Annotated in this window: 46 protein-coding genes and 6 tRNA genes (1 of these 52 only partly in view); 14 read left to right on the top strand and 38 right to left on the bottom strand. The window is 41.5% G+C overall.

The window, feature by feature from the left end; genetic code table 11:
• The 19 genes from HYG93_RS03695 to HYG93_RS03605 form a co-directional block, all read right to left on the bottom strand.
• On the bottom strand, window positions 1–265 hold a 265-nt coding region (locus HYG93_RS03695; RefSeq protein ID WP_256733378.1), incomplete at its 3' end, for a GTP-binding protein.
• A 150-nt stretch (window positions 266–415) separates the two neighbouring features.
• Window positions 416–490: transfer RNA gene (locus HYG93_RS03690), tRNA-Thr, on the bottom strand.
• Window positions 491–506: 16 nt separating this feature from the next.
• A tRNA-Gly gene (locus HYG93_RS03685) sits at window positions 507–582 on the bottom strand.
• 39 nt (window positions 583–621) lie between these two features.
• Window positions 622–705: transfer RNA gene (locus HYG93_RS03680), tRNA-Tyr, on the bottom strand.
• A 52-nt stretch (window positions 706–757) separates the two neighbouring features.
• A tRNA-Thr gene (locus tag HYG93_RS03675) sits at window positions 758–833 on the bottom strand.
• 98 nt (window positions 834–931) lie between these two features.
• A complete protein-coding gene (gene trpE / locus HYG93_RS03670; RefSeq protein ID WP_106984292.1) occupies window positions 932–2,425 on the bottom strand; it encodes an anthranilate synthase component I in 1,494 nt (497 codons plus the stop codon).
• A 109-nt stretch (window positions 2,426–2,534) separates the two neighbouring features.
• A complete protein-coding gene (locus tag HYG93_RS03665; RefSeq protein WP_106984291.1) occupies window positions 2,535–3,203 on the bottom strand; it encodes a phosphoglycolate phosphatase in 669 nt (222 codons plus the stop codon).
• A 134-nt stretch (window positions 3,204–3,337) separates the two neighbouring features.
• Window positions 3,338–4,042, bottom strand: a complete 705-nt coding sequence (locus HYG93_RS03660) for an FHA domain-containing protein (protein ID WP_106984290.1) — start codon at window positions 4,040–4,042, stop codon at window positions 3,338–3,340.
• A 100-nt stretch (window positions 4,043–4,142) separates the two neighbouring features.
• Window positions 4,143–6,395, bottom strand: coding sequence for a type II secretion system secretin GspD (gene gspD, locus HYG93_RS03655; protein ID WP_106984289.1), 2,253 nt, complete (start codon window positions 6,393–6,395; stop codon window positions 4,143–4,145).
• Between the two features lie 39 nt (window positions 6,396–6,434).
• Complete coding sequence (locus HYG93_RS03650; protein WP_117006641.1) at window positions 6,435–7,295, bottom strand: type II secretion system protein N; 861 nt, start codon at window positions 7,293–7,295, stop codon at window positions 6,435–6,437.
• The gene (gene gspN / locus HYG93_RS03645; RefSeq protein ID WP_106984287.1) at window positions 7,295–8,038 is read right to left on the bottom strand and encodes a type II secretion system protein N; all 744 of its coding nucleotides are present in this window, start codon (window positions 8,036–8,038) and stop codon (window positions 7,295–7,297) included. Before gspN ends, HYG93_RS03650 begins: the two co-directional genes overlap by 1 nt.
• Window positions 8,039–8,223: 185 nt before the next feature.
• Window positions 8,224–8,547 (bottom strand): H-NS family nucleoid-associated regulatory protein, encoded by a 324-nt coding sequence (locus HYG93_RS03640; RefSeq protein WP_120364698.1) that lies wholly within the window; start codon window positions 8,545–8,547, stop codon window positions 8,224–8,226.
• Between the two features lie 148 nt (window positions 8,548–8,695).
• Complete coding sequence (locus HYG93_RS03635; RefSeq protein ID WP_106984286.1) at window positions 8,696–9,124, bottom strand: thioesterase family protein; 429 nt, start codon at window positions 9,122–9,124, stop codon at window positions 8,696–8,698.
• A gap of 13 nt (window positions 9,125–9,137) precedes the next feature.
• Window positions 9,138–10,331, bottom strand: a complete 1,194-nt coding sequence (locus tag HYG93_RS03630; protein ID WP_178961869.1) for a heme biosynthesis protein HemY — start codon at window positions 10,329–10,331, stop codon at window positions 9,138–9,140.
• Between the two features lie 6 nt (window positions 10,332–10,337).
• Window positions 10,338–11,171: a hypothetical protein gene (locus HYG93_RS03625; RefSeq protein WP_106984284.1), complete on the bottom strand. Its 834-nt coding sequence runs from the start codon at window positions 11,169–11,171 to the stop codon at window positions 10,338–10,340.
• On the bottom strand, window positions 11,168–11,947 hold the full coding sequence (locus tag HYG93_RS03620; protein WP_178961867.1) for a uroporphyrinogen-III synthase: 780 nt from the start codon (window positions 11,945–11,947) through the stop codon (window positions 11,168–11,170). Before HYG93_RS03620 ends, HYG93_RS03625 begins: the two co-directional genes overlap by 4 nt.
• 21 nt (window positions 11,948–11,968) lie before the next feature.
• The gene (hemC, locus tag HYG93_RS03615; protein ID WP_121594600.1) at window positions 11,969–12,886 is read right to left on the bottom strand and encodes a hydroxymethylbilane synthase; all 918 of its coding nucleotides are present in this window, start codon (window positions 12,884–12,886) and stop codon (window positions 11,969–11,971) included.
• Between the two features lie 94 nt (window positions 12,887–12,980).
• Entirely contained in the window at window positions 12,981–13,721 is a 741-nt protein-coding gene (locus HYG93_RS03610) for a LytTR family DNA-binding domain-containing protein (protein ID WP_106984281.1), read from the bottom strand.
• A gap of 56 nt (window positions 13,722–13,777) precedes the next feature.
• Window positions 13,778–14,929, bottom strand: coding sequence for a sensor histidine kinase (locus tag HYG93_RS03605; protein ID WP_106984280.1), 1,152 nt, complete (start codon window positions 14,927–14,929; stop codon window positions 13,778–13,780).
• Here HYG93_RS03605 and argH point away from each other — a divergent pair.
• Together argH and HYG93_RS03595 are read left to right on the top strand one after the other, a co-directional pair.
• Entirely contained in the window at window positions 14,920–16,350 is a 1,431-nt protein-coding gene (gene argH, locus HYG93_RS03600; protein ID WP_106984279.1) for an argininosuccinate lyase, read from the top strand. The genes HYG93_RS03605 and argH overlap by 10 nt on opposite strands.
• Window positions 16,351–16,379: 29 nt before the next feature.
• A complete protein-coding gene (locus HYG93_RS03595) occupies window positions 16,380–16,655 on the top strand; it encodes an oxidative damage protection protein (RefSeq protein WP_106984278.1) in 276 nt (91 codons plus the stop codon).
• A gap of 772 nt (window positions 16,656–17,427) precedes the next feature.
• Here HYG93_RS03595 and pgsA read toward each other — a convergent pair.
• The 5 genes from pgsA to HYG93_RS03570 form a co-directional block, all read right to left on the bottom strand.
• A complete protein-coding gene (gene pgsA / locus HYG93_RS03590; protein ID WP_106984277.1) occupies window positions 17,428–18,015 on the bottom strand; it encodes a CDP-diacylglycerol--glycerol-3-phosphate 3-phosphatidyltransferase in 588 nt (195 codons plus the stop codon).
• Window positions 18,016–18,126: 111 nt separating this feature from the next.
• Window positions 18,127–18,921, bottom strand: a complete 795-nt coding sequence (locus HYG93_RS03585) for a thioesterase family protein (protein ID WP_120366025.1) — start codon at window positions 18,919–18,921, stop codon at window positions 18,127–18,129.
• A 143-nt stretch (window positions 18,922–19,064) separates the two neighbouring features.
• Window positions 19,065–20,870: an excinuclease ABC subunit UvrC gene (gene uvrC / locus HYG93_RS03580; RefSeq protein WP_178961865.1), complete on the bottom strand. Its 1,806-nt coding sequence runs from the start codon at window positions 20,868–20,870 to the stop codon at window positions 19,065–19,067.
• 133 nt (window positions 20,871–21,003) lie between these two features.
• Entirely contained in the window at window positions 21,004–21,303 is a 300-nt protein-coding gene (locus HYG93_RS03575) for a hypothetical protein (RefSeq protein WP_147396028.1), read from the bottom strand.
• Between the two features lie 72 nt (window positions 21,304–21,375).
• The gene (locus HYG93_RS03570) at window positions 21,376–21,966 is read right to left on the bottom strand and encodes a hypothetical protein (protein WP_120364689.1); all 591 of its coding nucleotides are present in this window, start codon (window positions 21,964–21,966) and stop codon (window positions 21,376–21,378) included.
• 179 nt (window positions 21,967–22,145) lie between these two features.
• Between HYG93_RS03570 and HYG93_RS03565 the strand changes: the two genes are divergently transcribed.
• On the top strand, window positions 22,146–23,237 hold the full coding sequence (locus HYG93_RS03565) for an AAA family ATPase (RefSeq protein WP_120364688.1): 1,092 nt from the start codon (window positions 22,146–22,148) through the stop codon (window positions 23,235–23,237).
• On the opposite strand, the gene HYG93_RS03560 is transcribed toward HYG93_RS03565, so the two are convergent.
• Window positions 23,224–23,643 (bottom strand): PH domain-containing protein, encoded by a 420-nt coding sequence (locus HYG93_RS03560; RefSeq protein WP_106984273.1) that lies wholly within the window; start codon window positions 23,641–23,643, stop codon window positions 23,224–23,226. The two genes, HYG93_RS03565 and HYG93_RS03560, sit on opposite strands and share 14 nt — an antisense overlap.
• Window positions 23,644–24,126: 483 nt before the next feature.
• Here HYG93_RS03560 and fadB point away from each other — a divergent pair, with 483 nt between their 5' ends.
• The 3 genes from fadB (at window position 24,127) to HYG93_RS03545 (ending at window position 28,121) form a co-directional block, all read left to right on the top strand.
• Entirely contained in the window at window positions 24,127–26,280 is a 2,154-nt protein-coding gene (fadB, locus tag HYG93_RS03555) for a fatty acid oxidation complex subunit alpha FadB (RefSeq protein WP_120364687.1), read from the top strand.
• Window positions 26,281–26,292: 12 nt separating this feature from the next.
• Complete coding sequence (fadA, locus tag HYG93_RS03550) at window positions 26,293–27,465, top strand: acetyl-CoA C-acyltransferase FadA (RefSeq protein ID WP_106984271.1); 1,173 nt, start codon at window positions 26,293–26,295, stop codon at window positions 27,463–27,465.
• 152 nt (window positions 27,466–27,617) lie between these two features.
• The gene (locus HYG93_RS03545) at window positions 27,618–28,121 is read left to right on the top strand and encodes a hypothetical protein (protein WP_120366023.1); all 504 of its coding nucleotides are present in this window, start codon (window positions 27,618–27,620) and stop codon (window positions 28,119–28,121) included.
• A gap of 33 nt (window positions 28,122–28,154) precedes the next feature.
• Here the strand turns inward: HYG93_RS03545 and HYG93_RS03540 are convergent, their stop codons facing one another.
• The 3 genes from HYG93_RS03540 to HYG93_RS03530 all read right to left on the bottom strand — a co-directional run bounded on the left by HYG93_RS03540 (window position 28,155) and on the right by HYG93_RS03530 (window position 29,317).
• Entirely contained in the window at window positions 28,155–28,454 is a 300-nt protein-coding gene (locus HYG93_RS03540; RefSeq protein WP_120366022.1) for a hypothetical protein, read from the bottom strand.
• Window positions 28,445–28,909: a hypothetical protein gene (locus HYG93_RS03535; protein WP_120366021.1), complete on the bottom strand. Its 465-nt coding sequence runs from the start codon at window positions 28,907–28,909 to the stop codon at window positions 28,445–28,447. The genes HYG93_RS03540 and HYG93_RS03535 overlap by 10 nt, the downstream gene beginning before the upstream one ends.
• A 207-nt stretch (window positions 28,910–29,116) precedes the next feature.
• Window positions 29,117–29,317, bottom strand: a complete 201-nt coding sequence (locus HYG93_RS03530) for a dodecin family protein (protein WP_106984307.1) — start codon at window positions 29,315–29,317, stop codon at window positions 29,117–29,119.
• A 395-nt stretch (window positions 29,318–29,712) separates the two neighbouring features.
• On the opposite strand from HYG93_RS03530, the gene HYG93_RS03525 reads away from it, so the two are divergent.
• On the top strand, window positions 29,713–30,285 hold the full coding sequence (locus HYG93_RS03525; RefSeq protein WP_120366033.1) for a hypothetical protein: 573 nt from the start codon (window positions 29,713–29,715) through the stop codon (window positions 30,283–30,285).
• Between the two features lie 137 nt (window positions 30,286–30,422).
• Here the strand turns inward: HYG93_RS03525 and HYG93_RS03520 are convergent, their stop codons facing one another.
• The 6 genes from HYG93_RS03520 to HYG93_RS03495 all read right to left on the bottom strand — a co-directional run bounded on the left by HYG93_RS03520 (window position 30,423) and on the right by HYG93_RS03495 (window position 34,325).
• Window positions 30,423–31,172, bottom strand: a complete 750-nt coding sequence (locus HYG93_RS03520) for a hypothetical protein (protein ID WP_178961863.1) — start codon at window positions 31,170–31,172, stop codon at window positions 30,423–30,425.
• Between the two features lie 425 nt (window positions 31,173–31,597).
• Window positions 31,598–32,089, bottom strand: a complete 492-nt coding sequence (locus HYG93_RS03515) for a hypothetical protein (RefSeq protein WP_171406351.1) — start codon at window positions 32,087–32,089, stop codon at window positions 31,598–31,600.
• Window positions 32,090–32,363: 274 nt separating this feature from the next.
• On the bottom strand, window positions 32,364–33,092 hold the full coding sequence (locus HYG93_RS03510; RefSeq protein ID WP_117006623.1) for a class I SAM-dependent methyltransferase: 729 nt from the start codon (window positions 33,090–33,092) through the stop codon (window positions 32,364–32,366).
• Between the two features lie 286 nt (window positions 33,093–33,378).
• Window positions 33,379–33,454, bottom strand: a tRNA-Phe gene (locus HYG93_RS03505).
• A gap of 134 nt (window positions 33,455–33,588) precedes the next feature.
• Window positions 33,589–33,664: transfer RNA gene (locus HYG93_RS03500), tRNA-Phe, on the bottom strand.
• Window positions 33,665–33,947: 283 nt separating this feature from the next.
• On the bottom strand, window positions 33,948–34,325 hold the full coding sequence (locus tag HYG93_RS03495; RefSeq protein ID WP_106984265.1) for a GNAT family N-acetyltransferase: 378 nt from the start codon (window positions 34,323–34,325) through the stop codon (window positions 33,948–33,950).
• Window positions 34,326–34,416: 91 nt separating this feature from the next.
• On the opposite strand from HYG93_RS03495, the gene hisB reads away from it, so the two are divergent.
• From hisB to HYG93_RS03465, 6 genes are all read left to right on the top strand, one after another.
• Window positions 34,417–35,010, top strand: coding sequence for an imidazoleglycerol-phosphate dehydratase HisB (gene hisB, locus HYG93_RS03490; protein ID WP_106984264.1), 594 nt, complete (start codon window positions 34,417–34,419; stop codon window positions 35,008–35,010).
• Window positions 35,010–35,627, top strand: a complete 618-nt coding sequence (hisH, locus tag HYG93_RS03485) for an imidazole glycerol phosphate synthase subunit HisH (protein WP_106984263.1) — start codon at window positions 35,010–35,012, stop codon at window positions 35,625–35,627. Before hisB ends, hisH begins: the two co-directional genes overlap by 1 nt.
• A 442-nt stretch (window positions 35,628–36,069) precedes the next feature.
• Window positions 36,070–37,068 (top strand): hypothetical protein, encoded by a 999-nt coding sequence (locus tag HYG93_RS03480; protein ID WP_106984262.1) that lies wholly within the window; start codon window positions 36,070–36,072, stop codon window positions 37,066–37,068.
• Window positions 37,069–37,254: 186 nt separating this feature from the next.
• The gene (locus HYG93_RS03475; protein WP_117006622.1) at window positions 37,255–37,932 is read left to right on the top strand and encodes a 3'-5' exonuclease; all 678 of its coding nucleotides are present in this window, start codon (window positions 37,255–37,257) and stop codon (window positions 37,930–37,932) included.
• Between the two features lie 69 nt (window positions 37,933–38,001).
• Window positions 38,002–38,724, top strand: a complete 723-nt coding sequence (hisA, locus tag HYG93_RS03470; RefSeq protein WP_106984260.1) for a 1-(5-phosphoribosyl)-5-[(5-phosphoribosylamino)methylideneamino]imidazole-4-carboxamide isomerase — start codon at window positions 38,002–38,004, stop codon at window positions 38,722–38,724.
• Between the two features lie 76 nt (window positions 38,725–38,800).
• A complete protein-coding gene (locus tag HYG93_RS03465) occupies window positions 38,801–39,715 on the top strand; it encodes a DMT family transporter (protein WP_178961861.1) in 915 nt (304 codons plus the stop codon).
• Window positions 39,716–39,782: 67 nt separating this feature from the next.
• Here HYG93_RS03465 and HYG93_RS03460 read toward each other — a convergent pair whose 3' ends face one another.
• Window positions 39,783–41,192, bottom strand: a complete 1,410-nt coding sequence (locus HYG93_RS03460) for an FAD-binding oxidoreductase (RefSeq protein ID WP_178961859.1) — start codon at window positions 41,190–41,192, stop codon at window positions 39,783–39,785.
• 56 nt (window positions 41,193–41,248) lie between these two features.
• Entirely contained in the window at window positions 41,249–42,580 is a 1,332-nt protein-coding gene (locus tag HYG93_RS03455) for an APC family permease (protein WP_178961857.1), read from the bottom strand.
• Between the two features lie 98 nt (window positions 42,581–42,678).
• Here HYG93_RS03455 and HYG93_RS03450 point away from each other — a divergent pair, with 98 nt between their 5' ends.
• Window positions 42,679–43,038, top strand: coding sequence for a helix-turn-helix domain-containing protein (locus tag HYG93_RS03450; protein ID WP_106984256.1), 360 nt, complete (start codon window positions 42,679–42,681; stop codon window positions 43,036–43,038).
• Window positions 43,039–43,399: 361 nt separating this feature from the next.
• On the opposite strand, the gene HYG93_RS03445 is transcribed toward HYG93_RS03450, so the two are convergent.
• Window positions 43,400–43,792 carry a hypothetical protein gene (locus HYG93_RS03445; RefSeq protein WP_106984255.1) on the bottom strand — a complete coding sequence of 131 codons (393 nt, stop codon included), beginning with the start codon at window positions 43,790–43,792 and terminating at the stop codon, window positions 43,400–43,402.
• Between the two features lie 30 nt (window positions 43,793–43,822).
• Window positions 43,823–44,410 carry the 3' portion of a DUF1294 domain-containing protein gene (locus HYG93_RS03440; protein ID WP_106984254.1) on the bottom strand. It continues 33 nt past the right edge of the window, so the window shows 588 of its 621 coding nt (coding positions 34–621); its start codon lies beyond the right edge, outside the window — the gene reads right to left on this strand; it ends in the stop codon at window positions 43,823–43,825.

Below are 44,410 nucleotides of genomic sequence, written 5' to 3'. Positions count from 1 at the left end.
CATAATCGGCGTGGCCCGGGCAGTCTACGTGAGCGTAGTGACGAGTTGGAGAATCGTATTCTACGTGTGAAGTATTAATTGTAATACCACGTGCTTTTTCTTCAGGTGCAGAGTCGATTGCAGCGTAGTCTTTCGCTTCGCCACCGAATTTCTTCGCACATACAGTTGCAATTGCAGCTGTTAAAGTTGTTTTACCATGGTCAACGTGACCAATTGTGCCCACGTTAACGTGTGGCTTATTACGTTCAAACTTAGCCTTAGCCATGTTTATATTCCTCGTTTACGTCGAACACAATTCTGAGCAAAACCCAGCATCGACTTGCTTGCCTAAAAAAATAGACACCCTGATACTTGAAAAGCAGACTAATAAGCCTGCTTTTGAAATCTTGTGCAACAAAGTTGCTAAACTGTAATCTGGAGCTCTTATCGAGATTTGAACTCGAGACCTCTCCCTTACCAAGGGAGTGCTCTACCACTGAGCTATAAGAGCAAATTTAGTACTTCAATGGAGCGGGAGACGAGGGTCGAACTCGCGACATGCAGCTTGGAAGGCTGCCGCTCTACCAACTGAGCTACTCCCGCACGATGTTGGTACATTCCACTTAATTGAAGTCTTAAAATTGGTGGTGAGGGAAGGATTCGAACCTTCGAAACTTTCGTAGCGGAGTTACAGTCCGCCCCCTTTGACCGCTCGGGAACCTCACCATTTTACACTTACTTCAGTGTCGTTCTTCAACCATACTCAAAATCTCTAAGATGGTGCCGGCACACGGATTCGAACTGTGGACCTACTGATTACAAGTCAGTTGCTCTACCAACTGAGCTATGCCGGCGCTTCTTAGTGTTTCGTACGTTTCGTATCGGAACGGTGTGCAGTTTAGCAAATCTTGAAATCCTTGCAAGTGTTTTTTCTAAAAAAAACGTGAAAAACTCATAAAATCAAACCATTTGATGATAATTCAACCGATTTGATCACTGCGCGAGCTTTTATTTGCGTTTCATTCCATTCAGATTCAGGATTTGAGTCATAAACCACCCCTGCTCCAGCCTGAACATAGACCTTATTTTCACGAATTACACAGGTACGAATGGCAATCGACATGTCCATTTCACCATGCCAGCCTAAATAACCAACAGCACCACCAAAAATTCCGCGTTTTACTGGCTCAACTTCGTCAATAATTTCCATCGCACGTATTTTTGGCGCGCCTGAAAGTGTTCCTGCAGGGAATGTTGCTTTAAAAACATCCAAAGCATCTACATCGTCACGTACTTCACCCTGCACATTCGACACAATATGCATCACATGCGAATAGCGTTCGATCACCATTTGATCAGTCACATGAACTTTACCAATTTTTGAAACACGACCCACATCATTTCGACCTAAATCAATCAGCATTAAATGCTCAGCGATTTCTTTTTCATCTGAAAGCAGATCTTTTTCTAAAGCCAAGTCTTCTTCTTTGGTTTTGCCACGTGGACGAGTGCCCGCCAATGGACGCACAGTAGCGACACCATTTTCTAAACGTGACAAAATTTCCGGCGAAGACCCTACAATGTGAAATGGGGTGTTATTGCCCAAGGTCTGCCCTTGTACAAGGAACAAATATGGCGAAGGATTAAGATGACGTAATGCGCGATAAACTTGTAATGGTTCGCCATCAAAGTCTGACACCATACGATGACCTGGCACCACCTGCATCACATCCCCTGCTCGGATGTAATCTTTTACTTTTTCAATGGACGCCAAAAAGTTGTCATGGCCTGTTAAAGACTCAAAGTGTGGTGCAGTGTGTTTGATGGCTTTTAAGCTGACAGGCGTCGCAAGTATATCTTCCAGTTCATCTAATTGTGCTTGTGCTTTACTATAGGCATCGGCGTCATTTGCATCCGCATGCACAATTAAAAACAGCGTGTCTTTTAAGTTATCAAACACAATCACGGTTTTAGACAGCATCATCCAAATATCTGGCAATCCAACTGGATCGTCCGCAGGTACATTTTTTAGCTTTGGTTCGATATAACGCACCGCATCATAACCAAAGTAGCCCACCAAACCACCTGTAAAGCTTGGTAAGCCCGGCAAGTCCTGTTGGGTTGGAACTTTAAACTGTGATTGAAAGTCGCGGATATATTGAAATGGATCGAGGCAGGCTTGCTCACTCAGACTGCCATCGGCAGCTTTCACAGTAAGCACACCTTCATTGCATGAAAATACAGTGGACTCGCCCAAACCAATAATCGAATAACGTGCCCAGTTTTCACCCCCCTCAACCGATTCAAACAAATAGGCTTGTTGGTGCTGTTTTAAACGCGCAAAAATAGACAGCGGTGTATCTGTATCTGCTAAACGCTGACGATACACTGGGATAAGGTTATAGCCTTGTTGAGCGAGTTGCTGAAATTGTGCTGATGTTGTCATGTGGTTTTTCTCTTTTAAATAGGGTTACTCAGTATGTAAATAAAATTGAACTGAGCGACGCCATCGAAAAACCTTACAACTATTCATTTTCTTTCCTTAGTACCCTTTGCTAAGCCAGCAGTTCACGTAAATCATCCACAATTAACTGTGGCTGACAGTCTGCTATATTTTCACCATGATTATAGCCATAGCTGACCACAATACAATCAATACCCGCACGGCGTGACGCTTCAACATCATTTGAAGAGTCTCCCACCATCAATACATGTGCCGAACTGACCTGATAATGTTCGACACAATGATTCAACTGACGTGGATGTGGTTTACGTTCTTCAAAGCGATCGCCACCAATCACATCATCAAAATAATGCAACATATCCAAAGTTTCTAAAATCGTTCGTGCCGGTTGCTCTGGTTTATTGGTCACACAGACCAAAGTTTTGCCTTGTGCTTTTGCCCAATCCAAAAACTGAAGCACCCCAACAAATGGACGGGTTTCTGCGCATGGATCAGCATTATAAATTTTTAAGAATGTTGCCAACAGTTGTTGGTGCTGTGCAGGATCCACCGTTACGGTTAAGTGCTCCAACACACTACGACAAAAAAGAGCAGTACCCTTTCCAATCCAAGCACGCACTTGTTCTTCACTCACCGCTGGAAGTTGCAATACATTGAGACTCATATTCATGGCCAGATATAAGTCGGCTGCGGAATCGACCAAGGTTCCATCCAAGTCAAATAGAAAGACTTCACGGTCTTGCAACTTCACATCAAACATAACACCCTCAATTTTTTCATTTTCATTTCAAACCATACATTTCATCTGCTTGAGATGCAATTATGGTCTATATCTTTTATATCAATACAACAAAGGCATGCGATTGCATGCCTTTAGCGTTCGCAACTTCGGGTTTATTTAAAAATAAACCATGCAACAAGCGCAAGAATAATTAACACAATCAGACTCATTAGCCCCAAAGATGCATTTTTTTGCTCAAGCTTTTCTTCTTCGGCACGTGTGATGGGTTGCTCAACAGGAATTGGTTTAGGCTCAGGCGTCACTGCACTAATATCTACACCTTCAGGAATTGGTGCAGGTTTAGGTACAGAAACATTTTGAGGCATTCCATCACGATTGAGCTGTACATTGCTATCGCGCTCACCTAGCTGTGTCATGCCCTGATCACTCAATTGCTGCGCAGCTGTTTTCACTTCTTCGACTACAGGTGCAACTGTTGGCTCAGGCTGAATACTTAACTCAGACACCGCAACAGCTTCAGCAGGTTGACGTAGTGGAGTCACTGGTGCATCTACAGAAGCTGCCACAGCAACAACCGTAAATTTAGTCGCACTGGCAAACTGCACCACATCACCTGCGTGCAATTCAACTTCTTCTGTAGCCAGACGAGTATCATTGACAAAAGTCCCGTTTGAAGAACCTAAGTCTTGCACCCATAACGCTTGTTCTTTGAGCAAAAAAGCCGCATGTTTACGTGAAATATCTGCTTGTGCCAACACAATATCTGCTGCTTGATGGCGTCCAACCAAAAGGTCACGCTCAATATTGATCTCTTGCGCCGCCAAGTCGCCACCTAGGGCTTTTATTTTCCAAGTCATGAAATTGCTTCTCTACATGATTTTTTAGCATCATAGCATGCTGAATCAAGAAAGCTTTAACACCCCTGTTAAAGTTTGATTCAGCATGTGAGCATCATGTTTATTGGTTGTTTTTGTTGGCTGGTACACCGTTTGGCACTGTAATTGTCTGACGCTTTAATGCTGGCTCTATGGCGACAGGTGTCGTTACCACTTTGGCCGCAGGTACCGTTTGTGCCACAGGAGCAGTAGGCACAGCTTGATAGGTGGTACCCGTCACATTAGATGCAAGTTTTGAAACTGGCAAACGCTGTTGATAGATATCCTCTACCTGCTCAGGCAATTTTGCAAAGCCACCATCAGCATCTAAAGCCAACTGTAAGCTATACAATTGATTATAACGTTGCTGAGTCAAACGGCGACTTTCGTTGCTATTACCAATAATGGTCGGGTGAATAAAGACCAATAAATTACGCTTTTTATTGGACTTTCCATCGGAGCGAAATAAGCGACCTAAGCCTGGAATTGCACCCAAGCCAGGAACTGCCTGCCGTAGATAAGATGTGTTATCTGAAATTAGACCACCGAGTACAATTGTTTGCCCATGCTCAGCCAAAATAGAGGTCTTTAAAGCACGTTTACTGGTCACCAAATCAGATGCTTGCCCTTTGTTGGCTTTTACATCTGAAACTTCTTGCTCCACCTCTAAACGAACAGAGCCACCTTCGCCAATGTGTGGCACCACCTTTAAGGTCACACCCACATCTTTACGTTCGATTGTTGTATAGGGATTGGCTGTACCCGCTGAGCTGGTAGACACTGAGCCTGTGACGAAAGGTACGTTTTCACCGACCACAATATAGGCTTCTTCATTGTCCATCGTCACAATTGAAGGTGTAGATAACAAATTGGATTTGGTGTTTTCTTTTAAGGCTTGGATCATTGCACCATAAAGCTTACGTGAGCCATCACTGCCTTCTTTATAATCACCTAAGACCAAGGACGTCCCTGCACTCACCGCACTGGCCGCTCCCAAAGCACCATTTGCTACCGCACCTGCTGCAATCTGACCTAAGCTAGAGCCAATATTATCGAAGTTAATAATACCAATACCGCTACTAATATCCCCCAATGCCCACTGTACGCCGAGTTGATCTGCATCATTGCCTTCAACTTCAATAATCGCCGCTTCAATCAACACTTGCTGACGGCGTGTATCTAGTTGCTGAATCGCAGATTCAATTTCACGCATTAACTGAGGATCAGCCTTCACTACCAATGCGTTCTGAGTTGCATCGGCAATAATACTAATGCCATTACCGTTAAACGTAGTGATATTATTTTGGTTAGCGCTACTGTTATTCGAATTTAAATTAATACTCGAACCCGTATTATTATTTGAGCCATTATTCGACGTTGAATTGTTATTCATTAAACTATTCATGGTCGAATTGGTATTTGAAGAAGATGATCCTTTAGACGAATCTGTCGATGAGACTGCTTGCCCCGTGACTAAGCCTTGTAAAATCTCTGCCAAGTTTTTTGCGCTGGCATATTTTAAACGGAAAACTTTTAAGCCACCCAAACGATCTGCAGATGGCACATCCAACATTTCAATCATTTGGCGGATACGTTTACGCGATGCCGTATCACCTTTAATCACGATTCGATTGGTTCGATTATCCGCAATAATACGCACACGTGCGCCTTTCAAATCTTTGGCTGCACCTGTAGAGCTCATAGAGTCTAATAAGCCGATCATTTCTTCTGCTTGGCTCGACTGTAAGGTCACCGCTTCAATGTCATTTTGACCCGTACCATCAAGGTTACGAATAATCGTTTCCAGCTGATAAATATTACTTGCACGATCTGAAATAATTAAAGCATTGGTCCCTGCAACTCCAGACAAATGCGCAAACTGTGGCATGAGTGGGCGTAGTGCAGGAATCAAATCATTGGCATTGGTATTATCCAGCCAAATCACACGCGTTACGATTTGATCACCCGTTGCACGATGGCGTGCATCATAAGGAACACCTGAGCTTTTCACATTACTGTCTGGCACCAATTTAATGGTATTGCCTGACGGAATGGCAACCACACCATTGACATTCAATACGCCTAAAAAGAGATCATAAACCTCACTTTTATTCAGTGGCTTATTTGAAATGACCGTGACATTGCCTCGAACCCGTGGGTCTACGGCAAAGTTTTTACCTGTAATGTCTGCAACTTCGTTAATAAATGCAGTTAAGTCTGCATCACGTAAATTAATTTTCCATGTCTGTGCATAGCTGGCAGTGCTGACCATAGCCACCAGCGGCGCCAAAGCATAGGCGGCCAATATTGGACGATTATTATTGAATAAAGCCATAACTACTCGTGTTTCCTAACCTGCTTTAGTGATCACACATCACTTCAAATCCTGTTGTACGGTTACCACTTGATCACCGCGTTTTATTTCGAGCTTGACCTGACCCTCACGTCGAGCTTGTTCTAATAATTGTGCTTCTGTTCGCCCTTGCCCAACCGTTTGACCATTGAGCGACATAATACGGTCGCCAGGTTGCAAACCAAGTTTATTGCGTAGCCCTACGGGTGTACGCGCTGTAACTTCATAACCACTGCCATTTGCCGACGACCCAATTCCCATATCTTGTAAATACTGATCACGGTTTTCTTGTATCTGTTGTACTGCTTGGCCTATGGCACTACTGGGCTGTGTATTTTGTGTATTGGCGGGTGCAGATGCACCTGTATTGCTATTTGATGCATTGGGATTAAATTCTGGAACAATCGGTTGATCTAAACCATTTTCCATACCTTTAAACTTGAGTTCACGCACTGCGCCACTGTTGTTTCTTAAAATCACACGATCCCAATACACTTCAGACAAACTATAGTTGGAACCTAAAATCATCTCACCCACGCGATAACGATCGGCAACTTCATTGACCTTAATCACGGCTGAAGAGAATTGGCTTGGATAACCTTGTACTACACCTTGCAAACTCATATTTAACTGCTGATCCGCTGCAGATGTATTGGCAGCTTCTTGAAAAAGTGCGAATGAGCTGATATTGGGTACTTGAGCTTGCTGTGAACCCAATTCCACCCGCTCGATTTGCATGACTTGGGGTGGCGCTAATAGCAACCAAAGTAAAGCGGCTAACTTCCAACATAAAATTAAAATCGCGATGGCCAGTACCACAGGTGCGATACGATCTGCTTGCTTTAAATCCAGTTGTTTAATTTTATCCATCCACGCACTCATTACATGCCACCTCGTATCAATGGCTGACGTGAGCTCACTACATAAGTATCTAAGCCAGCTTTTCCATCATAAGAAGCAACATTCATTAATAAGCGCTGTGTCAATTGCACATCCAGCATTAGGCTGGCATCCAATTGCAAATTCATCATTTTTTGTTCACGTTGATCACGCACATCGATGAGCAACTTACCTTGTTCATCTGAGAGCTTAGCCATTAAAGACGGAATCGTCATTCGGTCTTGTCGTTGTGCATAGGTATAAATTAACTCACCACCCGCCCATTGCAATTGACCTTCTGCCTGCGTAAAACCTTGGCTTGGATGGTATCGAACCGCAACATCTTTTAATTGAATAGCATTCACGGGCCACTGCCAATCGGCTAAACTTTTGAGTGTTTCTGGCGCAATCTGCCCATTCATATCTTGAACATGTAGCGTTTTACCTAAGCCATAGCCTAGCACTGCATCAAGCTTGGTATTGCCACTATGAATTTCAACATTTGCACCCAAGCGCAGTAAAATTAAATCCCAAGGCCGAGTTTTCCAACTGACTGACCCTGTTAACTGATCTTTTTTCCAATCTGCCTGCCCACGCCAAATATTGCCACTGACGTTATGAAGGGTCTGATTATTTTTATAAAATTTTGAAAAAATCCATGCTGCTGGTACTTGCAACAGGATAAAAATAAAAAAACTAATGACAGCAAAGATCAACCATCTGATTTGCTTTGGTTTCTTGCTCATCCTGCCCCAACTGAAATTATCATTTTTCTTCCATGAAACTCGCATTCTTTATAGACACATTATGCACACTTTTTCCACAACGCCAATTCATAGGGATAAAAAAACCAAGCAAAAATGCTTGGTTTTTTATCTTAGCGTCCAATCATGACGATGCCATGACCAATTGCCTCGAAGTTTGCGTCAACTTAGATAATAAAATCTTCTAACTTCGCACCTTTTTCAAGTTCTGCAACCAACCAACGAGGTTGTTTACCACGACCTGTCCAAGTGTCTTCTGGATTTGCTTTGCTACGGTAACGTGGCTCTACTGATTTACGCACAGTTTTTTTACGTTTGCTTGCACCAAATTCTAAAATTTGTTCAATCGTTAAACCTACATTTTCTGCGATTTCTAGGATTTGATTATAGGCATCTTCAACTGCTTGATCTTTTTTAGAGGCAATTAAAGCTTCCGCTTCAACCTGTAGTCGTTTTAATTCTTCTACAGATAAATTACTGATGTCTGGCATTACATTAACTCCGAGTTTCATTTTATTTTGTTTTGTAAAACACGCTCATCATATTTATATTGCAATTAATATTCAATAAAAATAAAAATAAAAATAAAAATAAAAAACATGTTTTCACTAATCTTCACAAAATATATATACCTCGAATTTAAATGATATTAGAAACACTTAATTCTATTTCTTTCATTTTTAAACGTACGCGCTCTGGAATTGCTGTTTTCTTCATATTGATTTTATCTACACAAACAATGACTGCCTCTCCTTGAGCAATAACTGCTTGTTGCTTTTCACTCCATAAAACATAACTCATTCTTAATGCACTATTTCGGAGCTCTTCAATACGTGTGGCCACACTTAATGTATCAGGATAAAATACAGGTTTTAAATATTGACACTGACTGGAAGCCACAACTGTAAATACATCGGTGGAAAATATATCTAAAGCATCAAAATATAGAATTCGCGCGCTTTCCATATAACGATAATAAACCGTATTATTTACATGACCAAATGCATCCATATCCCCCCATGCAACAGCTTGCTTGAGAATAATTGGATAATGCTTGATTAAGTCCATTTATAATTTTCCTTTAAATTTTAATTTTCACAAAATTCGCATTATTTTCAAAAATAAGATTTAACTGTTGCACTAAATCTTCTTGACCTTGCAACAACGATTTAATTCGCAAATAACTCATCAACACATCATCTGGATATAGATGCAACAGTGCTTCAGCATCTTGAATACGCCCTGTGGCCATATACACATGCCATTTTGCAAAACTTAATACCGGTAAGGCAGGATAACGACTTTCCCAAAGTGTAATTTGCTGCTCAGCTCGCTGATAGTCTGGGTTTTGACACAATAGCTGCTGCTCAAACCACAAATAGAACACCTCTTGATTAAATTGCTCTCCAAGCAAGTGTTCTGCAAGCTGTTGATGCTGCATACCCAGTTCAGGCAAACGGGCTAAAATTTTTAACCAAAGTACTTTAATATCATAAGGGCGCACTTCAATTTGTTCGCTTAAATCTAGATAGCGCTGTTGTAAACGTTGTAAATCAGCAACAGAGGCTTGATCAAATGCCTTTAGCAACTGCTTTAACCAGACCTGCTTTGCGGTTTCATCTAAGTGACCGTAGCGCGTAGAATGTAAATATAACCACGGAAACTGGGCAGCAAACTGCCCCCACAAGCTAATTAAACGTTGCTCATACGCTTCTTTAACGTTATTTAACCAAGGGGATAATTCATGTTGATTTAAAAATTCGAGATGTGTGAGTGCTTGCTCACCATCATGCTTTGACAAAAAAATCTCAATACGCTGTTGTTCAGCCAGCTCAAATGCCATCGGATTTGCTTCATTTAAAGCAATTAAAGCTTCGTTATATTGTTGACGCATCCAATATAAACGCGCACTAATAATCCCTTTTAATAAACCTGATTGACTGAACACTTGTTGAATAAAGTTTTGCTGATCAGGACCTGCATTTAATAACCAAACCACTGCCAATTGCTCATAGGGATGCAATTGATTAAAACTAAAAACAGTTTCAATTTTACGTTGCTCACGGCTTAAATAACGTTTTACGGTTAACCAAAGCATTTGAACAATAAAGCTTAATAAAATTAAACAGAAAATTAAAACCCACAGATTGGTTTGTATTTGCCATTCACGCCAATATAAATAAACATAGCCAGCACCATAACCATAGCTCAACAAACTAAATAATGCGGTACATAATAAGCCGACAAAGAGATAGGCTAAAATGATCTGCTTCATATTGGCTTATCCGATTAAAGTTCGTGTATTTAATACAGGTGCAGTAAATACAGGGGATTGTTTTAGTTGATGTATACGCTGAATAAAATGCTGGGTGTTGATATCTGGAAGTTGTTTTAAACTCTTTTCAATCGATGTCAACTCAATTTGAAAGGCTTGATATTGCCCTTTCTGTAAAAGTTGCTGTGCATTTAATAAGCGCAATTGGGCTTCTTTTAAAACCAATGAACGTTGCATTAAAACCGCACTTGGTCGATCGACAGATTCAATTTGAATCCAACGCTTTAAAAATGACTGATCTTGTTGTTCTGGCAAACCAATATGTTGTTTTTGGATTTCTTTAGCCAATTCCGCATCCAATTGCTGGAGCAGATTCACCGTCTTTTGGTTTTGTGCATTCCGTGCATGTACAAATTGCACAATATTGCCCCGATCTTTTTCAATCACCTGATGCAAACTGACTTTCAAAGCAGGTGCCAAAGTATAGCTTTCTAAGTTCTGATCCAATTTCATCAGCTTATCTAAAGCCAAAGTATATTGTTGTTGCTGTAAGGCAAACTCAATGTAATCCAACTGCATTGCAATGAGCTTGCTTGGCGCCATCTGCTCAACTGGAATCGGATCGACTTGTGCACTTGGAGCAACATTTGTGGTCAATGGCTCGCCTATTTGTCGTTTTAATGCCGCCATTTGATCATTTAAGCTGGCATTGCGTTGTTCTAATTGGCTTTGATGCTGTTGCGCCTGTTGCTGCTGCCCTTGCAACAGGTAAACGTCATAACTTAACTTCAGCAACCATAATGCCAGTACAACCACCAACAAGATAGACAGTTTCTTCATGTATTCCCTTGCACAGCATGAAGCTGTTTTAAAATAGTATCCAGTTTTAAATCTTCGAGCTGTATCACCTGATACCCCAATTGATGCTCATGACAAGATTGCTCGACCAGATGAGTCACTCGCTCAGCCAGAACAAAACAATATATTGAGATCTGTCCAAGCGAATAGTGCTGTGCTAATCGTAGCCAATTACGCCAACTGGCCTCACTACTCACCAGTAATACACAAAGCGAAGCCTCACGAATGAACACCAAATTTTCTTGCAAGCTTTGCTCTGTAGAGGTTGGGCAATAGCGTCGATACAACACAAAATTGAGAACTTGAATCCCTTGTGTAGCTAAAGTATCCATCATAAATTGACGGCCACCTTCTCCACGCCAAAACGCAATCCGCGCCGTTCGACCGAGTCGTTGTAGCACAGGTAAACGTAGCATGCCTTCCGAGGTTTCAACTTCGGGCACTTGGCTTTCGAAGCCATATTGCAATAGTGCTTGTGCTGTCGCTTGCCCGACCGCAATCCACTGAATATTGTGTAAATCTTCAGGCTTGCCACCAGCTTGAGCCAAGGCCTGCATGCCAAATTCCACCGCTGCTGGACTCACCACAACAATCACCTGCACTTCGTTTATTTGGGCAAATAAAGTCGCAAGTGATTCAGACCACGGCATCGCCTCAAGTGCTAGCAGAGGAAGTTCTAATACAGTCAATCCCTCAGCTTGTAATGCTGATGTCAGCTGCTGAGCGCGACCTGCGGGTCGAGTGTTAATAAACAACATGGCGTGAAGGATAAAACGTGCTTAGTACAAGGCTTTCAATAAATCGCCAGCACCTTGCTCCAGCAAATCTTTGGCTAAGGCCACACCTAGTGCTTCTGCATCCGTCGTTGCGCCTTGTTGAGTTGCTTGTAGTAGCGTTAAGCCATCAACACTACCGACACGCCCTTCAATGTGCAATCCATTCTGTTGCAAGGTCGCATAACCTGCGATTGGCACCTGACAACCACCTTCCAAATAGGCATTAAAAGCGCGTTCCGCACGTACGCAGGCATTGGTTTCGTCATGCATTAAAGGCAAGATATAATCCAATACTGTGCTGTCTGCTTCACGGCATTCTAGGCCCAATGCACCTTGACCCACAGCAGGCAAACTTAAGTCAGCGTCTAAGCTATGACGAATGCGATCAGCCAAACCAAGGCGTTTTAAACCTGCGCTGGCCAAAATAATCGCATCATATAGCCCTGCATCAAGTTTAGATAAACGTGTGCCCACATTGCCACGCAAATCAATAATTTCGAGGTCTGGACGGCTTTTTAAAATCTGACATTTACGGCGCAAGCTTGATGTGCCCACCTTAGCGCCCTGAGGCAAGTCTGCAAAGCTTGCATAAGTATTTGAGACAAAAGCATCGAGCGGATCTTCACGCTCACAAATTACTGCCAGCGTTAAACCCTCAGGTAATGCCATTGGCACATCCTTCATGGAGTGTACGGCTAAATCTGCACGACCATCTAATAAAGCGGCTTCAAGTTCTTTAACAAATAAACCTTTACCACCAATTTTAGCCAAGGGTGTGTCTAAAATTTTGTCACCCTGAGTTACAAATGTAACCAACTCCACCTGCAAACCTTGGTGCAGGGCTTCGAGACGAGCTTTAATGTGCTCCGCTTGCCAAAGTGCAAGCGGGCTTTGTCGTGTTGCAATCTTCAGGGTTTTCATAACATTCAAATAACAGTCAATATGAACACATTCTAAACTTAACTGTCTTACATTGAAATGCAATATCTTTAAGGCACAAATACGCGATTAAAGATTATAGTTTTTGTATGCGCTCTCTTAAACTGGGTAAATGTCGGCGACTCACGGCCAAGCGCTCTTCCAGTTCACGACAACGTACTTGATATTGCCCCGAACTTACCACTTCTAAGCCATCTAAATAACTCACTGACACCAAAGCATTACGATGGATTCTAATGAATTGGTCCCCAAATTCGAGTTCTAAATCCTTCAGTGTTTCATCAATCAAAACACTGCCATTTTTATGTCTTACCGTGACATATTTTTGATCCGCCAAAAAATAGTAAATATTTTCTACAGGCACCAATTCCATACCACGATAAGTCTTTGCCGCAATCTGATGACGGCTGATTTTAAGTTCTTCCATATTTTCTTTTTGTTTTATACCGCTCATTTGAGCTTGAGTGAGTTTAACGAGATGATCTAAAACTTGTTGCAATTCCTGTTGCATCACGGGTTTAAGCAAATATCCCTCGGCATTGGATTTAAATGCATCCAGTGCATGGTGATCATAGGCCGTACAAAATACAATGGCTGGCATTGGATCCAGCTCACGTAAATGTTGTGCGCAAACCAAACCATCCATTTCAGGCATTTGAATATCTAATAAGATGACATCGGGTTCTAGGCTTTGTGCCAAATCAATCGCCTGTTGACCATGCGATGCTGTTGCCACAACTTGATGTCCCATCTGTGTGACCAAACGTGATAATCGCTCTACTGCCAGAGACTCATCATCACATATCAGGATGTCCATTTCTCCTCCTTACACAGTTCACTTTATTTATTTTTATAAGTGCGCGGTGCTGTTTTTTACTTATATTGATATTGTACAACGGTTGTAAACATTTCTTTTCCTGCATACGTTTGAAATGTCACTTGCGGTCCATAATAGGCCTTTAAGCGCTGATGTACATTTTCAACTGCAATACCATGTCCTTGGCGTAACTTTATTTTATCCTGAACAAAAGGATTAGTAATGACGATATTGACTTGATTTTGCGAAATTTCAATCAATATGCTTATCGTACTCTTTGTTAGAATTTTTTCAACTCCATGAAAAATACTATTTTCCACTAAAGGTTGTAAAGTTAGCAGTGGAATTTGTACGCGATCGTACATTTCTGGATTTACCAGTTTCCATTCCACACTCAAACGCTCACCTAAGCGAATTTGTTCAATGGCCAAATAACGCTGACACAACTCTACCTCGTCTTTTAGGCTCACCAATTTGAGTTCTTGAAAACTGGCCCGAAATAAGCGCGATAAATTCAACAACATTTGTTCAGCTTTATCGGGATCAATCGCAATTAAGCTAATGACGCTGTTCAGACTATTAAATAAAAAATGTGGATGAATACGCGCTTGCATCGCCTGAATTCGCGCATTCAACTCACTGTTTTGTTTACGCGCCCAAAGTTCTCTTAAATAAATATAACGAAAACAAATCGTTCCTAAAAGCACACCAAAACTTAAATGCATCAACACACCATCCCACACATGCATTGCACTCAAGCCAGCCAGACTCAGGTTTTCACCAAAATAGATTAGGCTATTGATACTCAAGGTCGTCAACAACACCAAGACTTGTAGCAGTAAAAAGCCCAAAAACAACTTAAATTGTAGTTTTAATGGCGACAACCTCGCCTCAAAATATTCTGTTAAAGCAGCAAAAGCCAATAAAATCCAATTAATAAATAGTACATATTGCATGGTATGGGTAAAGCTCAAATTCTCCCAAGCTCTGGCCTGTGCCAAGGCCAATACCAAGGCCAAAATATTGCCCGCCCACAACAATTCCAGTAAATACTTCCCTCGACCAAAACGCGTTGCGAAGTAACTTAAGGTCGTGGTTCTTGACCGCTCACGAAAAGTTTGCAGGTCAGCTTCGGCAATGGGCGTTGAATTTGCTATACTCTTTTTAGTTCTACCGCTTTTTATCTTATTGAGCCGACATGACCACATCTTCTAATTCCTCTAATCCGTCACAAGCCCAAACTTCGGGTATGTGGGGCGGCCGTTTCGCTGAAGCAACCGATGCTTTTGTAGCTGAATTTACAGCATCTGTTCAATTTGACCAACGCTTTTATAAACAAGATATTGCAGGCTCTATTGCCCATGCAACTATGCTTGCAAAAGTTGGCGTTTTAACAGAACAAGAACGTGATGACATCATCACGGGCTTAACTGCAATTAAAGCAGATATTGAAGCTGGCAACTTCGAGTGGCGCATTGACCTAGAAGATGTGCACATGAACATTGAGTCACGTTTGACTCAGCGTATTGGCATCACAGGCAAAAAATTACATACGGGTCGTAGCCGTAACGACCAAGTGGCAACAGACATCCGCTTATATGTGCGTGATGAAATTGATGCTATTTTAGAATTATTGCAAAAATTGCAAAAAGGTATTTTGGGCTTAGCCGCTAAAAACACCAACACGATTATGCCGGGCTTTACACACTTACAAACTGCACAGCCAGTGACTTTTGGTCACCACTTAATGGCGTGGTTTGAAATGTTAGTACGTGACTCTGAGCGCTTAATTGACTGCCGTAAACGTACTAACCGTATGCCATTGGGCTCAGCGGCTCTTGCAGGTACAACCTACCCAATCGACCGTGCATATACAGCTGAGCTTCTAGGCTTTGAAGCTGTTGCTGAAAACTCACTCGATGCTGTATCTGACCGTGACTTTGGCATTGAATTTAATGCTACTGCATCACTCATCATGATGCATTTATCTCGTATGTCAGAAGAAATGATCCTTTGGACATCTGCACAATTTAAATTTGTGAATATTCCAGACCGCTTCTGCACAGGTTCATCAATCATGCCGCAGAAGAAAAACCCGGATGTACCTGAACTCATTCGTGGTAAAACTGGCCGTGTATATGGCGACCTCATGAGCTTATTAACGCTGATGAAAGGCCAACCATTGGCATACAACAAAGACAACCAAGAAGACAAAGAACCATTATTTGATGCAATCGATACGGTTCGTGGTTCACTCATGGCATTTGCTGACATGATTCCTGCATTGGTTCCAAACATTGAAATCATGCGTGAAGCTGCCCTTCGTGGTTTCTCTACAGCGACAGATCTTGCAGACTACCTCGTGAAAAACGGCGTAGCATTCCGTGACGCACATGAAATTGTGGGTAAAGCGGTTGCGCTTGGCGTGCAAGAAAGCAAAGACTTGTCTGAATTAACACTTGAGCAATTACAACAGTTCTCAGATTTGATTCAAGCAGACGTATTTGAAAAAGCATTAACGCTTGAAGCTTCTGTGAATGCGCGTAACCATATTGGTGGTACGGCGCCTGCACAAGTTGAAGCGGCTATTGCACGTGCTTACACACGTTTAGAAGCACTTTACGCTTAATCGCCTTATATAAACTTTGGAGTATTGATATGTCTCGACAAATTTTTTGCCGTAAATATCAGGCTGAAATGGAAGGCTTAGACTTCGCACCTTTCCCAGGTGCAAAAGGCCAAGAACTTTTTGACACCGTGTCTAAACAGGCATGGGGCGAATGGTTAAAACACCAAACAACGCTCATCAATGAAAAGCGTTTAAATGTGTTTGAACCAGATGCGAAAAAGTTCCTTGAAGAACAGCGCGAAAAATTCTTCAGCAATGATGAATCACTTGAAAAAGCCGAAGGGCTGAAGCCTGAAGAAAAATAAGGCATTGCCTTATTTTTCTGCAAGACAAGCGAAGCGCGTAGTTTCAAATGTCAAAAAGGAGTCCGCGAAGGCTCCTTTTTTAATGCTCCGCCACGCCACAAGACGAGAAGCCATGCTTCGAGTGGAAAAATTAAAGCACTGCTTTTCTTTTTTACGCAAGACAAGGACGAAGTCCGCGTAGGCTTTAATTCAAAAAGAATCTCCAATTTTGGGGATTCTTTTTTTAATGCTCTAAAAATTACGTAAGACAAACGAAGCGCGTAGTTTCAAATGTCAAAAAAGGAGTCCGCAAAGACCCCTTTTTTTATTTATAAAATTGCTTTACCACGGACCAACACCTGAGCGAGCAAAGCGTTCATCTACCAACGCTTAAAATAAAGCCTGAAATAAAAACAAAATGAACAACAATTATTCATACACCAGAAATACTTCAAGCACGCGGCTTTGTATCAAAATAATTTAATGTAAACATGCAGATACACAACCCACATAAAACTCAACATTACACTACAAGAAGCCACATGATTCCTATCAGGTGAGTGCCTATAATGGCACTTAAGGATAGAGAGACAAACTCTTTTTCTATAACCACAAATATCCCCGATTTTTATTCCCAGTCTTCCCCCAAAGTCTGGGAATTTTTTTATCTGCTTTTTGCATAATCTACACTATGCCCGATCCAACCAGATCCAACCAGATCCAACCAAGAGTGCCCTAAAACAAAAAAGCCCCTCATTGAGGAGCTTTATTTATTTTTAAATCTTGTGTTCAATCACGGTTGCTTTAGATACGGCCATGCAGCTTTCAAATAAATAAACATCGACCATAAAGTTAAGATCACAGCCATATATAACAAGCCATAACCCAACATTTCAAGCGGTTGCCAGTTTAATAAAAACACGGTAATCGCAATCATTTGAAAAGCAGTTTTATACTTACCCACCGTAGATACAGCCACACTGGTACGTGCACCTAACTCGGCCATCCACTCACGTAAAGCCGACACGGTAATTTCGCGTGAGATAATCACAATTGCAGCAAAAGCCATGGAAATAGTAGGTTGCCATTGCACTAAAACAATTAGCGCGGCGGCCACCATCAACTTATCTGCAACAGGATCTAGAAAGCGACCAAATGCCGATGTCTGATTCAAAGTACGCGCCAAATAACCATCAAACCAATCGGTTACTGCAGCGACAACAAAAATACCCGTCAACAAAATATGACGCGACATACTTGCATCATGGCCTTCTACGCCCATTGCTGGTGGCCAATACGCTACCGCAAGAAAGACTGGAATTAGCCCAATTCGCGCTAAAGTTAAAATATTTGGAATATTCAGGATTCGACCTGCTGCCATAGACACCGCCAGTGTTTACCCCGTCATGCACGATGTAAATGCACAATTTTCTGAGGATTTATCCATCATTATTAATAGCGTTCACTTTATACGAAATGCCCAACAGTGTCACTAGGCAAAGACCGTCACCACCTGTCGCGAGATTGCAATCAGACGGCCAGCACTGTCCCAAAGCTGCGCCTGTTCTGTGGCATAACCATGTGCAGCATAGTCTGTAAAGACTTTATATTTCAACCAATCATGCAGATTTGACTGCAATGGATGCACACAGGTCAATTGCCATGTAAGTGAGCTGGCTGGCGCCATAGTCTTAAACATTGGCAACACACCAGGTGGCCACATATCAAACCCAGCCATCAAATCCGCCGTTTGTAATGCTCGATTTTCATGCAATGTAGGATCAAAGCGAAACCAGCCACCAAAGTCTGGCTTCGGGCTTGCAGTACATGGATATTGCCCTTCTGCCCAAATCATTTGCATTTGTTTAAAGCATTCAGGTGCCAGCGGATGATGCTGTGCAATTTGAAGCTGTTCAACTGCAGGATACTCTGGCGCAGGCTCTTCATGATGAACGACTATGCTTGAATCACGTAGCACACCAAAACTCGCAAGCAAAATTGTTTGTACGGCGTCATCTTGCCATAGACGCACTTCAATGGTGGTCACCGACTTGCCTTGTCGCAAGATTTCTGCGCTTAACTTTACTTTGGCCAATTGCACTGGCCCCACAAAAGTAACACTGGCACTCAATAAGCCTTTACTTTCATCTGCAATGGTCGCAATGGCTTTATGCATCAGTATACTTGCAACCAATCCACCATAAATGGTCCGTCCCTGTAACCATCCTTCTGGTATATCAACCCATTCAGATTGATCAATTTGTGCGTACATTTGCGTTAACGACATGGGGCATCCTTTCTAAAGCACTTAGTCTGTATAGTTATGCAAGTTTGAACTGATGTGAATGATCATTGACCCATGCGTCATTGAGCACTTTGGCCAAGACTATGTCATTTCATTTGTTATCTCAGCCATTCAAACAGCAGAATCTAAAGTGCCTCATGCAATATTTTATAAATTGCTCGCGCCATCACATCCCCCAAACCAGGCACCAGTTTTAGATCATTTTCAGAAGCTTTTAACACGCCTTGAATGCCTCCAAAATGCGTGAGCAAGTCACGGCGACGTTTTGGTCCTAAGCCAGGAATTGCCTCAAGTACCGATGAACTCCGTTTTTTATCGCGTTTGGCGCGATGCTTGGTAATCGCAAAACGATGTGCCTCATCACGTACCTGCTGAATTAAATGTAGCGCTTTATGGTCTTCGGGCAATTGAATTTTGGTGCCATCGGTAAAATGCAGGGTTTCTAAGCCGGGCTTACGCCCCTCTCCTTTAGAGACACCCACCATAAAAGCATCGAGCTCAAGCTCCTGCATGACTTCCATCGCCATGTGTAATTGCCCTTTACCCCCATCAATCAACAGTAAATCGGGTAACATGGCTTTTTTATAGCGTCGGGTCAGTGCCTGACGCATGGCAGCATAATCATCGCCTTCAGTAATATCGTTTATAGAAAACTGACGATAATCGCGCTTACGTGCGCCACCTGAATCAAAGACCACACAGGAGGCCACGGTCTCCTCCCCCATGGTATGAGAAATATCAAAACATTCGATGCGATCGATCGGACGCCCTACCACCTGTTCTAACTGATGGAAACGCTCATTGAGCTCAAAATGATTCGCCAGCTTGCCTTTAATCGCATGCTGTACATTCATTTGCGCCAGTTCGAGCCATTCAGCTCGGGTTTCACGTACATTGTGCTTAATATGAATTTTTTGCTCAAATTGCTGTTGTAGTGCCTCTTCCAACTCTTTACGGTTGGCAGGTTCAACACTCACAATCAGCTCAGTCGGCACTTCATCTGCCACTTGAAAATAAAAGTTGGCCATAAAATCAGACAGCATTTGCGCCAAATCATCGCCCAACATGTCGGGGAAATAGCTCTTACCGCCCAGCATTTTACCGTTGCGCACATGCATGATCTGCACGCAAGTGACACCAGCATGGTAGACAATCGCCAATATATCCGCTTCGCCCTTCACTTTATAAATCGCTTGCTGCGACAGCACATCTCGTAGCAAGGCCATACGGTCACGGTAGAACACTGCCTTTTCAAACTCTAGCGCTTCAGCAGCTGTTTCCATTTTTTGAATCAGCTCCTGATTCAGTTCTTTGGTGTCACCTTGCAAGAAACGAATCGAGTTATTGACGTCTTCTTTATAATCTTCAGGGGAAATTAGGCCTACACATGGCGCAGAACAGCGTTTAATTTGGTATTGCAAACAAGGTCGCTTACGTTGTGAAAAATAGCTATTTTCACACTGGCGCACATTAAATAGTTTCTGCAATACCACCAGCGTATCGCGGGCATTGTAGGCACTCGGATAAGGGCCAAAAAACTTGCCTGTTTGATGTTTGCCTTTGCCACGACCTGAGGCAATACGCGGGTATGGCTTATCACTGGAAATAAAAATATACACATAGGATTTATCATCACGCAGCATAATGTTATACGGCGGACGATGGAGCTTAATCAGATTTTGCTCGAGTAATAACGCCTCGGTTTCCGACCGAACCACCAGCGTTTCAATATCATAAATCCGTGCGACCAAAGCCTGTGTTTTCGGGTGCTCAATAGTTTTGACAAAGTAGCTCGATACGCGGTTTTTTAGATTTTTAGCCTTACCGACATACAGCAACTCGCCATCTTTACCCAACATACGATACACGCCGGGCAAAGTGGTCATATTGGCTAAAATCGTTTCGATATTTTCACGCGCGTTTTCGTTCACAGGCATCCTGTTTAAAAATGGATTTGCACAATTAAAATATAGCTCAAATTCCAAATTTCAACTGAATGGATCGACCCATTTTTTAATTATTCGAAGTTTCTTCGACTATATCTGGCTCAGTTATATCATCTGGCTAAGCAGGGTTCATTTGACTTCCTTTTAAATAAATAGGTCGCCATATAAGCTCCATTGAATAATCTATACCCTCTTTTGCAAAAACTTCATTTAATTTATCCAATTTGGACATCGCCGCATTAAATGCCGTTTCATTCATAAAATCACAAGCAAGCTGATCTGGCACTTGTATCAAACTTTCATTTTTAAAATGATAGAAACCCCAATATATATCTCCCTCTATTTCAAGTTTGATATTCGCCAATGCACTCTCACCCTCTTGGCGTTGAAACTCAATCCATGTGACATTATTCCACACACCGCTCCGAACGACGTCCTGTGTATCCTCCACATGGGGAGCAATCTGTTCAGGATAAAATTCAATATACTCTTAGCTGCTTGAAGCCGACTGTTTTTGCCAACATTCTGAACCTTGCGGAAAAACATTATTTGCCACAGAAGGCATCCCCAAAACCATAGCAATAACTTGGGCAACACTGTCCCATTGGATATAATGCAAAGGGTTGCTGGAATCCTCTCTAATCATCCTTCCAGATACATCTATTTTTTTATATTTCCAAGACATGATTAAAGGAGGGTTTCGCCTATCCGTGCTCAAGCTATAAGTTAATTCATCATTCTTAAAACTTGCGCTCGAGCCCACCCAATATTTATGTTGTTCTAAATATACCGATTTTTCTGATAAGAAATAATCCGGCGTAATGATTTGCCTTAATACTTCAGTCTTAAAAATCGGTAAATCACTGTAATTAATATATAAATTTTTATTTTCATCAAAACTATATGTTTTGCCATTCGTATAAATAGAGGTGAACATTATAAGATCATCTATATCATAAGCTCCCGTATAACCATCAATGGCATATAAGTTCTCAGGAATCACAGTCTCTTGATCTTGATCATTACCGCCGCATGAAGCCAACATGAGGGCAAAAATGGCAGACGTTATTGTTTTTTTCATGGCGCTATACCGTATCCTTTTATTTTTAATTATTAAACTTTGGCTAAATTTCACACACCAACACAATAAAAGCCAGTTATTTCTATGTTTTCAACAATCATCTGATTGCTAAAAACTATCAGTGCAAAAACTGAAATTTGCTATGCTCCCTTGCATGACTGACCGAAGGATTCTTCCGAATGAGCAATGCCAATCATGTATTCCATGCTGTGCACCCCACACTCTCTACACACAGCGCTTCAGAAAAAAACCGCTTGATTGGCAAACCACGTTTTCATTTTGAGCCTCAAGTGGTCATGCAAAAGTTGCGCGAACGCATTATTGGGCAGGATGCCGCATTAAATGAAATTGAAAAAATGTTGCATGTGGTTAAAGCGGATTTCTCCAGCCCAGACCGTCCTTTAGCAGTCACCTTAATGCTCGGCCCGACTGGTGTGGGTAAAACCGAAACCGTTCGTCTCATTGCCGAAGCTATTTACGGCCGCCCAGATGCCTTTTGCCGCATTGATATGAACACTTTAGCGCAAGAACACTACGCAGCTGCGTTAACTGGCGCGCCTCCGGGTTATGTCGGCTCTAAAGAAGGCCATAGCTTATTTGATGAAACGGCAATTGCGGGCAGCCATACCCGCCCAGGCATTATCCTGTTTGATGAATTGGAAAAAGCCTCAAATGAAGTGATCCGCGGGCTCATGAACGTACTGGATACAGGCCGTTTAACGCTAACAGCTGGAACAAAAACCATTGATTTTCGTAACTGCATGATCTTTATGACCAGTAATGTGGGTGCTCAAGCCGCACAGCAATATTTAGATAAGCTGAATTTTTTACCTAAAAAAATGCAGGACATTTGCCTCAAACGTGTGCCGACACAAACCATCATTGAAAAAGTCATGCAACGTAAGTTTGATCCAGAATTTTTAAACCGTATTGATCGTAGCTTGCACTATTTACCTGTACAAGATGATGCTTTACCCAAACTGGTCGATATTGAACTGGAAAAATTAAATCTACGCTTACAACATCAAAAACGTCGCGTGAACTTAACAGATGCAGCCAAAGCGCATTTTTATCAAGGGCATGACATTCGTTATGGTGCACGCCATTTAGGACGTAAAATGCGTACAGAGCTTGAGCCTATTTTGGCAGTGTATTTTTTAAATCACCCCGAGCACATGGACTTAACCCTAGATATGCACCAAGGCGTGCTGTGTATAGCAACACAGCAAAACACTTCAAGTAGCTCAGAAGAAACATCTATTCAAGCTTAGCCCCCAAACTGGCTTTAAATAAGGCGATTTTACGTGGCGAGATTAAAATAAATTTTTGCTTGCCCTCTTGAGCATAATCAATACGTAGGCGCTGAAAAGACAATGCAGGTGCAACTGTTGAAAAGTCAGTGTCTTTGACATGCTGTATGCTTTCTAAAGGGATATGCCATGTCAAAAACATGCATTTCACCACCAATTCTTTGGCTTGGAGCTGATAACGTGTACTCCACAAGGGCCACCACAACACCACAATCGTGAGCGCATAAACTGTAGCAAATAACCAATTCTGTTGCAGACTGCCTTTGGCCAACATATTGAGGAGTAACTGTAGCAACAAACCACTCATAGCAATAACAAAGCCCCATACCCACCAATCGACTTTTGAATGAAATGTCTGTGTCTGCATCGTTGAATTCCCCCTTCTTTATTGCATTCTATACAAAAGACAAAATGAAAAAATCAAAATGATGGGAAACTTAAGTGTAGCCCTGAACTTAAAACCCTATGCTGGCGATGTAATTCTCTTTGCCACACTGTCGACAGCATCACAAAAAATGAGCCAATTGACCTTTTTGACTCGACCGACACTGTTTATTCTCTTGAAAAATTAGACTAATTCCTCATATACATAAGCGTGATAAAACTAAAAATATGAGTCGAAACAAAAGTTTCTTCGCATCATGACCTGCTGAATTAAGCCTTAAACACACGGGATGCAAGTTTAAAGACTAAAAAATTTGATGACCCTTGCGTCACGGCTTGATACAACTTGTTATGTTCTTTTTGGATATAGTTATCGTAAGATTGGCGAAGCAGAAATGTGCGCAGGAATGGCGCTCACGCTTCACAACATCAACTTAGAAGTCCTCCAAAATAAAGGAGATCAGGCATGATCCACGCTGGCAATGCCATTACCGTCCAAATGCTTTCGGACGGAATCGCAGAATTCCGCTTTGACTTACAAGGTGAGTCGGTCAACAAATTTAACCGCGCAACGATTGAAGATTTCAAAGCTGCGATTGACGCTGTTAAAGCAAACGCAGACGTTAAAGGTTTAATCGTCACTTCAGGCAAATCAACATTTATTGTTGGTGCTGACATCACTGAGTTTGGTGCAAACTTCGCTCAAGGCGAACAAGCCATTGTGGACTGGGCACTGCCTGTTCACGATATTTTCAATGCATTTGAAGATTTAGACGTTCCTAAAGTTGCTGCTATTAATGGCATGGCTTTAGGTGGCGGTTTTGAAATGTGCCTCGTGTGTGACTACCGTGTCATGTCTGAAGCTGCACAAGTTGGCCTTCCAGAAATCAAACTTGGTATCTACCCTGGTTTTGGTGGTACTGTTCGTTTAAGCCGTGTAATCGGTATCGACAACGCGGTTGAATGGATGGCAATGGCTGCGCCTAAGAAACCTGCTGCTGCGCTTAAAGACGGTGCTGTAGATGCGGTTGTGGCTGCGGACAAACTACAAGACGCTGCAATTGATCTTGTGAAGCAAGCACTTGCTGGCCGTGTAGACTGGAAAGCAAAACGTCAAGAAAAACTTGATCCAGTTAAACTCAACATGCTTGAGCAAATGATGGCATTCAATACAGCAAAAGGTGCTGTACTTGCAAAAGCCAATCCTGCTCAATACCCTGCGCCAAAACTACTTTTAGACTCATTACAAGCAGGTGCAAGCCTTCCACGTAATGAAGCGCTAAAAATTGAAGCGCAAGGCTTTGCTAAAGCCGCTGTTACTCCACAAGCTGGCGCGTTGATTGGTTTATTCATCAACGACCAAGTTGTGAAGAAAACATCGAAAAAATATGAAAAAGGTGCGCACCCTGTAAACCAAGCAGCTGTACTTGGCGCTGGTATCATGGGTGGTGGTATTGCTTACCAAGCGGCAAGCAAAGGCACACCAATCATCATGAAAGACATTGGTAACCCACAACTTGCTTTAGGTATGAAAGAAGCGAATGGCTTGTTAACAAAACAAGTTGAACGCAAGAAAATGAAACCTGCGCAAATGGGTGAAACACTTGCTCGCATTCGTCCTACATTAAGCTATGACGAATTCAAAGAAGTGGACATCGTGATTGAAGCAGTAACGGAAAACCCGAAAGTTAAGGGTATCGTACTTGCTGAAACTGAGAAAAATGTTCGTGAAAACACGATCATTGCTTCTAACACATCTACGATTTCTATCACTCGCTTGGCTGAAAACCTACAACGTCCTGAAAACTTCGTAGGCATGCACTTCTTTAACCCAGTTCACATGATGCCATTGGTAGAAGTGATCCGCGGTGAGAAAACATCAAGCGAGGCAATCGCGACAACTGTGGTTCTTGCTCAAAAAATGGGTAAAACTCCAATCGTTGTAAACGACTGCCCGGGCTTCCTTGTAAACCGTGTATTGTTCCCTTACTTCGGCGCGTTCGACCTTCTGCTTAAAGATGGTGCTGACTTCCAGCAAATCGACAAAGTGATGGAAAAATTCGGCTGGCCAATGGGCCCTGCTTACTTGATGGACGTTGTTGGTATCGACACTGGCGTTCACGGTGCAGAAGTAATGGCTGAAGGTTTCCCTGACCGTATGAAGCCAGACTTCAAAGGTTCAATTCAAACCATGTACGAAGCAAAACGTTTGGGTCAAAAGAACGACGTTGGTTTCTACAAGTACGAACTTGACCGTAAAGGCAAAAAAGCCAAAGTGGTTGATCCAACTGCTTATGAGCTTGTTGCATCTGTTGCAACTGCTGAGAAACGCGAATTTGACGCTCAAGAAATTATTGACCGCATGATGCTGACTTTCTGCAACGAAACTGTTCGCTGCCTAGAAGACAACATCGTAGCAACTGCGTCTGAAGCTGACATGGCGATGATCATGGGTGTAGGTTTCCCTCCATTCCGTGGCGGCCCATGCCGTTACATCGACCAAACTGGTGTAGCTGAATACGTAGCGCTTTGCGACAAATACGCGCACTTAGGTAAAGCTTATGAAGCGCCACAAATGTTGCGTGACATGGCTGCTAACAACAAAAAATTCTACGGTTAAGGAGCAACGTGAATGGCTACTTTAAATCCGCGTGACGTTGTCATCGTTGATGGTGTACGTTCAGCAATGGGTAAAACCAAAAACGGGATGTTCCGTAATGTACGTGCAGACAGCTTATCTGCTGAACTTGTACGTGCTTTAGTTGCTCGTAACCAGTTTGATACTAACGAAGTTGAAGACGTGATCTGGGGCTGTGTTAACCAGACGCTTGAGCAAGGTATGAACATTGGTCGTAACATTGCGTTATTGGCTGATTTACCACGCACTGTTGCAGGTCAAACGGTTAACCGTCTTTGCGGTTCTTCTATGCAAGCAATCCACACGGCTGCTGCTCAAATTATGACTGGCCAAGGTGATGTATTCATCATTGGTGGTGTTGAGCACATGGGCCACGTGGGCATGATGCACGGTATCGACATTAACCCTGAAGCATCTAAGCATTATGCTAAAGCATCTAACATGATGGGCTTAACCGCTGAAATGTTAGGTCGTATGAACGGCATTACACGTGAAGAACAAGATGCGTTTGGTGTTGAATCTCACCGTCGCGCTTGGGCTGCAACACAAGAAGGTCGTTTCAAAAATGAAATCGTGGGCGTTGAAGGTCACGATGCAAATGGCTTCAAACAACTTTGCGACATCGATGAAGTGATTCGTCCTGATGCTAACCTTGAAGCGTTCCAAGCTTTACGTCCTGTATTTGACCCGAAAGGCGGTTCTGTAACTGCTGCAACATCTTCAGCATTGTCTGATGGTGCTTCTGCAATGTTATTGATGTCTGCTGAACGTGCTCAAGCTTTAGGTCTTAAGCCACGTGCTGTAATTCGCTCTATGGCGGTTGCAGGTTGTGATGCTGCAATCATGGGTTACGGCCCTGTTCCTGCAACGCAAAAAGCGCTGAAACGTGCTGGCTTAAGCATGGCGGACATTCAAACAATCGAGTTGAATGAAGCGTTTGCTGCTCAAGGTCTTTCTGTAATGAAAGGCTTGGGTGTATATGAAAAGCAAGACATCATTAACTTAAATGGTGGCGCAATTGCATTGGGTCACCCATTGGGTTGTTCTGGTGCGCGTATCACAACAACGTTGTTGAACGTTATGGAACAACAAGATACACAAATCGGTCTTGCGACGATGTGTATTGGTCTTGGCCAAGGTATCGCGACGATTATCGAACGTGTTTAATGTTTAATTAAATACTGAGATAAACAGAAACCCCGCTTAGTGCGGGGTTTTTTGTCCCTAATTTGTCCCTTTTTATGCACATTCGAAATGTCATTATTCCTTTCGTAGACACACCGACTACATAAAACACTTTAATAACGGAAGGAAAAATCATGACAAATTTAGCAGTTAACTTCACAAAAAATTCAGCTTTAAAATGCACAATTTTGCCTGCTTCAATTGCAGCTCTAAATTTTGAAAAATTAAAATTTAAACTCACATCTGGTAAAGAAGCAGTAATGTCCAAAGATGTATTTCAATTTGCTGAACAAGAGTACAAAAGATTTTTAACCCTAAAATACTTTTACCCTAAAGAAACTCTAGTTCCTAATAAACTCGTAGATGAATTTTGGCATGCTCACATTTTAGATACACGCAGTTATCATATGGATAGTTTAAGGGTTTTTGGCACTTACCTGCACCATTACCCATATTTTGGAATCCATGATGAATTAGATCAACAAAATTTAGAAAACACATTTAAAAGAACTAAGGAGTTGTATGAAATGTGGTTTGGTCCATATCCAGATTTCACAATAGCCGCAAGATGTGGAGATGATCATGCTTGTCATGCCCCATCAAGTTGTGCTTGTCGTGTTCCTGGAGCATGCAAATAACTAAATAAGGAAGGGAGCAAAAAGCCCCCTTCCTTATTTACATATACTTTTAATTAATCCATCAATGTTTAAGCCAAATTTCTTCTTTTTCATATCAGTATTATTTTTTTCCCAAAGTTTATACTCCAGAAAAAAATTATATTTTTTGAAAGTATCTTCTTTTTTTAAAGAAATAGTACCAACTTTTGCACGCTGTACTTCTTTTTTTAATTTTTCATAAAAAGTATCATCAAAGTTTGAAAATTCATCACTAAACGCTTTCAACTTACCATCATAACAAGTTTCTAATAACTCTAAGAATCTTGATAAATGCTGATTATCATTTAACGACATTCTCGAATACCCTCATTCGCTATAACACGACTCAATTTTCCTGATTTTGGAAAATCAGTTTTTTCCACTATATAACTAACATAACACGTACATGTTTTAGCAATTTTTTCTGATGACCAATTTGGTTTTAACTGTGAAAACTTTGCCTTACAATTCCTATCAAAAGCTTCAATTTGCCAATCTGACCAACTCGTATTTAATTCTGAATAAATAATCTCAGTAGGCTTGAGTTTCTCATGTATTTGATTAATACCTAACCCACCTACAACTCCGACAAAAATTGAAATGACTAAAAGAGGTATTATTTTCGAACCCTTTTTTTCCTTATTAATAACCAATAAGTCATTCCTACAAGTTCCGCACTTATAAATACCTTGGCGACCAATTTCAACAACCCTATTTGTTGAATTGCATTTGCTACAGACTAAATAACCGTTTGTTTCTATTTCACTCATTGAAGCAGTTTCTTATATAAATTATAGTCAACCATTTTAAATACTTTACCATTACAAATCAAAAAGATAAATAACACTTAAAACACAAATAAAGATTAATAAATCGACCACTCATAAAGGTCAAAAATACTAATCAACTTACTTTTCATCTTCATTGACTTTAAGTCATGTACAAAAAAACCCGCTGAACGCGGGCCTTTTATTTATTCAATCCACCACAAAACTAATCTTTAAATTGACTCGATACTCACTAATTTTATTGTCCTTCACCACAACCTTTTGTTCGTTAATCCAAGCACCTTGAATATTTTTTACCGTTTCAGAGACCTTGGTAATTCCCGATTGAATCGCATCCTCAAAACTTTTGGTGCTACTCGAGTTCACTTCTATAACTTTTGCAATACTCATGTCATCCATACTCGTTTTATTATTGGAGTACTCATCCTAAGCGCTGATTTTAAGGAGCGAAATACCGCTTAATCATTCTGCATCAGAATGCCACGGATCATGCACATTTTTTAATGTTTAGTTTCTATACAAATTTCAAAATTAAGCGTTGCCCATATTCAACACGCTATGACCAATCATTTTTCTACTCTATAACATTCAACATCAGCCAAAACAATTTTATAATTCACGCCAAAATACCTCACTATAAATATACAGTCTTTCAAATGTTATTCGTTTGTAATTTTAGTATCTTTTTCATACACTTATAAAAACTTATACCCCAAGTCATTTCAACAAAGCGTAAGATTCCACAGCCTTTGCTCCTTTAAGGCTTTTTTTGTTGGGAAATGATCATGAACTTTATTAAAACTACGCTTATTACAGCAATTATCGCAACATCTGCATCAGCTATGGCTGCTGAACAAGGCTTTCTTGCTACAGCTAAAGCAGATGCAATCAAAACTGCGACTGCTGTAAAAACCAATACTGTTGCAGCCAAAGATGCGACTGTTAAGTCTGTTGTTGCAGCTAAAGACGCAACTGTTAAAACAACTGTAGCAGCCAAAGATGCAACCGTAGCTAAAGCTGTAGCGACTAAAGAAGCGACTGTTAATAATGCCGTTGTAAAAAAAGAAGCTGCCGTAGCTAAAGCAACAGCAACAAAAGAAACTGCAGTAGCGCAAAAAGAAGCTGCGGTAGCTCAAGCAGTTGCAAACAAAGATGCAAAAGTGAATGCTGCTGTTGCAACTAAAGAAGCAACTGTTGCTAAAGCAACAGAAATCAAAAATGCTGCAGAAAAACCAGCAGAAACAGTAAAAGCTGAAGCGAAAAAAGAATGTGCAAAAAAATGCGCAGAGAAAAAAGCACAAGCTGCAAAAGCACAAACTGAAGAGAAAAAAGGTTTCTTCTCTTGGTTTAAAAAATAAGTCATTGTTGCTTATTGCTTAGTTAGAGCAAAAAAGGATGCCTCTCATAGCATCCTTTTTTTTGAGTTCAATCATTGAAAAATGACTGACCCTATTCATCGTAATATTTGAATGACAGTACACCAAGATCCTACCGCTTATAGACTATTTTCCAGTTCTACACGATTGGCATGACTCACTTGTTTCATTTGCTGATTCAAGGCCAACATCTCTTTATACAGTGCATTAAATTGCTTTAACGGCGCATCTTCATAAAACATAAACAGTTTATTTTTCTTTTCCCAACGGTTATTTTTAAGCACTGCAAAAATTTGATCGGCTTTGGCTAAACTTTGCTGTTCCAGTGAAAACAATGCAGATGCATCATCATTTTTTTGGCTTTCTCTTAAGCTTTGCACCAGTTGATGGCTATGAAGACTGCTGACGGCCAATTGTTTGGCTTGCTCTAAGCGATGTTGCTCCATCTCCTTAGTTTGCTCAGCATAAGCATCAACCACCGCATGTACATCTTTCAGCATTTTTTCTGTTTCTACATATTGCTGTTTTTTATCTCGGCTCAGGCGGTCAATATCTAAAAAATGATCCCAATTTAAGGCTTTTAATTCGCGTATATAACGATTTCGCGCCTCTGCTGTTCCAATCATTTGATTCAGCACAAAACTTGCCATAATTTGATAATCACCCGAAAGGCGCGCATCAGAAGTATCAACTTGAATAGGCGTATCCACCTGTCGGGCTGCCGTTAAAATCTGTTCGGTTTTATCTAAGAGCACTGCTTGGTAGGCTTGCAAATTTTGCTCATCTTGTTTTTGCGCATAATATTGATAAAACAATCCACCAAAAATCAGCACTGTAGCAAAGCTTAAAATAAGCGGAATACGTGACATAAAAAGCTCCGAATACTCTGAACTCAGCCACTTTGAATTTAAAATAAATTCTTTAATTTAATGTGTATAAGTCAGATGGTTCTATCTTATTTTGCTTTTGAATTTAAAATATGTACGCTTTGTTTTGCTTCAGTTTAATTTTAAATTCAAAGTTTTATCAACAACCTTACTTTTAAATTCATTTAAAAATAACGACCTCTGCTTAGTTTTAAATTCAAACCTTATTGGCACTTAATATTGAGGATGCTGGATTGGCATCTTGCTCATCTTAAGCATGGACGCACTGAATTCATTTTAAAATTTCGCCCAATAATTTCACCTAATGTAGTCATCAATCCATTTGCATTTAAAGTAAAGTGATGTACGACCTTATGCACACCACTTGTAGCTGATGACTGATGCCTACAGATTTTTGGCAAGCAAACTTAAGGTAATGTCCGCTCTAATATGCCTAAATTGAGTTGCTCACGGCCCATTTGTACATTGGTGGCATTACGGTCAATGCCAAAAGGCTGAAGCATAATATAAAGGCCATTGCGTGGGTCTGATGATTTCAAGCCTTCTGCAATATTTAAAATATGTTGCTGCATCACAAGGGAAACACCCGAAAAATTAGGCGCTGGCTCTGGTGCCTTCACATCAAGGTTTTGAATCACTGTTGGATCCGCCGCATAATTTTGCGCATTGCGTTCCAACTTCATCACCTGTTGCTGTAGTGCTTTACGTTTTGCAGGTTCTTCTTGCGCAGGCTCAACCACGGTTTCATTGCGTAACTCACGGTCAGCCATGACTGTTAATACTGGCAAACGTACAGTTTCACTGGCTTCATCTTTCGCTTGTGGTGCTGCAAAAGCATGTGCCGTACATAAGCTTAGTACCGCACCTGTCATTAAAATATAGTGTTTTGGAAGATTCATAAGACAATTCTCAAATTTTAAATTCAAAGATTTAATTTCTTCAAACCATCTTAAAATTGTACAATAAATCATCTTATTTTCTGTGAAACTCAGATAAACGGTTGCAGTTACAGCAATGTAGCCGACTTAAGCAAAACGCGAAAATTCTTGAATTCAATACTTTATTTTATCTATTGGGTTGTCTCTATGCGAATCCCCAGACAGCTACAAAATGCGATTGCAGCCTTTGATTGATGTCCACCTAAATTAAAGGGCTCATCAAAAGCACATCGTCTTATTTTCCAATCCGTAGCAGTACAGGAAACGTAACCTCATAGTGCTGTGCAGGTGCTTGCTGAAAAAAATCAGCCATCTCTAGCAAAGGATTTAGTCCTGTTGACTGTACATAATGCTTTAGACCCGACCAAGTTTGGAAATAGTCCAACAATTGTTGGCCTGTCCAATTGTAATTGAGCTGTAGTGTGGGTGCAGGCTGCTCTGCAAAAGGAAATGGAATACTTTGATAGCATTCATCTATATAACGCCGTTCTGCATCCCAATAGCCATGAAGGGTACGGTTATAAAGCTGTTGAATCAGATGGTTGAGCCGCTCATTTGAGGCCTCTATCAACGCATAGCCTATGACCGCTAAACAGCCATGCGGTTTGAGTACGCGTTTTACTTCTGCATAAAAAGTATCAAAATCAAACCAGTGAATCGCCTGTGCAACCGTGACTAAATCCACGCTTTGCTCAGCGAGGCCAGATGCTTCGGCACTGGCTTGCAAATAGCGCACATTGGCCAATTGCGGTGCCTGTGCCAGTTGTGCTGCACTCAAATCAGTAGCTAACACCTGCTGAAAATACGGCGCTAAGTAACGACTAAACTGCCCCGAACCCGCACCACAATCCCATGCCAAAGCATGCTCAGGCACATACTGCATAATATGCTCAATAATTTCAGCAGAATAGCTAGGACGTGCCTGCCGATACAGCTGACTATTCTCGGAAAATAAATCCTTCATCTTTTATCTCTCAACTTACCCCTCGATGATGCATAGCTTAAATTTAGCCCGATGGTGCCCTAACCTGTGACTGATCATGCACAATCTTTAGACAGCCTAAAGTATGGTGACATATTCCAGAATAGCGAAAAGCCTAACAACGTAAATTTTAAAATATACATCAAACACGAATGTCTTCGTCGCGTATCAACAACATGAAATATCGTCTTTGAAGGTCGGATGGCAGAAGAAATCAAAATGATAGACAAAAAAAAGCCCCAAACAATGTTTGAGGCTTTTTTGAATATGGTGGCGAGACCCAGGATCGAACTGGGGACACACGGATTTTCAATCCGTTGCTCTACCTACTGAGCTATCACGCCGATGCGGTGTATTAAGCCGTATCTGATCATATTAGTCAATCAAAATTATGATTATTTTTTCTGAGTGAATAAATTTTAGGCAAAAAAAATCCTTGATGGGATCAAGGATTGAAACTTTAAATAAGTTTTGAATATGGTGGCGAGACCCAGGATCGAACTGGGGACACACGGATTTTCAATCCGTTGCTCTACCTACTGAGCTATCACGCCGATGTCGCGTATTAAACAATTTAAGCAGCATGCCGTCAAGCACCGTCATGGCTTTTTTGTGTGTTTGTTTACTTTTACAGCAATATTTTATATCGATTGATTATTTTTTGTTTAAAACTCAGTTTTTTAGCCCTCTTTCTTTGCAATGGAGCATAAGCACTTAGCACTCTGCAAAAGTGCTTATGCTCCATTGGTCTTATTTTTAAAGAGGGCTCAACATCTATAGGGCATAAAAAAGCAGTCCGAAGACTGCTTAAGATGTGACTATGCTTGATTCAAGCCTTTACAGCTTGTCTAAATGCGCCAAGCAACGATGAATTGCACCACAACCAGGTTCAAATACTTTGACACCTTTTTCTTCTTCCATACGGCATGCTTCACTCACCAGCCTTTCTGCCACACCGCGACCCCGGTTGGCTGGATGAACTACAATATTTTCAAGGGTTTTACTTTCCCCTTGTCCCGTACACCAGATCGCACCAATCAGTTTGGTGTTGAATTCCGCCGTATAGATTAAGGTATACTGGGTTAAACTCTGTTCTAATTGCTCAATGGCATCCGCGCCGTCACTAAATTCTGGGCTGGTGTCATACAGTCGCTCAAGCTGGCTGCGTACTTCATCATTTTCCAAAGAAGTATAGGCATGTACGGTAATAGGCATTGATAAACCCTCCTGAGCAATCTAATATCGTTGACTTCGTCATTAAGGCGAAAATTTTACATCATTTTTGACGTTTTTGAGGAACGTGTCTATGACAGATCGTATCAGCGAAGTGGTAAGAAACACTAACGAAACTAAAATCCGAGTTCGTTTGAACCTCGATGGTACAGGTCAAGGCACACTCAACACTGGTATTCCATTTTTAGATCATATGATCGATCAAATCAAGCGACATGGCTTATTTGACATTGATATTCATTGTGATGGCGACCTTGAAATTGATGACCATCATACTGTAGAAGATTGCGGTATTACTTTAGGTCAAGCTTTTGCACAAGCTTTGGGTGATAAAAAAGGCCTTAAACGCTATGGTCATTTTTATGCACCACTTGATGAATCACTCAGCCGTGCAGTAGTGGATTTGTCTGGCCGTCCAGGTTTATTTATGGATATTCCATTTACACGTGCCATGATTGGTCGCTTTGATGTGGATTTATTCTCTGAATTTTTCCAAGGTTTTGTGAACCATTCACTAATGACTGTTCACCTCGACAACCTGAAAGGCAAAAACAGCCATCACCAAATTGAAAGTACATTTAAAGCATTTGCACGTGCACTTCGTATGGCATGTGAAATTGATCCACGTGCTGCCAATACTGTTGCTTCAACCAAAGGTACTTTGTAATGACCCGTATTGCCCTTCTTGACTATGGCATGGGAAATCTTCACTCTGCAGCCAAAGCACTAGAGCATGTAGGCGCAACAGTTGATGTGACCAATGACCCTAAGCTGATTGCTCAGGCAGATAAAATTGTATTCCCTGGTGTCGGTGCCATGCGCGATTGCATGCAAGGCATGCACGAAGCTGGCATTGATGAAGTGGTACGCAATGCCGTCTTCAACAAGCCTGTATTGGCGATTTGTGTGGGTATGCAAGCCTTAATGCAGCACTCTGAAGAAAATGGCGGTGCTGATGCACTGGGTATTTTTGAAGGTGTAGTGAAACGTTTTCCAGATGTAGACGGTTTAAAAGTACCGCACATGGGTTGGAACCAAGTTCATCAAGCAGATCCAAGCCATCCAATGTGGAATAACATTGAACAAGATGCGCGTTTCTACTTCGTACATAGCTTCTATGTTGAACCGAAAGATACGGCGCTCGTAGCTGCAACTTGTGATTATGGCCTAGAATTCTGTACAGCAATCCATCAAGAAAACTTGTTTGCGACGCAGTTCCATCCAGAAAAGAGCCATACTGCTGGTTTACAATTATTAAAGAACTTTGTGGAATGGAATATCTAAATCCATTTACCAATAAAAAAGCCAACAAAACGTTGGCTTTTTTTATATTTTTTGTTCTTTGTTTTAAGACAATATTATTTTAAACATATAAATTCAAATATTTATAATTAAAAAATCCACATAAGCGATAAATAAAAAATCAAATATTCACTTAATATATTAATTAATTATTCATTTTAAATTACACAGTAAATAGCCAACACTTATCAAGTAGATACGATTAAGACTCTGTTTTTTATCAAAAATAATTACATTTTCTCACAATTCTTTTTTGTCACAATATTTGGTTGTTTTTTAACACAAAAACCATAAACAGTGACATATATCACTATTATCTACATTTTTTATATTTTGTTCACACTATGTTTGTCTGTTAAACATAAATAGTAAGACCTCTTCACATACTTTCAAATACAAGAAATGCAAAACGGAGAATTCCAAAATGTTTAAATTATTTTCGGGCAAAATCAGTGGCGTTTTAACACTGGGATTACAGGGTCTCACCAAAGCTGTGGGCTATATTTTAGATGCTGTGGTACATACAGCCGACGCGCTCATTGATACAGTGGGCGTAGTTCTCTCTCCACTCACGAGCGCTTTAAGCCATGTACCAATATTAGGTACAACGGTCAATAAAGTCTTAGACACAACCACCAACATTTTAGATTCAGTTACCCATGAATTACACCAAACTGCACATACGCTAAAAACAGGTAACCTTGAAGGCGGTGTCATTGACCTGCTTGATGGTGTGACCAGTATTGCAGGCAATGCAGTTACAGATGTTGCAGGCTTAGCTGATCATGTGGTTGGCTTAACCGATCCACTCACAGAAGTACTTGGTCAAGTGCCAGTATTAGGAGGTGCTGTTTCTGCTGTTGGTGGTACGGTAGATAACCTCTTGGGCTTTGTGGCTGAAACAGGCCAATATGTGGCAGATATCAACCCAACCGACCTTCTGAATGATCTTGCATCTAATCCAACAGGAACATTGGGTGGTGTTGTACAAGACCTTGCTGGCTCTGGTGCAAATTTAGTTGCCGATCTAAATCCACTGGTAGATCTTGCTTCACAAATTCCAGTATTGGGTGATGTGGTCGGTGCAGTCAGCGAAACAGGTACTAACTTAACAGGCTTATTAGGTGAAACTGGGCAATATATTGGCGGCATAGATGCTGGCCAATTTATTGGCAGTTTACTGACCAATCCAATTGCCACTACTGGTGAATTGGTTCAACAGGTTTCAGGTACAGTCGATAGTCTGCTTGATGACATTGCACCAATCACCGATTTAACCAATCCAATTCCAGTGGTGAATTTGGCTGTAGATGCTGTAGGTGCTGTTGCAGGAGGCGTAACCGCTGGCCTATATGATGCTGGTACGATTTTAACAACTGCTCCATCTTTACTGGATCAATTCCAATTGCCTTCTTTTGTCTAAATCTCTCCCCCACGACTTTAAGTCTCTGACTTAAAATCACAAAAAAAACCTGCTCTATCGGCAGGTTTTTTGGTATTTCATCTCCATGATGAACGGATTCAATCCAACTCCTAATGACTGCACTTTGCCTAATCTTTGAAAAAATATTAATCTCAAATACTTGCTTACTTGCGTGTCCACCACACCATGGATCAATCAAAATACCCGCCCCTACCCAATAAAGAAGAAATTCAAGGTTTTCCACTGTTTCAAAACTTAGCAACCGAACACATTGTTGTGATTCAAAATAAAGAACAATGTCAGGCCATTGAGACTGAACTCACACAGGCCGCGCTATTGGGCTTTGACTCAGAATCGAAACCCACCTTTCAAAAAGGTGAAGTGGCAACTGGCCCACATTTGATTCAATTGGCCACGCAGGAACGCGCATATTTGTTTCAGGTAAATGCCGAAATTTTAGCGTTTTTAAACCCTATCTTTGCCAACAGAGATCAAATCAAAGTCGGTTTTGGTCTAAAAAATGACGCTCATTTATTTCGTAAAAAAGGGATAGAACTCAATAGCGTGATTGAGTTATCAAAGTGTTTTAAGGCCTTTGGTTTAGAAAATCCTGTCGGACTTAAAAATGCCATGGCGCTCCTGTTCCGCGTAAATTTCCCTAAAAGTAAAAGCATCAGTACGTCCAACTGGTCAAGAAAGCAATTACTTCCCCAGCAAATCGCTTATGCTGCTGCTGATGCCTACGCGCCTGTTCTGGTTTTTGAGGAGCTCCTGCGTTTAGGTCTATTACCCAAGGAAATCCCCAATACCTCGCTCAAACTGCGTATACGACCGAATAAAATAAATCCAGCATCAGACGCTTAGCGTTTTGCCAATACTTTGTTAAGATGGCGCACATTGTATTCAATTTAAGATTGGGCGAGGAGCGAAAGCATGCTGATCATCCCTGCAATTGACCTGAAAGATGGCAAATGTGTCCGTTTAAAACAAGGTCGTATGGAAGACGATACCGTATTTTCTGATGATCCAGTGGCAACTGCACAGCATTGGGTAAATGAAGGCGCGCGTCGCTTGCATTTGGTTGACTTAAATGGTGCTTTCGCAGGTACTCCAATTCATAAGCCTGTGGTTGAAGCGATTGCAAAAGCTCAACCGAATTTACCTATTCAAATTGGTGGCGGTATTCGCTCACTCGAAACCATTGAGCACTACCTAGATGCAGGCGTATCGTATGTGATCATTGGGACTAAAGCTGTTCAAAACCCTGAATTTGTTGAAGAAGCATGTCAAAAATTTGCAGGCCACATCATTGTGGGTATTGATGCAATGAATGGCATGGTGGCAACAGATGGTTGGGCAAATGTGACTGACGTTAAGGCGACTGAACTTGCGAAACGCTTTGCGGATGCTGGTGTATCTAGCATTGTGTATACCGACATTGCACGTGATGGCATGATGCAAGGTGTAAACATCGAGCAAACCGTTAATCTCGCAAGCTATTCTGGTTTACCGGTGATTGCATCTGGTGGTGTTACCAATATTGATGATGTACACGGCTTAAAAGGCCAACCAGGCATTTTAGGTGCGATTACTGGTCGTGCAATTTATGAAGGCACTCTCAACCTTCGTGAAGCTCAAGCAGTTTTAGATGCTTAATTAAGTCTCTGATTTTGTTTTAAAAGAGGTCTACGGACCTCTTTTTGTTTTTTCCGATTCCAGCTAATGAAGTGTCATGCTCTCAGTCCCCTCGGCTTTTGCCAACAAACTTCCTCAAATTTCCCTAATCCTCATTACCATCATTTGGGGCGGGAGTTTTCTCACCGTACAATATGGTCTTAATTTTAGTAGCCCACTCATTTTTGTCGGTCTACGCTTTGCAGCGGCAACACTTGCTGTCAGCATCTTGTCATGGAAATACCTCAAAGGCTTAAATCGCCATGAAGTATTTGCGGGCTTTTGTATTGGCGCGGTGATTGCAATTGGCTATGGCACACAAACCATTGGCTTACAAAGTATTAGTAGCAGTGAATCGGCTTTTTTGACTGCACTGTATGTGCCACTGGTGCCCATTTTTATGTGGCTTTGCTTTAAGCACCGTCCACACCTTATGACATGGTTAGGCGTACTCTGCGCATTTGTTGGCTTGGTGTTTTTAACAGGTAATGGCTTTGGTGCGATTCGACTCAATGTCGGGCAAATCATCACGCTTTTAGGCTCCATTGCTATCGCATTTGAAATTATTCTGATCAGCTATTTTGCCAACACTGTGAATTTACGACGCGTCACGGTATTACAACTGGCTTTTGCCTCTTTATTGTGTTTTATGATTGCGCCTCTGAATGGTGAAACCAGCCTTCCTCAGTTTGAGTGGCCCCTGCTCGCTGTGCTGTGTGGACTCGGTTTAGCCAGCGCCGTTATTCAATTGGTGATGAACTGGGCACAGCGTATGGTTGAGCCATCTCAAGCCGCCATTATTTATGCAGGCGAACCTGTATGGGCTGCACTGATTGGCCGTATTGCAGGCGAGCGCTTAGCACCCTTGGCTTTAATCGGTGGCATGCTGGTGGTCATTGGCGTCATTGTGAGTGAATGGCGCCCTAAATTTTTAAAGAAAAATAAAGACAAAATTACTGAAGAAATGTCTTAATCCTCAAAAAGCGCCCTCAATAATGAGGGTGCTTTTAAGCGATTCCCTGCATAAAAAAGACTTAAATTTAGAAGGACACCATCTTACCCGGATTGACCATTGCCCCCAGCCCATAAGCGGTTTTCGCCATTGGAATCACCATCGGTGCAAGTGCGCGACCAAACAAAATGTCCTGATGCTGAATACTGGTGAGCATTTTAAAGTCATCGGCATTGCCACAAAAATCATCGGCAATGGCTTTGCCTATACGCACGGTTTGCGCCACACCATGACCGCTCCAGCCTTGCACGGCATAAATCGGATATTTCCCATCGGACTTACGGCTATCGGCTGCGCCATTCATAGTTAAATCTGTGGTGCCACTCCAAACAAAATCCAGCTCAACCTGTGTCAATTGCGGGAACACATGCTTGATTCGGCCCAATAAATAATCATGGGTTTTTTCAGGCGTCCAGCAAGAACCCGTCCCTTCGCCGCCAAACAGCAAACGGTTTTTAGATACCCCGCGATAATAATCAATTTGGAACTGTGTATCGTACACAGGCGCATCACTCGGCAGGATTTCACTCAAGTCCAGCTCTAAAGGCGCGGTAGTACAGACGTAGGTATAAAATGGAATGGTGGTTTGATTATGGCTTTGCAGCAGCTTAAATGAAGCATGATGCACCCCAATTACGGCGCTCTTACGTGCTTTAATCACACCGCCAGTGGTCATCACATAAATCCCATCTTCACGCTCATCCACCGATAACACTTCGGTTTGCTCATAAATTTTGCCACCTTGTTGACTAAAACCATAAGCAAGGCCACGGTTTAAAGCCAGAGGATGAATATGCCCGCCGAGGGTATCAAGTAAACCGCCATAATAATTTTCCGATTTCACATGCTCAAACAGCTCATGCTTGCCCATAATCTGAGTATGGTCTTCACCCAAATATTTACGCGCATCTGCACCTTCAGTTAAACCCACCAAATGCCCTGGGTGTACAGCTGCGGTAATGTGCTGATGTTTGCGCTGTAGCTCTAAATCATAGTTCTGCGCAATTTGGTCAATTAAAGACATCGCCTCCGTCGAAGTGAAGTGCCATAAGCGTTTAGCCTCTTCATAACTAAAGTGCTCAATCATTTCCCCTGCTTCCCAACGCGCCAGCCCAGGGGTTAATTGCCCGCCGTTACGCCCCGATGCAGCACTACCAATACGGTTTTTTTCGACCAATACTGTATCTACACCTTGCTCTGCCAAATGCAGTGCCGTGGACGCACCCAATAAGCCACCACCAATCACCACCACATCACACTCAATATCTGCATTAAGTGCATCAAAAGCCTGCCATGCGTCTAATGAGCTTTCATAATAATTGGCTGGAAAATCAAAACTGCCGCGTGCAGGATTGAGCCAATTCCACTCCTTACCGCTTTGTACATTGACACTGTTTTTATATTCAACATCGTCTACAAATTTTGGCTTTGTATTCATTTTATTTACATTCCTATTTATCAATTCTGTTTAATCGCTATAGAGGCTTCGGCCACTTAATACGCACTACCAATCACAATATTTTGTTTTCTTAACTTTTTATAAGCGAACAATACAACGCCTACTGCCAACCAAATGCCACCGCAAACCAAGGCGTTGTGTTCTAAATTCACCCAAAGGCACATCAGCGTAGCCACTGAAAGCAGTGGTAAAATCAGGTTGAGAAAGATATTTTTCAGACCATGACGTTGCCCATCACGTACATAAAACCTCATAAACACGGAGAAGTTCACGGCTGTAAAGGCAATAAGGGCACCAAAGCTAATCATGCTGACCACAGTGGCTAAATCTAAACGAATGGCTGCCAAGGAAATAAAACCAATCAACAAGACTGCATATAGTGGCGTGCCCAACTTGCTATGGACTTGACCAAATGTGCCTTTATGAAAAATGCCGTCTCGTCCCATAATATGAATCAGGCGTGATGCGCTGGCATGCGTGGCAAGCCCTGAGGCAAATGTATTCATAATTTGGGCGCATAAAAATACCGATTGGAATAGCGCCCCGCCTACGTACAGGACGATCTCAGGTAGCGCTTCATCTGGGTTGTTAAAACGGACATTGGTTGGAAAATACAATTGCACAAACCAGGATGCCGTAATAAAAATCACACCGCCCGTAAGCGTGGTGAGGATAACCGCATGCGGAATAGTACGTTTCGGATCTTTGGTTTCATGTGACATGGTGGTCACCGCATCAAAACCTAAAAAGCTAAAGCACAGGATTGAAGCCCCTGCGATAAGCGGCAAAATTGATGTATCACCATTAAATAGCGGTGCGAACGTCAAGACATGCGCATAACCTTGCTCACTCCCTACCCCTTGAATGACCAAATAAATAAAGAAGCCCATAAGCAATACAGGTGCACAGACAAAGATCATGCTTAAGTTGGCCAATATATTGATACGAAAGCAGTTGATTAAAGTGACCAAGCTGGTAAATAAAATCACCCACGCCCAATACGGTACGCTTGGAATGACCGCTTCTAAATAAATACCTGCCAACAGCGCATTAACCAAAGGCAACATGATGTAATCCAGCAAAGAACACCAACCAACAAAAAAGCCAGTTTGAGGCCCACAGGATTCTGCCGTGTAGGTATAAGCAGAACCCGATTTATCCGAATGTTTACTAAAGCGCGCATAACTAAATGCAGTAAGGAGCATGGCAAATAAAGCCAAAATATAAGCCAGTGGTACACGACCATCGGTAATACCAGACACAATGCCAAAAGTGTCAAATACAACCATTGGCGTCATATATGCGACACCAATGATCACCACTTGCCATAAAGACATTTTTTTGAAAGAAACTTGCGCTTTTTCCATAATGTCACCTGATTATTCGTTTTATTAAAGTTAATTATTTTTTTGCAACAACTATGCCATATAATATAATTATAAATATTTAAAAAATGAGCCAGTAAATGCCAAAGTATTCCATTGAAACGCGAAATCTCGCCATTCAGATGTACAAAAAAACCGACTATAAAGTGGCGGTTTGCAAAGAATTCAACATCTCTCGAGTGACCCTAGATGCATGGATAAAACTGGAAGAAGAAACAGGCGAACTGCGCCCAAAAATAGGAAAAAAACGTGGGGCACCAAGCCATATTAAGGACTGGAATGAATTTCAAGTATTTGTAAAAGAAGTAAAATTTCAAAACATCAGTGATTTAATACCGCTTTTTGAGCAACGCTTTGGCTATTCAGTTTCTTATGCAGTTTTGGTGCGGGCGATTCATCTTTTGGGCATGCGCAGACGCCGTGGACGCTACTATGCCTAAGTCATTTTTGAACTGAAAATTTAAACTATTTTTAAGGTTTAAATTAATCCAATTAAATGTACATAAATGTAAAGTTAAATTTATTAAAATGTAAATTATTTATATTAAAAAAGTAAATAATATTAATAAAAAATGTAAGTTTAATTTATTAAAAATGTAATTTAATTTTATTAAAAATGTGTAGTATAAAATATTAAAAGGTACATTCAATTCGGTAAGCTTCACCATAATGAAGCAGGCACGGGCTTCAAAGTAGCGCAGATTGAAATGATAAGTACAAAAAAGACAGCCTGAGCTGCCTTTTTAGAGGCCTCACGATATCAATGAGACCTTGTATACACGCTGTGATTGTTCACCCGACTTATTGATACATCGGCTTATTGTCATTCACTGTAATAATGCCACGCACAGCACGATAAACAATCCACACCCAAGATGCCCCAACCACAAATATACAAAATGCTGAAGCGCCTAAAGCGGTTCCAGCAAATAAGTCGGGATTATTTCCTGTGAAAAATAGGAACAAGAAAGGTACAAAAGCAATCACGTTCCAAATGAGGTACCACCAAAAAGTACGGATTTGCCAAGTAAAGTGACTTTCAAAAATCGAGCCTTGCACACTGTCACGCTTGATATAATTAATCACCAATGCCACCAATGCCAATATACCCGCCGTAAAAATTGCGACGATATACAACACATATAAGGCAATGGTTAAAGTACGGTTCGAATCTTGATCTACTGAATATTCCATACACGCCCTCTTCTGTCTTTATACTTCGTTTTAAAATGGATTAAATGGTGAAATCAGCCATAAAATCAAAAGAATGTTAAAAGCTATAGTACAAAAATAAATACGGCGAAAGGGTTGTTTTTGTGTTTTATGTCTCAGTTTTTGCTGTGCCAACCACGCAGCAGGCCACCCTCCTAAAAAAGCCAATAGATGTAAACTTTGTTCAGGCACACGTCGGTTGCCCAAACGCGCTGCTTCTTTGTCCTGCGCATAAAACCAATACGTTGCTACATTTACCAAACTTAAAGCCAAGAGCGCTATACCACTAAGTAATCCTGCAATACTTAAGGCTGCAATGGCCAAAATATAGAGCACACACAGTATTTGCATGGCAGAGATATTCTTGGGCATGTGTATCACATTGTCTTTGACTGCTGGCTTGGACTGTTGTACTTGACTGGCTTTAAGGTAAGTCACTTGCTGGGCACGAAAGCGCCCATGCTCATCCAAAACAACCAAATACTCCAAAGCACAGCCGACAATAGGTCGAGGGCCAGGGCGAGCAAAGTCCTTTATATGTAAAAACACCCGCTCTTTACTGCTGTCACTGGGTTGAATAAAGCCATAGCCTTGCTCATC

Source organism: Acinetobacter sp. SwsAc6 (genome assembly GCF_013391565.1).
In the GTDB taxonomy this organism is placed as follows: domain Bacteria; phylum Pseudomonadota; class Gammaproteobacteria; order Pseudomonadales; family Moraxellaceae; genus Acinetobacter; species Acinetobacter cumulans.
The sequence above is the reverse complement of the archived record's forward strand: the minus strand, read 5'-3'. Positions and strand labels throughout refer to the sequence as shown.

Excerpts from the sequence above, each read along its gene's own strand:
- trpE (WP_106984292.1), bottom strand. The coding sequence starts at position 2,425 with ATGACAACATCAGCACAATTTCAGCAACTCGCTCAACAAGGCTATAAC.
- HYG93_RS03665 (WP_106984291.1), bottom strand. The coding sequence starts at position 3,203 with ATGTTTGATGTGAAGTTGCAAGACCGTGAAGTCTTTCTATTTGACTTG.
- HYG93_RS03660 (WP_106984290.1), bottom strand. The coding sequence starts at position 4,042 with ATGACTTGGAAAATAAAAGCCCTAGGTGGCGACTTGGCGGCGCAAGAG.
- gspD (WP_106984289.1), bottom strand. The coding sequence starts at position 6,395 with ATGGCTTTATTCAATAATAATCGTCCAATATTGGCCGCCTATGCTTTG.
- HYG93_RS03650 (WP_117006641.1), bottom strand. The coding sequence starts at position 7,295 with ATGAGTGCGTGGATGGATAAAATTAAACAACTGGATTTAAAGCAAGCA.
- gspN (WP_106984287.1), bottom strand. The coding sequence starts at position 8,038 with ATGAGCAAGAAACCAAAGCAAATCAGATGGTTGATCTTTGCTGTCATT.
- HYG93_RS03640 (WP_120364698.1), bottom strand. The coding sequence starts at position 8,547 with ATGCCAGACATCAGTAATTTATCTGTAGAAGAATTAAAACGACTACAG.
- HYG93_RS03635 (WP_106984286.1), bottom strand. The coding sequence starts at position 9,124 with ATGGACTTAATCAAGCATTATCCAATTATTCTCAAGCAAGCTGTTGCA.
- HYG93_RS03630 (WP_178961869.1), bottom strand. The coding sequence starts at position 10,331 with ATGAAGCAGATCATTTTAGCCTATCTCTTTGTCGGCTTATTATGTACC.
- HYG93_RS03625 (WP_106984284.1), bottom strand. The coding sequence starts at position 11,171 with ATGAAGAAACTGTCTATCTTGTTGGTGGTTGTACTGGCATTATGGTTG.
- HYG93_RS03620 (WP_178961867.1), bottom strand. The coding sequence starts at position 11,947 with ATGTTGTTTATTAACACTCGACCCGCAGGTCGCGCTCAGCAGCTGACA.
- hemC (WP_121594600.1), bottom strand. The coding sequence starts at position 12,886 with ATGAAAACCCTGAAGATTGCAACACGACAAAGCCCGCTTGCACTTTGG.
- HYG93_RS03610 (WP_106984281.1), bottom strand. The coding sequence starts at position 13,721 with ATGGACATCCTGATATGTGATGATGAGTCTCTGGCAGTAGAGCGATTA.
- argH (WP_106984279.1), top strand. The coding sequence starts at position 14,920 with ATGACCACATCTTCTAATTCCTCTAATCCGTCACAAGCCCAAACTTCG.
- HYG93_RS03605 (WP_106984280.1), bottom strand. The coding sequence starts at position 14,929 with ATGTGGTCATGTCGGCTCAATAAGATAAAAAGCGGTAGAACTAAAAAG.
- HYG93_RS03595 (WP_106984278.1), top strand. The coding sequence starts at position 16,380 with ATGTCTCGACAAATTTTTTGCCGTAAATATCAGGCTGAAATGGAAGGC.
- pgsA (WP_106984277.1), bottom strand. The coding sequence starts at position 18,015 with ATGGCAGCAGGTCGAATCCTGAATATTCCAAATATTTTAACTTTAGCG.
- HYG93_RS03585 (WP_120366025.1), bottom strand. The coding sequence starts at position 18,921 with ATGTCGTTAACGCAAATGTACGCACAAATTGATCAATCTGAATGGGTT.
- HYG93_RS03570 (WP_120364689.1), bottom strand. The coding sequence starts at position 21,966 with ATGAAAAAAACAATAACGTCTGCCATTTTTGCCCTCATGTTGGCTTCA.
- HYG93_RS03565 (WP_120364688.1), top strand. The coding sequence starts at position 22,146 with ATGAGCAATGCCAATCATGTATTCCATGCTGTGCACCCCACACTCTCT.
- HYG93_RS03560 (WP_106984273.1), bottom strand. The coding sequence starts at position 23,643 with ATGCAGACACAGACATTTCATTCAAAAGTCGATTGGTGGGTATGGGGC.
- fadB (WP_120364687.1), top strand. The coding sequence starts at position 24,127 with ATGATCCACGCTGGCAATGCCATTACCGTCCAAATGCTTTCGGACGGA.
- fadA (WP_106984271.1), top strand. The coding sequence starts at position 26,293 with ATGGCTACTTTAAATCCGCGTGACGTTGTCATCGTTGATGGTGTACGT.
- HYG93_RS03545 (WP_120366023.1), top strand. The coding sequence starts at position 27,618 with ATGACAAATTTAGCAGTTAACTTCACAAAAAATTCAGCTTTAAAATGC.
- HYG93_RS03540 (WP_120366022.1), bottom strand. The coding sequence starts at position 28,454 with ATGTCGTTAAATGATAATCAGCATTTATCAAGATTCTTAGAGTTATTA.
- HYG93_RS03535 (WP_120366021.1), bottom strand. The coding sequence starts at position 28,909 with ATGAGTGAAATAGAAACAAACGGTTATTTAGTCTGTAGCAAATGCAAT.
- HYG93_RS03530 (WP_106984307.1), bottom strand. The coding sequence starts at position 29,317 with ATGAGTATTGCAAAAGTTATAGAAGTGAACTCGAGTAGCACCAAAAGT.
- HYG93_RS03525 (WP_120366033.1), top strand. The coding sequence starts at position 29,713 with ATGAACTTTATTAAAACTACGCTTATTACAGCAATTATCGCAACATCT.
- HYG93_RS03520 (WP_178961863.1), bottom strand. The coding sequence starts at position 31,172 with ATGTCACGTATTCCGCTTATTTTAAGCTTTGCTACAGTGCTGATTTTT.
- HYG93_RS03515 (WP_171406351.1), bottom strand. The coding sequence starts at position 32,089 with ATGAATCTTCCAAAACACTATATTTTAATGACAGGTGCGGTACTAAGC.
- HYG93_RS03510 (WP_117006623.1), bottom strand. The coding sequence starts at position 33,092 with ATGAAGGATTTATTTTCCGAGAATAGTCAGCTGTATCGGCAGGCACGT.
- HYG93_RS03495 (WP_106984265.1), bottom strand. The coding sequence starts at position 34,325 with ATGCCTATTACCGTACATGCCTATACTTCTTTGGAAAATGATGAAGTA.
- hisB (WP_106984264.1), top strand. The coding sequence starts at position 34,417 with ATGACAGATCGTATCAGCGAAGTGGTAAGAAACACTAACGAAACTAAA.
- hisH (WP_106984263.1), top strand. The coding sequence starts at position 35,010 with ATGACCCGTATTGCCCTTCTTGACTATGGCATGGGAAATCTTCACTCT.
- HYG93_RS03480 (WP_106984262.1), top strand. The coding sequence starts at position 36,070 with ATGTTTAAATTATTTTCGGGCAAAATCAGTGGCGTTTTAACACTGGGA.
- HYG93_RS03475 (WP_117006622.1), top strand. The coding sequence starts at position 37,255 with ATGGATCAATCAAAATACCCGCCCCTACCCAATAAAGAAGAAATTCAA.
- hisA (WP_106984260.1), top strand. The coding sequence starts at position 38,002 with ATGCTGATCATCCCTGCAATTGACCTGAAAGATGGCAAATGTGTCCGT.
- HYG93_RS03465 (WP_178961861.1), top strand. The coding sequence starts at position 38,801 with ATGCTCTCAGTCCCCTCGGCTTTTGCCAACAAACTTCCTCAAATTTCC.
- HYG93_RS03460 (WP_178961859.1), bottom strand. The coding sequence starts at position 41,192 with ATGAATACAAAGCCAAAATTTGTAGACGATGTTGAATATAAAAACAGT.
- HYG93_RS03455 (WP_178961857.1), bottom strand. The coding sequence starts at position 42,580 with ATGGAAAAAGCGCAAGTTTCTTTCAAAAAAATGTCTTTATGGCAAGTG.
- HYG93_RS03450 (WP_106984256.1), top strand. The coding sequence starts at position 42,679 with ATGCCAAAGTATTCCATTGAAACGCGAAATCTCGCCATTCAGATGTAC.
- HYG93_RS03445 (WP_106984255.1), bottom strand. The coding sequence starts at position 43,792 with ATGGAATATTCAGTAGATCAAGATTCGAACCGTACTTTAACCATTGCC.